This window comes from Sphaerimonospora mesophila (genome assembly GCF_001417795.1).
Lineage (GTDB): Bacteria > Actinomycetota > Actinomycetes > Streptosporangiales > Streptosporangiaceae > Sphaerimonospora > Sphaerimonospora mesophila.
The window spans coordinates 137,357-195,027 of record NZ_BCBX01000036.1; the positions used below are offsets into that span (position 1 = coordinate 137,357).

The 57,671-nt window shown below is 69.0% G+C and carries 50 protein-coding genes and 1 pseudogene (1 of these 51 cut by a window edge); 23 read left to right on the plus strand and 28 right to left on the minus strand.

Annotated elements, in window-relative coordinates; genetic code table 11:
- The coding region (locus tag AP234_RS16555) for an SGNH/GDSL hydrolase family protein (protein WP_055480556.1) at nt 1–670 on the minus strand (670 nt) is incomplete at its 3' end.
- 121 nt (nt 671–791) lie between these two features.
- Between AP234_RS16555 and AP234_RS16560 the strand changes: the two genes are divergently transcribed.
- A complete protein-coding gene (locus tag AP234_RS16560) occupies nt 792–2,162 on the plus strand; it encodes a cystathionine beta-synthase (protein WP_055480762.1) in 1,371 nt (456 codons plus the stop codon).
- A 117-nt stretch (nt 2,163–2,279) separates the two neighbouring features.
- Nucleotides 2,280–3,419 carry a cystathionine gamma-synthase gene (locus AP234_RS16565; protein ID WP_055480557.1) on the plus strand — a complete coding sequence of 380 codons (1,140 nt, stop codon included), beginning with the start codon at nt 2,280–2,282 and terminating at the stop codon, nt 3,417–3,419.
- 4 nt (nt 3,420–3,423) lie between these two features.
- Here AP234_RS16565 and AP234_RS16570 read toward each other — a convergent pair whose 3' ends face one another.
- The 5 genes from AP234_RS16570 to AP234_RS16590 form a co-directional block, all read right to left on the minus strand.
- A complete protein-coding gene (locus AP234_RS16570) occupies nt 3,424–4,641 on the minus strand; it encodes an MFS transporter (RefSeq protein WP_055480558.1) in 1,218 nt (405 codons plus the stop codon).
- Nucleotides 4,642–4,707: 66 nt separating this feature from the next.
- Nucleotides 4,708–5,139, minus strand: coding sequence for a hypothetical protein (locus AP234_RS16575; RefSeq protein ID WP_055480559.1), 432 nt, complete (start codon nt 5,137–5,139; stop codon nt 4,708–4,710).
- A 170-nt stretch (nt 5,140–5,309) separates the two neighbouring features.
- Nucleotides 5,310–5,954 (minus strand): response regulator, encoded by a 645-nt coding sequence (locus AP234_RS16580; protein ID WP_055480560.1) that lies wholly within the window; start codon nt 5,952–5,954, stop codon nt 5,310–5,312.
- Complete coding sequence (locus tag AP234_RS16585) at nt 5,945–7,036, minus strand: histidine kinase (protein ID WP_055480561.1); 1,092 nt, start codon at nt 7,034–7,036, stop codon at nt 5,945–5,947. Before AP234_RS16585 ends, AP234_RS16580 begins: the two co-directional genes overlap by 10 nt.
- The gene (locus AP234_RS16590) at nt 7,020–7,637 is read right to left on the minus strand and encodes a DedA family protein (RefSeq protein WP_055480562.1); all 618 of its coding nucleotides are present in this window, start codon (nt 7,635–7,637) and stop codon (nt 7,020–7,022) included. Before AP234_RS16590 ends, AP234_RS16585 begins: the two co-directional genes overlap by 17 nt.
- A gap of 151 nt (nt 7,638–7,788) precedes the next feature.
- Between AP234_RS16590 and AP234_RS16595 the strand changes: the two genes are divergently transcribed.
- Nucleotides 7,789–8,115, plus strand: a complete 327-nt coding sequence (locus AP234_RS16595) for a hypothetical protein (protein ID WP_055480563.1) — start codon at nt 7,789–7,791, stop codon at nt 8,113–8,115.
- Between the two features lie 104 nt (nt 8,116–8,219).
- Here the strand turns inward: AP234_RS16595 and AP234_RS16600 are convergent, their stop codons facing one another.
- Both AP234_RS16600 and AP234_RS16605 read right to left on the minus strand, forming a co-directional pair.
- Nucleotides 8,220–10,163 (minus strand): vWA domain-containing protein, encoded by a 1,944-nt coding sequence (locus AP234_RS16600; protein ID WP_055480564.1) that lies wholly within the window; start codon nt 10,161–10,163, stop codon nt 8,220–8,222.
- Nucleotides 10,160–11,554 carry a sigma 54-interacting transcriptional regulator gene (locus AP234_RS16605; RefSeq protein ID WP_055480565.1) on the minus strand — a complete coding sequence of 465 codons (1,395 nt, stop codon included), beginning with the start codon at nt 11,552–11,554 and terminating at the stop codon, nt 10,160–10,162. The genes AP234_RS16600 and AP234_RS16605 overlap by 4 nt, the downstream gene beginning before the upstream one ends.
- A gap of 154 nt (nt 11,555–11,708) precedes the next feature.
- On the opposite strand from AP234_RS16605, the gene AP234_RS16610 reads away from it, so the two are divergent.
- From AP234_RS16610 to AP234_RS16620, 3 genes are all read left to right on the plus strand, one after another.
- Nucleotides 11,709–12,893 carry an FIST N-terminal domain-containing protein gene (locus tag AP234_RS16610; RefSeq protein WP_055480566.1) on the plus strand — a complete coding sequence of 395 codons (1,185 nt, stop codon included), beginning with the start codon at nt 11,709–11,711 and terminating at the stop codon, nt 12,891–12,893.
- Nucleotides 12,894–12,963: 70 nt separating this feature from the next.
- Complete coding sequence (locus AP234_RS16615) at nt 12,964–13,950, plus strand: ROK family protein (protein ID WP_055480567.1); 987 nt, start codon at nt 12,964–12,966, stop codon at nt 13,948–13,950.
- Between the two features lie 140 nt (nt 13,951–14,090).
- Complete coding sequence (locus AP234_RS16620) at nt 14,091–15,164, plus strand: glycosyl hydrolase family 18 protein (RefSeq protein ID WP_055480568.1); 1,074 nt, start codon at nt 14,091–14,093, stop codon at nt 15,162–15,164.
- A 70-nt stretch (nt 15,165–15,234) separates the two neighbouring features.
- On the opposite strand, the gene AP234_RS16625 is transcribed toward AP234_RS16620, so the two are convergent.
- Nucleotides 15,235–16,113 (minus strand): hypothetical protein, encoded by an 879-nt coding sequence (locus AP234_RS16625; protein ID WP_152990451.1) that lies wholly within the window; start codon nt 16,111–16,113, stop codon nt 15,235–15,237.
- Nucleotides 16,114–16,277: 164 nt separating this feature from the next.
- Here AP234_RS16625 and ilvA point away from each other — a divergent pair, with 164 nt between their 5' ends.
- Nucleotides 16,278–17,492, plus strand: coding sequence for a threonine ammonia-lyase (ilvA, locus tag AP234_RS16630; protein ID WP_055480570.1), 1,215 nt, complete (start codon nt 16,278–16,280; stop codon nt 17,490–17,492).
- 74 nt (nt 17,493–17,566) lie between these two features.
- Nucleotides 17,567–18,379, plus strand: coding sequence for an SAM-dependent methyltransferase (locus tag AP234_RS16635; protein ID WP_055480571.1), 813 nt, complete (start codon nt 17,567–17,569; stop codon nt 18,377–18,379).
- A gap of 39 nt (nt 18,380–18,418) precedes the next feature.
- On the opposite strand, the gene AP234_RS16640 is transcribed toward AP234_RS16635, so the two are convergent.
- Nucleotides 18,419–19,900: a M1 family metallopeptidase gene (locus AP234_RS16640; RefSeq protein WP_055480572.1), complete on the minus strand. Its 1,482-nt coding sequence runs from the start codon at nt 19,898–19,900 to the stop codon at nt 18,419–18,421.
- A gap of 171 nt (nt 19,901–20,071) precedes the next feature.
- Complete coding sequence (gene hppD / locus AP234_RS16645; protein ID WP_055480573.1) at nt 20,072–21,175, minus strand: 4-hydroxyphenylpyruvate dioxygenase; 1,104 nt, start codon at nt 21,173–21,175, stop codon at nt 20,072–20,074.
- A 96-nt stretch (nt 21,176–21,271) separates the two neighbouring features.
- On the opposite strand from hppD, the gene AP234_RS16650 reads away from it, so the two are divergent.
- Entirely contained in the window at nt 21,272–21,739 is a 468-nt protein-coding gene (locus tag AP234_RS16650) for an Lrp/AsnC family transcriptional regulator (RefSeq protein WP_055480574.1), read from the plus strand.
- A gap of 111 nt (nt 21,740–21,850) precedes the next feature.
- Nucleotides 21,851–24,226, plus strand: a complete 2,376-nt coding sequence (locus tag AP234_RS16655) for a transglycosylase domain-containing protein (protein WP_235558202.1) — start codon at nt 21,851–21,853, stop codon at nt 24,224–24,226.
- Nucleotides 24,227–24,257: 31 nt separating this feature from the next.
- Here the strand turns inward: AP234_RS16655 and AP234_RS16660 are convergent, their stop codons facing one another.
- The gene (locus tag AP234_RS16660) at nt 24,258–25,301 is read right to left on the minus strand and encodes a TetR/AcrR family transcriptional regulator C-terminal domain-containing protein (protein ID WP_055480575.1); all 1,044 of its coding nucleotides are present in this window, start codon (nt 25,299–25,301) and stop codon (nt 24,258–24,260) included.
- Between the two features lie 130 nt (nt 25,302–25,431).
- On the opposite strand from AP234_RS16660, the gene AP234_RS16665 reads away from it, so the two are divergent.
- Complete coding sequence (locus AP234_RS16665) at nt 25,432–26,568, plus strand: FAD-dependent monooxygenase (protein ID WP_055480576.1); 1,137 nt, start codon at nt 25,432–25,434, stop codon at nt 26,566–26,568.
- A 103-nt stretch (nt 26,569–26,671) separates the two neighbouring features.
- Here AP234_RS16665 and AP234_RS16670 read toward each other — a convergent pair whose 3' ends face one another.
- From AP234_RS16670 to AP234_RS16675, 3 genes are all read right to left on the minus strand, one after another.
- Complete coding sequence (locus AP234_RS16670) at nt 26,672–26,956, minus strand: hypothetical protein (RefSeq protein WP_152990452.1); 285 nt, start codon at nt 26,954–26,956, stop codon at nt 26,672–26,674.
- 11 nt (nt 26,957–26,967) lie between these two features.
- Nucleotides 26,968–27,120 carry a hypothetical protein gene (locus AP234_RS37270; RefSeq protein WP_160330456.1) on the minus strand — a complete coding sequence of 51 codons (153 nt, stop codon included), beginning with the start codon at nt 27,118–27,120 and terminating at the stop codon, nt 26,968–26,970.
- Between the two features lie 68 nt (nt 27,121–27,188).
- Complete coding sequence (locus tag AP234_RS16675; RefSeq protein WP_235558203.1) at nt 27,189–29,186, minus strand: thioredoxin domain-containing protein; 1,998 nt, start codon at nt 29,184–29,186, stop codon at nt 27,189–27,191.
- A gap of 162 nt (nt 29,187–29,348) precedes the next feature.
- Between AP234_RS16675 and AP234_RS16680 the strand changes: the two genes are divergently transcribed.
- Entirely contained in the window at nt 29,349–30,527 is a 1,179-nt protein-coding gene (locus tag AP234_RS16680; RefSeq protein WP_055480578.1) for a hypothetical protein, read from the plus strand.
- A 21-nt stretch (nt 30,528–30,548) separates the two neighbouring features.
- On the opposite strand, the gene AP234_RS16685 is transcribed toward AP234_RS16680, so the two are convergent.
- Genes AP234_RS16685 through mca form a run of 3 tightly spaced genes read right to left on the minus strand, consistent with a single transcriptional unit; the run spans nt 30,549 to nt 31,894 of the window.
- Nucleotides 30,549–30,839 carry a GNAT family N-acetyltransferase gene (locus AP234_RS16685; RefSeq protein ID WP_055480579.1) on the minus strand — a complete coding sequence of 97 codons (291 nt, stop codon included), beginning with the start codon at nt 30,837–30,839 and terminating at the stop codon, nt 30,549–30,551.
- Nucleotides 30,836–31,003, minus strand: a complete 168-nt coding sequence (locus AP234_RS37275; RefSeq protein WP_160330457.1) for a hypothetical protein — start codon at nt 31,001–31,003, stop codon at nt 30,836–30,838. Before AP234_RS37275 ends, AP234_RS16685 begins: the two co-directional genes overlap by 4 nt.
- Nucleotides 31,004–31,012: 9 nt before the next feature.
- Entirely contained in the window at nt 31,013–31,894 is an 882-nt protein-coding gene (gene mca / locus AP234_RS16690; RefSeq protein WP_055480580.1) for a mycothiol conjugate amidase Mca, read from the minus strand.
- A 142-nt stretch (nt 31,895–32,036) separates the two neighbouring features.
- Between mca and AP234_RS16695 the strand changes: the two genes are divergently transcribed.
- From AP234_RS16695 to AP234_RS16705, 3 genes are all read left to right on the plus strand, one after another.
- Nucleotides 32,037–32,492, plus strand: a complete 456-nt coding sequence (locus tag AP234_RS16695) for a DUF4307 domain-containing protein (RefSeq protein ID WP_055480764.1) — start codon at nt 32,037–32,039, stop codon at nt 32,490–32,492.
- A 98-nt stretch (nt 32,493–32,590) separates the two neighbouring features.
- On the plus strand, nt 32,591–33,091 hold the full coding sequence (gene greA / locus AP234_RS16700; protein WP_055480581.1) for a transcription elongation factor GreA: 501 nt from the start codon (nt 32,591–32,593) through the stop codon (nt 33,089–33,091).
- 154 nt (nt 33,092–33,245) lie between these two features.
- Complete coding sequence (locus AP234_RS16705; RefSeq protein WP_063842960.1) at nt 33,246–34,538, plus strand: C40 family peptidase; 1,293 nt, start codon at nt 33,246–33,248, stop codon at nt 34,536–34,538.
- Nucleotides 34,539–34,636: 98 nt separating this feature from the next.
- Here AP234_RS16705 and AP234_RS39210 read toward each other — a convergent pair whose 3' ends face one another.
- Nucleotides 34,637–34,762, minus strand: coding sequence for a hypothetical protein (locus AP234_RS39210; protein WP_268778063.1), 126 nt, complete (start codon nt 34,760–34,762; stop codon nt 34,637–34,639).
- Nucleotides 34,763–34,834: 72 nt separating this feature from the next.
- Between AP234_RS39210 and AP234_RS36290 the strand changes: the two are divergent.
- Nucleotides 34,835–35,251: pseudogene (locus AP234_RS36290) on the plus strand (DUF6444 domain-containing protein); the annotation flags it as partial.
- 31 nt (nt 35,252–35,282) lie between these two features.
- On the plus strand, nt 35,283–35,867 hold the full coding sequence (locus AP234_RS16715; protein ID WP_055480584.1) for a transposase family protein: 585 nt from the start codon (nt 35,283–35,285) through the stop codon (nt 35,865–35,867).
- A gap of 138 nt (nt 35,868–36,005) precedes the next feature.
- On the opposite strand, the gene AP234_RS36295 is transcribed toward AP234_RS16715, so the two are convergent.
- The 4 genes from AP234_RS36295 to AP234_RS16735 all read right to left on the minus strand — a co-directional run bounded on the left by AP234_RS36295 (nt 36,006) and on the right by AP234_RS16735 (nt 43,970).
- A complete protein-coding gene (locus AP234_RS36295; RefSeq protein WP_152990453.1) occupies nt 36,006–37,097 on the minus strand; it encodes a DUF6461 domain-containing protein in 1,092 nt (363 codons plus the stop codon).
- Nucleotides 37,098–37,172: 75 nt separating this feature from the next.
- Nucleotides 37,173–41,492: a DNRLRE domain-containing protein gene (locus tag AP234_RS35055; protein ID WP_083502171.1), complete on the minus strand. Its 4,320-nt coding sequence runs from the start codon at nt 41,490–41,492 to the stop codon at nt 37,173–37,175.
- A 472-nt stretch (nt 41,493–41,964) separates the two neighbouring features.
- A complete protein-coding gene (locus AP234_RS16730; protein ID WP_055480587.1) occupies nt 41,965–42,300 on the minus strand; it encodes a hypothetical protein in 336 nt (111 codons plus the stop codon).
- Nucleotides 42,301–42,410: 110 nt separating this feature from the next.
- A complete protein-coding gene (locus tag AP234_RS16735) occupies nt 42,411–43,970 on the minus strand; it encodes a peptide ABC transporter substrate-binding protein (protein WP_055480588.1) in 1,560 nt (519 codons plus the stop codon).
- 148 nt (nt 43,971–44,118) lie between these two features.
- Between AP234_RS16735 and AP234_RS16740 the strand changes: the two genes are divergently transcribed.
- The 4 genes from AP234_RS16740 (at nt 44,119) to AP234_RS16755 (ending at nt 49,296) form a co-directional block, all read left to right on the plus strand.
- Nucleotides 44,119–44,637, plus strand: coding sequence for a hypothetical protein (locus AP234_RS16740; protein ID WP_431998707.1), 519 nt, complete (start codon nt 44,119–44,121; stop codon nt 44,635–44,637).
- A 300-nt stretch (nt 44,638–44,937) separates the two neighbouring features.
- Complete coding sequence (locus AP234_RS16745) at nt 44,938–46,743, plus strand: phosphoenolpyruvate carboxykinase (GTP) (RefSeq protein ID WP_083502173.1); 1,806 nt, start codon at nt 44,938–44,940, stop codon at nt 46,741–46,743.
- Nucleotides 46,744–46,966: 223 nt separating this feature from the next.
- Nucleotides 46,967–47,728 (plus strand): isoprenyl transferase, encoded by a 762-nt coding sequence (locus AP234_RS16750; RefSeq protein WP_055480589.1) that lies wholly within the window; start codon nt 46,967–46,969, stop codon nt 47,726–47,728.
- A gap of 257 nt (nt 47,729–47,985) precedes the next feature.
- Nucleotides 47,986–49,296, plus strand: a complete 1,311-nt coding sequence (locus tag AP234_RS16755; RefSeq protein ID WP_083502174.1) for a PhoH family protein — start codon at nt 47,986–47,988, stop codon at nt 49,294–49,296.
- Nucleotides 49,297–49,305: 9 nt separating this feature from the next.
- On the opposite strand, the gene AP234_RS16760 is transcribed toward AP234_RS16755, so the two are convergent.
- The 3 genes from AP234_RS16760 to AP234_RS16770 are packed head-to-tail and all read right to left on the minus strand — an operon-like array spanning nt 49,306 to nt 52,061.
- Nucleotides 49,306–49,926: a hypothetical protein gene (locus AP234_RS16760; protein ID WP_152990454.1), complete on the minus strand. Its 621-nt coding sequence runs from the start codon at nt 49,924–49,926 to the stop codon at nt 49,306–49,308.
- A 6-nt stretch (nt 49,927–49,932) separates the two neighbouring features.
- Nucleotides 49,933–51,390 (minus strand): sensor histidine kinase, encoded by a 1,458-nt coding sequence (locus AP234_RS16765; protein WP_055480591.1) that lies wholly within the window; start codon nt 51,388–51,390, stop codon nt 49,933–49,935.
- Nucleotides 51,387–52,061 (minus strand): response regulator, encoded by a 675-nt coding sequence (locus AP234_RS16770; protein WP_055480592.1) that lies wholly within the window; start codon nt 52,059–52,061, stop codon nt 51,387–51,389. The genes AP234_RS16765 and AP234_RS16770 overlap by 4 nt, the downstream gene beginning before the upstream one ends.
- A gap of 354 nt (nt 52,062–52,415) precedes the next feature.
- On the opposite strand from AP234_RS16770, the gene AP234_RS16775 reads away from it, so the two are divergent.
- Together AP234_RS16775 and AP234_RS16780 are read left to right on the plus strand one after the other, a co-directional pair.
- The gene (locus AP234_RS16775; protein ID WP_063842961.1) at nt 52,416–53,087 is read left to right on the plus strand and encodes a lytic transglycosylase domain-containing protein; all 672 of its coding nucleotides are present in this window, start codon (nt 52,416–52,418) and stop codon (nt 53,085–53,087) included.
- Nucleotides 53,088–53,148: 61 nt separating this feature from the next.
- The gene (locus AP234_RS16780; protein ID WP_055480594.1) at nt 53,149–55,155 is read left to right on the plus strand and encodes a glycosyltransferase family 2 protein; all 2,007 of its coding nucleotides are present in this window, start codon (nt 53,149–53,151) and stop codon (nt 55,153–55,155) included.
- On the opposite strand, the gene AP234_RS16785 is transcribed toward AP234_RS16780, so the two are convergent.
- Nucleotides 55,152–56,555, minus strand: a complete 1,404-nt coding sequence (locus AP234_RS16785) for a class II fumarate hydratase (RefSeq protein ID WP_055480595.1) — start codon at nt 56,553–56,555, stop codon at nt 55,152–55,154. The genes AP234_RS16780 and AP234_RS16785 overlap by 4 nt on opposite strands.
- A gap of 185 nt (nt 56,556–56,740) precedes the next feature.
- Nucleotides 56,741–57,671 carry the 3' portion of a serine/threonine-protein kinase gene (locus tag AP234_RS16790; protein ID WP_055480596.1) on the minus strand. 518 nt of this gene lie beyond the right edge of the window, so only the last 931 of its 1,449 coding nucleotides appear in the window; the start codon falls outside the window, past its right edge; its stop codon occupies nt 56,741–56,743.

Sequence of the window (57,671 nt, forward strand, 5' to 3'; positions counted from 1 at the left end):
CCGTACGGCCGCCCGCCTCGATGACGGCGACCGTCTGGGCGGCCGCCAGCAGGCGGGACCAGCGCCGGGTCACCCACCGCAGCGGCTGGGCGAGCGGGCGGATCGTGCCCAGGTCGGGGCAGGTCCCGACGACCACCTCGGCGCCCGCCTCGCGCAGCCGCCGCACCGCCAGCTGCAGATGCCGTACGGCACGGGCCGGCGAAGTGGCGCTTGTCACGTCGTTGGCGCCGATGAAGATGACGGCTATGTCGGGACATGCCTCGAGTGCGCGGTCGACCTGGCCGTCCAGGTGGACCGACTCGGCGCCGGACTCGCCGTACACATGCAGCCGCACCGGGCGCTCGGCGACGGTGGCGAGGCCGAGCGCGATGTTGACCGCGGGGGTGTCGGCCGGGTCGGTCATGCCGAGGCCGACGGCGGTGGAGTCGCCGAGCATGACCATGCTGATCGGTTCGCCGGAGACGATGTCGCCGGGGAACGGCCCGTAGACCCCGTCGGCGTCCGGGCCGGTGTCACCGTGCGGCCGGCCGACGATCTTCCTCGCGACCATCGCCTCCGCGATGAGCAGTCCGTACGTGAGCGCGCCCAGTGCGGTCAGGCCGCCTCCGCCCAGCGCGGCGGCGGTGGCGATGCGCCGCGCGGCTCGTGCCGCGCTCGACGTCCAGAACACGGTTCTCCCCTCGTCTGGCGGTACGGTTTGGGAGAGAAATTAGCCGAGCCCCGGCCACCCCTACGGGACCTCGGCTGGGGGCAGGCTGACAAAGCTTCGGTAAATCAAGGTGGTCTTCTCCGTGCGCGTACACGACTCGCTGATCGAGCTGATGGGTGACACGCCGCTCGTCCGGCTTCGTAAGGTGACGGCGGGCGTGCCCGCCCAAGTGCTGGCCAAGGTCGAGTATTTCAACCCGGGCGGCTCGGTGAAGGACCGGATCGCGCTGCGGATGGTCGAGGCCGCCGAGCGGAGCGGCGCGCTCCGTCCGGGCGGGACGATCGTCGAACCGACCTCGGGCAACACGGGCGTCGGGCTGGCCATCGTGGCGCAGGAGAAGGGCTACCGCTGCCTGTTCGTCTGCCCCGACAAGGTGGCCCAGGACAAGATCGCCGTGCTGCGCGCGTACGGCGCCGAGGTGGTGGTGTGCCCGACCGCGGTCTCGCCCGACCACCCGGACTCGTACTACTCGGTCTCCGACCGGCTGGCCAGGGAGACGCCGAACGCCTGGAAGCCGGACCAGTACTCCAACCCGGACAACCCGGCCAGCCACTACCACTCGACGGGCCCGGAGATCTGGGCGCAGACCGAGGGCCGGATCACCCACTTCGTCGCGGGCATCGGGACCGGCGGCACGATCAGCGGCACCGGGAAGTACCTCAAGGAGGTCTCCGGCGGCAAGGTGAAGATCATCGGCGCGGACCCGGAGGGGTCGGTCTACTCCGGCGGCACCGGCCGTCCCTACCTGGTCGAGGGCGTCGGCGAGGACATCTGGCCGGCCACCTACGACACGACGATCTGCGACGAGGTCATCGCGGTCTCCGACCGTGACTCCTTCCTCATGACGCGCCGCCTGGCCCGGGAGGAGGCCCTGCTGGTCGGTGGTTCGTGCGGGATGGCGGTCGTGGCGGCCCTGCGGGTGGCCCAGACGGCAGGACCCGACGACGTCGTCGTGGTGCTGCTGCCGGACGGCGGGCGCGGCTATCTGTCGAAGATCTTCAACGACGAGTGGATGGCCGACTACGGATTCCTCACCACCTCGAGCGAGGAAGGGCTGGTCGGCGACGTGCTCGGCCGCAAGAGGTCGGGGCTGCCGCAGTTCGTCCACGTGCACCCGGACGAGTCGGTCGGCACCGCCATCTCGATCATGCGGGAGTACGGCGTGTCGCAGCTGCCGGTGATGAAGGAGGAGCCCCCGGTCATGGCGGCCGAGGTCGTCGGCTCGATAGTCGAGCGCGACCTCCTGGAGGGCCTCTACCGCGGCAGGGTGCGCTCGGAGGACGAGCTCGGCGACCACATGTCGGCGCCGCTGCCCATGATCGGTATCGGTGAGCCGGTCGCCCGGGCCGTCGAGGCGCTGGAGAAGGCCGACGCCGCGGTGGTGCTGGACGACGGCAAGCCCGTCGGCATGGTCACCCGCCAGGACCTCCTGGCCTTCCTGGCCAACCACTGACCCCCCTATCCCGTGATCTTGCGTTTTCTCGCAGGCCAACAGGGCGGCCTGCGAGAAAATGCAAGATCACGGGATGGGTGGGGGTGAGTGGCTCCCGCTGCGGCTACGCTCGGGGCCATGAACCATGGCTTCGAAACTCTGGCCATTCACGCCGGTCAGGAGGCGGACCCGCACACCGGCGCGGTCGTGCCGCCCATCTACGCCGTCTCGACCTACAAGCAGGACGGCGTCGGCGGGCTGCGGGCCGGATACGAATACAGCCGATCGGCGAACCCGACCAGGACCGCGCTCGAGGAGGCGATCGCCGCCGTCGAGGGCGGCGTCCGCGGCCTCGCGTTCGCGTCCGGCCTGGCCGCCGAGGACACGCTGCTGCGCACCGTCTGCCGTCCCGGCGACCACGTCCTGATCCCCGACGACGCGTACGGCGGCACCTATCGGCTGTTCGCCAAGGTGCTGGAGGGCTGGGGCCTGTCCTTCGACCCGGTCCCGGTCGGTGACGTCGACGCCGTGCGCGCAGCCGTACGGCCGCAGACCAGGGCGATCTGGGTGGAGACCCCGACGAACCCGCTGCTGGGCATCGCCGACATCGCCGCGCTGGCGGACGTCGCCCACGACGCCGGTGCGCTGCTGCTGGTGGACAACACGTTCGCCTCGCCGTACCTGCAGCAGCCGCTGGCGCTCGGCGCCGACGTGGTGATCCACTCGACCACCAAGTACGTCGGGGGCCACTCCGACGTGGTCGGCGGCGCGCTGGTCGCCCGCTCGACCGAACTGGGGGAGCGGCTCGCCTACCACCAGAACGCGATGGGCGCGGTGGCCGGGCCGTTCGACGCCTGGCTGACCCTGCGCGGCCTGAAGACCCTGGGCGTACGGATGGACCGGCACTGCGACAACGCCGAGCGGGTGGCCGACCTGCTGCTGTCGCACCCGAAGGTGACCCAGGTGCTCTATCCGGGCCTGCCGGAACATCCCGGACACGAGGTCGCGGCCAAGCAGATGCGGCGCTTCGGCGGCATGGTGTCGTTCCGTGTCGCCGGAGGCGAGGAGGCCGCGGTCGAGGTGTGCAACCGCGCCAGGCTGTTCACGCTCGGGGAGTCGCTCGGCGGGGTCGAGTCGCTGATCGAGCACCCGGGCCGGATGACGCACGCGTCGGCCGCCGGGTCGCCGCTCGAGGTCCCCGGCGATCTCGTCCGGCTGTCCGTCGGCATCGAGACCGTCGACGACCTGCTGGCCGACCTCTCCGAGGCTCTCGGCTGACGTTCTAGTTTCCGCTCCGCGCCGGGGTGGTGCGGCCCGGCGCGGCGGAACCGGCGGCGGGCAGCCACCGTTCGCACAGCAGGACGGCGAGTGCCGCCGCGGTCAGCACGGCACCGGCCACGGTCACACTCCGGGCGCCCGTGTGGTCGATGAGCGCGCCGCCGAGCAGCGAGCCGCCCGCGATCCCGATGTTGAAGGCCGATCCGGTGCCGGCGGAGGCCATGTCCGTGCTGCCCGGGGCCACCTGCAGCCCGCGGCTCGCGATGGCGGCGGCCAGCGCGCTGAACGACAGGCCCATGACACAGAGGCCGGCCACCGCCACCGGGTGCACGGTTCCGAAGGTGTACAGGGTGAGCAGCGCGCCGGTGAGCAGGGCCAGCGGCGCGAGCAGCGCCGCGCGGGGACTGGTGTCGAGCAGCCGGCCGATCGCGATCGTCCCGCCGACGCCGGCGATCCCGGAGGCGAGCAGCAGCGGGCTCAGCGCGGACGGGGTGAAGCCGCCGAACTCCAGCAGGAACGGGGTGATGTAGGTGTACGCCGTGAGATATCCGCCCACCCCGATCACGGTGGCGACGATGAGGAGGGCGTAGCGGCGGGCGTCCGGAGTCGCCCCCCGGCCCGGCTCGTGGCCGTTCGCGCCGGCCCCTGCCCGCCGGTCGCCGGGCATCAGCTTGGCGATGGTGACGCAGGTGACGAGGCCGACCACGGCGGTCAGGGCCAGCGCGGTGCGCCAGCCGAACTGCTGGCCGAGCCAGGTGCCCGTCGGCACGCCGAGGACGGGCCCGAGCGCGCTGCCGATCGACAGCCGGGCGACGGCCCGCCCCCGGAACTCCGGGGGGAACATCGCGGCCGCTGCCGGGGTCGCGACCGCCCAGAAGAGCGCCTGGGTGGCCGCGACCAGCAGCCGCCCGCCGAGCAGCACCGGATAGTTCGGTGCCACCGCGGTCAGCAGCGTCCCGGCGACGAACACCCCCAGGGTGACGATCAGCAGCGTGCGCCGCGGCACCCGTTGGGTGAGCCGGGTGAGCGGCAGCGACGCCAGCACCACCACCGCGGCGTACCCGGTGACGAGCAGGCCCGTCTCGGCCGGCGACCGACGCAGGTCGGCGGCCATCACCGTCAGCAGTCCGATGGGCAGCAGCTCGGCGGTGACATAGGTGAAGGCGCCGACGGCGAGGGCGACCAGCGCCCAGGTCGCACGGCGTCGCGTGGCAAGGTGCACCCGATCCTCTTCCCCCGTTTTCGGTCAAAGACGTTCTACCGGACATAGGGGAAAAGAGGGAATCATTTACGGGTTGAAGAAGACCATAAGGGCGAGGATGACCAGCCAGATCAGCGCGGTGATGCCGGAGAGCGCGGCGATCCGCCCGGTCTGCACCTTGGCGTCGTCCTCAGTGGTCTCGGTGGACAGCGCCTGAATCGCGGTACGTTGATCGCGCTCGATGATCATCAGTAGCGCCCCCGCCACGATGAACAGGGTCATCGACGCGGACAGGTAGGGCCGCCCCAGCGCGCCGCCGCCCAGCAGCATCCCGAAGAGGAACACACCCAGTGTCAGCAGCCCGAACAGCCGGGTGGAGCGGTTGAGATAACGCAGCACGTTGACGTCGCGTGCGCGAATGTAGCGAGGGGTGACGCTGGTGACCGCGGTCAGTGGCCCGAGCGCGAAGATCGCGAACCCTACATGCAGCCACAGCAGCAGGTTGCTGGAGAACGACATGCGGCGAGGCTATCGCCTTTCCCCGTCGCCATCCGGTTCCGCTGCGGTCTCAGAGGTCTGCTCGACGCCGAGGCGTTTCCTCCGGTTCGAGAACGCCACCTGGCAGGGCGGTTCGTGGGAGGCCGACGGGGGCTGTTGGGAAAGCGCGGTGGCCGAGGGCGACCGGCGGTTCAGGAGCCGAGGTAGTGCAGCACGGCCAGGACCCGGCGGCTGTACCCCGTCGTGTGGGACAGCGCGAGCTTGTCGAACAGGGCGTTGACGTGTTTTTCCACCGCGCTCTGCGACACGTGCAGCGACTGGGCGATCGAGGCGTTGGTCAGGCCCTGCGCCATCAGCTCCAGCACCTCCCGCTCGCGCGTGGTCAGCCGGGAGAGGGGGTCGGCACGGCTGGTGCGGGCGAGCAGTTGCCGCACCACCTCGGGGTCGAAGGCGGCGCCTCCGGCGCCCACCCGTTCCAGCGCGTCAAGGAAGTCGCCGACCTGGGCCACCCGGTCCTTCAGCAGGTAGCCGATGCCCTCGACGTTCGCGCTCATCAACTCGGTGGCGTACCTCTTCTCCACGTACTGCGACAGCACCAGCACCTTGACGTCCGGCCAGCGGCGCCTGATCTCCAGGGCCGCGCGCAGCCCCTCGTCGGTGTGCGTGGGCGGCATCCGCACGTCGACCACCACCGCGTCGGGCTCCTGCGCGGCCACCGCCTCGATCAGCGAGTCGCCGTCGCCTACCGCGGCGAGCACCTCGTGACCCTCCTCGGCGAGCAGCCGCACCAGGCCCTCGCGCAGCAGGGTGGAATCTTCTGCGAGGATCACCCGCACGGCAGCTCCGCCACGATCGTGGTCGGCCCGCCAGGCGGGCTGGTCACCGTGAAGCGGCCGTCGAGCGCGGCCACCCGGCGCGCCAGCCCGGACAGCCCGCCGCCCGTCGCGTCGGCACCGCCCACTCCGTCGTCGCGCACCCTCACGACGACCATCGTGCCCTCTGCACGAACCTCGAGGGTGACCAGGGTCGCCCCGGAGTGCTTGTCCGCGTTGGTCACCGCCTCGCTGGCCACGAAATAGGCCACCGTCTCCACCGCGGCCGGGGGCCGCGCCGTCAGCTCGCAGGAGACCTCGACGGGGACCCCGGCGCGCTCGGCCACACCCGCCAGCGCGTCGGCCAGCCCAAGGGAGTCCAGCCCGGACGGGTAGACCCGCCAGGCGACCTCACGCAGCTCGGTCAGCGCCTGCTGGGCCTGCTCGTGCACCTGCTCCAGCAGCTCCGTCCGCCCCCGGCGGGCGCGCCCGGCCAGCATCGACAGCGCGACCAGCCGCTGCTGCAGACCGTCGTGCAGGTCCCGCTCGATTCTGCGTCGCTCGGAGTCGACCGCCGCCAGCACACCCGCACGGCTCTCGGTCAGCTCGATGATCCGCCGCCGGAGCGCCTCGGTGGGGTCGGGAGCGAGCATCCGTACGGCGAGCCGCCGCTCCAGCGCGTCCACTCCCACCAGCCCCGACAGGTCGAGGAAGAGCAGGACCAGGCCGGCCAGGCCGAAATAGGCGACCAGCGGAAGGCTGGGCAGCATGCCGTCCACCGGCAGCCCCTTACTCCACGACCAGGTCAGGACGGCGGCCACGACCGTGCCGCACCCGAGCAGGGCGACGATCACGCCGCCCAGGACGCCCACCGGCGCTCTGGCCGCCAGATAGCGCAACTCGCCTCCGTCGGCGCGACCGGCAAGATCGAGATCGAGACCCAAGCGGCGGATCTCGAGTGCGGCCAGCCGCCGGGCCGCGGCCCGCACTCCCGGCCGGCTCGCGAACGGCAGCGCCACCAGGACGAAAACCAGGTCGAGCAGGGCGGTGACCGTACCGACGACGACCGAGCCCAGCAGCCGCAGACCCCTAGCCGCGAGCCGCATGCCGTCCCCTGCGCCGCTCGCTCAGCCTGACGCCCACGAAGACCAGCACGGCCAGCAGCACCGTGGCGATCACGGCATTGGTGCCCACACCGACGTAGGCCTCGACCAGCGACCAGTTCTCGCCCAGCAGATAGCCGGCCAGCACGAAGACCGTGTTCCAGATGAGACTGCCGGCCGTGGTCAGCAGCGTGAAGACGCCGAGCGGCATGCGTTCCAGCCCGGCGGGGATCGAGATCAGGCTCCGGAAGATCGGGATCATCCGGCCGAAGAACACCGTCTTGCGGCCGTGCCGGAGGAACCACACCTCGGTCCTGTCGATGTCGGAGACCTTCAGCAGCGGGATCCGGGCGGCCAGGGCCAGCATGCGCTCGCGGCCCAGCAGCACTCCCACCCAGTACAGCACCAGCGCGCCGATCACCGAACCCGCCGTCGTCCACAGAAGCACGACCAGCAGGTGCATCTCGCCTCGGGAGGCGGCGAAACCGGCCAGCGGCAGGATCACCTCGCTGGGGAGGGGCGGGAAGAGGTTCTCGAGCGCGATCGCCAGGGCGGCACCCGGCGCGCCGAGTGTCTCCATCAGTTCGATCAGCCAATCCGTCATGTCCCCGAGGCTATGGACGGACAGGGTACGGCCGACATGGGGTGCGTGGCCGTTTCGGGGTGCGGGAAACCACACCTGCGGAAAACCACAGCCATATTCGGAGACCGGCCGCATACCGCGAGCCCGGCGGCCCGACCTACCGTCGCCGCTCATGACCGGAAAGATGTTCGACGTCCCGAGACGGCTGCTCGCCGGGTTGGCGGCCCTCGTCACCCTGGCCGCGGTGATCATGCTGACCGGCACCTGGCCCACGGAGATCCGCTTCCGCGGCATCCCCGCCGAGGGAGTCCGGTTCACCGTGCGGGTCCCGCACGTTGACCGGATCCGGATCGTCGCGATCGGCGAGACCGACGGACTGTCCGCGGTGCCCGGCTTCGTTCCTCGACCTCCCGGCCTGGTCGCCGCCACGAGGGAGGACGGCGATCTCGTCGCCGTCACCCGCGGCCACACCCTGACGAACGACGACGTCACGCGCTGATCGCGTACGAGCCCAGCAAGCGCACGGGGCGCGAACGCGGATGCGAGCGCAGCGTGCCGTCGGTCTCCTCCATCCGATCTTCTCGGGCCCGCTCGCAGCGGAGGTCAGCGGCGGGTGCGGGCGCGGAGGAAGTCGCTGACGACGTACTCGCCGAGGCGGTCGGCGTCGGGGGAGAAGACGCGGCCGCCGTTGCGCCGGGCGATTTCGTCGACGAACTCGCGCAGCCGGTCGTCGGGGGCGAGCATGAAGATGTTGATGGTCGCGCGCCGCCTGGTCATCTTGTCGACCTCGGCGAGGGTCAGCGTCAGCGTCTCCTGCGACGGCGGCCAGTCGAAGCGCGGCACGCCGTTCGGCATGAGGTGCGCGGTCGGCTCGCCGTCGGTGACCACCAGGACGACCGGTTCGAAGTCGGGGTGCCGGTCGAGGTGGCGGCCCGCGATCAGCAGCGCGTGGTGCAGGTTCGTGCCCTGCACCATGTCCCACTCCAGCCCGGCGAGCTCGTCGGCCCGCAGCACCCGCGCGTAGTTGGAGAATCCGATGATCTGCACCGCGTCCTGCGGGAACTTGGCCGCCACCAGCGCCTGGAGTGCCAGCGCGGTCTGTTTGGCCGCCGCCCAGGTGCCGCGCAGGGCCATCGAGTAGCTCAGGTCGACCAGCAGGCAGACCGCGGCGGCGCTTCTACGCTCGGTCTCGGCCACCTCGAAGTCGTCGACGGACAGGGTCACCGGGAACCGGCCGCCTCGCCGTACGGCGTTGACGACCGTGCGCACGACGTCGATGGGCTGCTCGTCGCCGAACCGCCAGGGCCGGTTGGAGCCGGTCGGCTCCCCGGCCGTTCCCGCGTCCCGCTGGTCGTGTTCGCCGCGCCGGCCCGAGTCGAGGGATGAGAACACCCTGCGCAGCGCGGTCTCGCCCAGCCGGCGCACCGCCTTCGGGGTGAGTTCCAGCTTGCCGCGATGCCGCCGGAGATAGCCCTGGGCCTCCAGCTCGCGCTCGACCTGTCGCAGGGCCTCCAGATCGTCGACCGCCGACCGGCCGAGCGCCCGGCGGATCGCCTCCTCGTCGATGTCGTCGAGCCGTGCGCCGGGGTAGTCCTGCCGGAGCGTGGCCTCCAGGTCGCCCAGGTCGGCGAGCTCCTGCAGCGCGTTCACCGCGTCGCCCATGCCCGTCGGCCGGTCGCCGGACGTCCGCTCCGGCGTCCCCCAGTCGAGGTCGGGGCGGCGGGCGTAGAGTGCGTCGCCGAGCCGGCGCATCTGCTCGGCCAGACCGGCCTGCTCCAGCGTGTGCTCCATCAGCGCGGCCAGCTCCGCGCGCTGCTGCGGGGTAAGTGAGGCGAGCAGCCGCTGCGCGGCGGCGGCGCGGCGGGCGAGCTGATCGACCAGTTCCGTCAGATTCCGCGGGTTCTCCGGGAACATGTCCCCGTATTTCCCCATGAACCGGTCAAAGTCCTCCTGGGTGTGCTCACCCCGCGCGTCCCGCTCCAGCATGTCGTTCAGATCGGACGTCATCTGCCGGACGCGCTCCATCGCCGCCGGGTCCGGATCGGCCAGCGCCTCGCGCATGCCACGGAACCGGCTGTCGAGCACCTCACGGCGCAGCAGGTCGCGCAGCTCCTCGAACGTCCGCCGGGCGGCGGCCGAACGCCAGTCGTAGTCGGCCAGCTCCCGGATCGCGCGGGCGGTGTCGGACGGCAGCGCGTCGAGGAGCGCCTCCCGGAAGCGGCCGTCGTCATCCGGCGTCAGTTCCGCCCGTTCCTGGCCGATGGCCTTGTCCAGCAGCGCGCGGGCCCGCTCCAGGGTGCCGTCGAGCCGAGTGCTCTCCCGCAGCTCGCGGCGGCGGCGCCGTACCTCCCGGAGGAGATCGTCCAGCCCGCGCCGATCCGGCGCTCCGGGCAGGCCACGCCGCAGCAGGTCGCGCAGCGCGTCGAGCGGCGTGGACCCCGACAGGATCGCGTCGCCCATGTCGTCGAGCGCCGAGCGCACGTCGTACGGCGGGGCCAGCGGGTCCGGTCCGTCGTGATATTCCCGGTAAGCGTAGGATCCGGTCACGTTCGGTAAACCGCTCCCCCCGCCACCTCGTCCTTGGACAGGCGGCGCATCAGGTAGAGCCCCTCCAGCGCGAACTCCAGGGCCGCGGCGGCGTGGCCCGGCGACTCGTCGCCCTCGCCCATGCCCAGCCCCGACATGATCTTCGAAAGCCCGTCGACCCGTCCGATCCTGCGCAGCAGCTCGTGGGCCGCCACCAGCTCGCCCGACTCGACCCGGGCGCCCTCGCCGAACCGGTCCAGCAGCGGTGTCAGGTCGGCCCCGCCGATCGTGCCCCGGAACGTCTCCGCGGTCGCCCGGCGCAGCAGGTGGGCGAGCACCTCGATCTCCCGGCCCTCCTCGCTGACCTCGAACTCGACCTTCCCGCGCAGCGTGTGCACCACCTGTGGCAGGTCGCAGACCCGGGTGACCGGCCGCTCCTCCCCGGTCAGCGCGGCACGCCGTACGGCCGAGGCGGCCGCGGTCTCTGCCGCGGCGATGGAGAACCGGGCGGACACGCCCGACCGGCTGTCGACAGCGGTCGACTCGCGGACCAGCCGGGTGAACCTGGCGATCACCTCCAGCAGATGATCGGGGAGGTCGGCGCCGAGCTCCTCCAGGGCGGCCTCCTGGCGGATCAGGACCAGCTCGTCCTCGATCGACCGGGGATAGTGCGTGCGGATCTCCGCACCGAACCGGTCCTTCAGCGGCGTGATGATCCGGCCGCGGTTGGTGTAGTCCTCCGGGTTGGCGCTGGCGATCAGCAGGATGTCGAGCGGCAGCCGCAGGTTGTAGCCCCGGACCTGGACGTCCCGCTCCTCCAGCACGTTGAGCAGCGCGACCTGGATGCGCTCGGCCAGGTCGGGCAGCTCGTTGACCGAGAACACGCCGCGGTTCGTGCGCGGCACGAGGCCGTAGTGAACGGTCTCCGGGTCGCCCAGCGTGCGCCCCTCGGCGATCTTGATGGGGTCGACGTCGCCGATCAGGTCGCCGACCGAGGTGTCGGGCGTCGCCAGCTTCTCGCCGTACCGGTCCTCCCGGTGCAGCCAGGCCACCGGCAGGTCGTCGCCCAGCTCGGCGGCGAGCCGTACGCACCGCGCGCACACCGGGGCGTACGGATGGTCGTTGATCTCGCAGCCGGCCACGATCGGCGACCACTCGTCGAGCAGCTCGGTGATCGTGCGGATGAGTCGGGTCTTGCCCTGGCCGCGCTCGCCGAGCAGCACCAGGTCGTGCCCCGCGATCAGGGCCCGTTCCAGGTGGGGCAGCACGGTCTCGTCGAAGCCGACGATGCCGGGGAACCGGGGCTCGCCCGATCTCAGCCGGGTCAGAAGGTTCTCTCTGATCTCGGCCTTGACCGTGCGGTGCCGGTGACCGCTGTCGCGCAGTTCGCGCAGAGTGCCGGAAGCAGGCATGGGCGATTTGTGCACCTGACGAGACTACGTCGGCATCTCGTGATCCGGCAGCCCGATCCTCCGCAATCCCGTGAGGATTACGTGCGTTGACGCCTTTTCAGTGGGGAGAAATGGCCAAGAAGACTCTGACTGTTGATTGAGAGGGGCGAGACTCATGGCGGTGATCACCAGCCGCTTCGCCGACGGTCTCGCCGTTGGCGCCGACCTGGTGGAGACGGCCGAGGCCGCCGTCCGCCAGGCACTGGCCGGCCTGTCGGGCCCGCCTGACCTGGTGTGCTTCTTCATCTGCGGAGACGACCCCGACGAGTTGACCCGGGCGGGCCTGCGGGCGATGGCCATGGTGCCGGAGGCCCGGGTGATCGGCTGCAGCGCGACCGGCGTGATCGGAGACGCCCAGGGGGTCGAGCTCCAGCCGGCCGTGAGCGCCTGGGCCGCTTCCTTCGGCGGCGGTGAGGTGGCCACGTTCGCCCTGGACACGGTGCGGACCGCGGACCGGTTCGTGGTCGTGGGCCTGCCGGAGCGCGGCCCCGACGACCGGGCCGCCATCCTGCTGGCCGATCCGTACACCTTCCCCGCCGATGCGTTCATCGAGCACTCGGGCGATGTGCTGGGCGACCTGCCGATCGTCGGCGGTCTGGCCAACGGGCTCGGCGGCCGCGGCTCGGTGCGGCTGTTCGTCGACGGAGAGGTGCACACCGAGGGCGCGATCGGTGCCGTGCTCAGCGGTCCGATGAACGTCGGCACCGTGGTGAGCCAGGGCTGCCGCCCGATCGGCCCCTCCATGGTCGTCACGCGCGCCGAGGAGAACCTGCTGCTCGAACTCGCCGGCCAGCCCGCGCTCGCCCGCCTGGAGGACATCGTGAGCGCGCTCGACGAGGAGGACCGCGAGCTGGTCGCCTCCGGCTTACAGATCGGCGTGGTGATGGACGAGTACGCCGAGCGCCACGAGCGCGGCGACTTCCTCATCAGGGGCGTCATCGGCATCGATCCCGAGCGCGAGGCCGTCGCCGTCGGCGACGTGCTGGACATCGGCAGGACCGTACGCTTCCAGGTCAGGGATGCCGAGACCGCAGACGAGGATCTCTATTCGCTGCTCGACGCGCACGTCCAGCGAGCCGGCCGGATCGACGGCGCACTGCTGTTCTCCTGCAACGGCCGGGGGTCGGCGATGTTCGGGTCCGCCGATCACGACGCGCTCGCCGTACGGGACATGCTCGGCCCGATCGGGGTGGCGGGATTCTTCGCAGCCGGGGAGATGGGGCCGGTCAGCGGGCACAACCACGTCCACGGTTTCACCGCGTCCCTGCTGGTCTTCTCGGGCGGGCAGGCGATCAGGTGACGGACGGGTTCTGCCCGGGCGTCGCTTGACCCGGCCCGGCGGCGGGCACTGGGATGGTCATGTGACGCATGTGACGGGATCTGTGCTGGCCGCCGACATCGGCGGCACCAAGCTCGCGGTGGGCCTGGTGGGGCAGGACGGGCAGGTGATCGCGGCCCGGCGCGCGGCGACCCCGCCCGGAGCGGACGCGGAGGCCCTCTGGTCGGCGCTCGCCGGGCTGATCGACCGTCTGATCGACGACGTGGGCGCGCCCGAGGACCTCGCCGGGGTGGGCATCGGCTGCGGCGGCCCGATGACCTGGCCGGACGGGGCGGTGTCGCCGCTCAACATCCCGGGCTGGCGGGGTTTCCCGCTGCGTGAGCGGCTGGCCCGGCGCTTCCCCGGCCTTCCGGTGCGGATCCACAACGACGCGGTCTGTCTCGCGGTCGCCGAGCACTGGCGCGGCGCCGGGCGGGGGAGCGACAACATGCTGGGCATGGTCGTCTCCACCGGGGTGGGCGGCGGGCTGATCCTGGGCGGGCGGCTGATCGACGGCGGCACCGGCAACGCCGGGCACATCGGGCATGTGGTGGTCGAGCCCGGCGGAGCGCGGTGCGGGTGCGGTGCGCTCGGATGCCTGGAGGCGGTCGCCCGCGGCCCCGGCCTCGCCGCCTGGGCGGTGGCACGGGGCTGGTCGCCGGGGGAGCCGCCGGAGCCGGGCACGGGTGGATACAGCGAGGCGGGGACGGCGACCGGACGGCGGCTGGCCGCCGACGCCGCGGCCGGCGACGAGGTCGCGCTGGCCGCGATGGCCCGCGCCGGACGGGCCCTCGGCATCGCGATCGCCTCGGCGACCAACCTCTGCGACCTCGATCTGGTGACCATCGGCGGCGGCCTGTCCCAGGCGGGGCCGCTGCTGTTCGACCCGCTCAGGGAGGCGCTGCGCGAGCACACCCGCATGGAGTTCGCCGCGCGGGTCCGCGTCGTCCCGGCCGGGCTCGGCCAGGACGCCGGTCTCGTGGGTGCGGCCGCCCTCATCCTGGCCGCCGGTTCCTACTGGTCGGCCGATGCCGCCTAAAGGCTCCCGGCTTCTCTCCTTATCCCGCTTATCCCGCTTATCCCGCGCGGCGGGAGACAGGTGTGTCCCGACAGGAGATGGACGGCGCCAAGCGAATTAGTTAACGCTCTTTCCAGTTGCTTGCGCGTGGAGGTATCGGCATGCGTCGTCTGGCCGCACTCGTCTCCCTACTCCTCCCCTTCCTTCTCCCTCCCGTCCCCGCCCACGCCGGCTCGACCCCGCTCCAGGTCTACGGGGCCTGGCACTGCGGCGACGACGCCTGCATCTGGGGCACCGTCCGCAGCACGACGGACTTCGATTCCAAGAACCACTGGCTGATCGACCGCGGCGACGGCCGCCCGTCGGTCAATCTCGTGGTGCTCAGCTTCGTCCACCCGGTCAAGCTGCTGCACAGGACAACCGACGCACAGACCCTGGACGGCGTGCCGCGCGGCATGACCTCCGACATCGTGAACTACTTCACGAGCCGCGGAATCCGGGTGATGCTCTCCATCGGAGGCATCACCTACACGGACGCGTGGAACGCCGCACTGGCAGAGAACGCGACGCAGTTCGGCCGCAACGCCGCCGAGGTCGCCCAGCGGCTCGGCGTCGGCATAGAGATCGACTACGAGGAGAACAGCAGGCCCGACCTGGTCGGTCTGCAGGCCTTCATCGACGCCTACCGCTCCGCCCTGCCGTACGACGCGACCGGCGCCGACCCGGCCGCCCGGCTCACCATCGACCTCGCCGCCGGCGACCGATGGCTCATCGACATCGGCAGGAAGGCCACGGCGGACTGGCTGCGCACCGACCTCCCGGTCCTGGACTACGCCAACGCCATGGTGCCCGCCCGCCAGCCGAGCACCTCCGGAGCCATCGCCAACTGGCAGGAGCACATCGACGGCAAGCCCACATACTCCCCGCCGATCCCGCCGCTGGCCCCGGCCAAGTTCACCGGCGCGTTCTACATCGCCGAAGGCAACAAGGTCCGCCCCGAATGCACGGACTTCGACGCGTCACTGCAGAAGTCCACGGGATCGTTCGTCCAGACGGCCGCGCCGAACGGCGCCGGCCTCACCCCCGGCATGCTGGGCTACATGTTCTGGGCGGCGGAACGTCCCTCCACCAGGGGCGTGACCACCGCACCTCCGAACTCCTGTGAAGGCGGGGTGGGCGGCGGCGCCACCGCGTACGCCATCCCCCTCCCGATGCCCGCCCTACGGCAGAGCTGACCGCATCGCGGCGCCGGGCCGCACCGCCGGCCCGGCGCCGTTTCCGAGGCGTGTGCCGCGGGAGGCGTGGTCATCTGGTGGTGAAGACGGCGGCGTAGACGCCGTTCTCCATGTCGATCCAGGTCGGGTAGAGGCCCCTGGCGGTCATCTCCTTGAACCGCGTCTGGTACTGGGCGGCGGTCATCCCGTGGAAGGCGTACCATCTGCCGATCCGGTCTTTGCGCCAGACGGTCGTGTAGGACCTGCCGTCAGGCCCGACGGCGACGGCGGACGGCCGATATCCGGCCCTGACCTGGGCGTCGAAGAGGCGCTGGTATTCCGCTGCGGGAACGGAGGTCGTCACGCTCCAGATCACGCGCGAGGTGTTCTTCTCCCAGACGGCCACGAAGCGCGGGCTGGACGCCGTGCCGTACGTGTTGATCGACACCGGGACGTAGCCGTCCCGTCGCGCCACGCCGTTGGCCTCGTTGAGGCGCGCGGTGTCGACGCCGTGGCGGGCGAAGAAGCCGTTCGCCTTCTTCTCGAAGATCGCACTGTACATGGCGCTCTGCCCGCTGCCCGTGGCGCTGATCATGACCGGCTGGTAGTCGTTGGCCACGTAGGCGTCGAACCGCGTCTGATATCCGCTCAGATAGCCGTACGAGATCAGGATCCGGTGCGGGCCGCGTCGGGTGTCCCAGAACCCCGAGTACCTGTCCTGGGACCCCTCCAGTCCGACCGAGAAGCTCACCGGACCGTAATCTCTGGTCTGCATGAGCGGGACGTCCTCGCGCATCTGGCGCCGTGTCAGGCCATGGTGGCCCCAATACCGGTAGGAGGCGTCAGCAGCACGCGTGCCCGTACGGGCGTCCGCCGATGCCGACGCCGATGCCACGGCCGGCGGGGCGGCCACCGAAACGACGGCCAGGACCAGCGCGGCGGCCGTCGTGATCTTCCAAGGAGTGCGCATCGTCTTCTCCGTTGCGTATCGGGTCCGGACGTGACCCGGTTCACCGGGACGACTCGTATTAACGGCCAGGTCGCTTTCACGCTGATTGCACGGGCTTGAAAGCGACCTGCATCGGGGGCGCGGTCTCGTCGGCGCGGACCGGCTCGTGCTGCGAAGATTGGCTCATGGCTGTCCCACAGGTGACGTACGACGATGTCGTCGCCGCGCGCGAGCTACTCAAGGGCGTGGCCGTCCAGACCCCGGTGCTGCACTCCCGTGTGCTGTCCGAGGCGGCCGGAGGTCCCGTACACCTCAAATGCGAGAACATCCAGCGGGCCGGATCGTTCAAGATCCGCGGAGCGTACGTCCGGATCGCCCGGCTCACCGACGACGAGCGGGCCAGGGGGGTGGTCGCGGCCAGCGCCGGCAACCATGCTCAGGGCGTGGCGCTCGGCTCGACGCTGCTCGGGGCCAAGTCCACCGTCTACATGCCCGAGGGCGCCCCGCTGCCCAAGGTGGAGGCCACCAGAGCGTACGGCGCGGACGTCGTCTTCGCCGGCCACACGGTCGACGTGGCACTCCAGGCGGCGCGGGAGCATGCCGACAGGACCGGCGCGGTGTTCATCCACCCGTTCGACCATCCCGACGTGGTGGCCGGGCAGGGCACGATCGGGCTGGAGGTCCTGGAGCAGTTGCCGGAGGCGGCCACGATCGTGCTGCCGATCGGCGGCGGGGGCCTGGCGGCCGGCGTCGCGCTCGCGGTGAAGTCGCTGCGGCCGGGCATCAGGGTGATCGGCGTGCAGGCGGAGCGGGCCGCCGCCTATCCGGAGTCGCTCGCGGCCGGTCACCCGGTCATGGTCGAACCGACCTCGACGATGGCGGACGGCATCGCGGTCGGGCGGCCGGGCGATCTGCCGTTCGAGCTGATCCACTACCTGGTCGACCGGGTGGTCACGGTGTCGGAGGAGTCGCTGTCGCGGGCCCTGCTGCTCTGCCTTGAGCGGTCGAAGCTGCTCGTCGAGCCCGCCGGCGTCGCCGGGGTCGCCGCGCTGCTCGACCAGCCGCACGCGTTCGACCCGCCGGTCGTCGCCGTGGTGTCGGGCGGCAACATCGACCCGCTGCTGCTCGCCCGGGTGCTGCGGCACGGCCTCGCGGCGGCCGGGCGCTATCTGGCCTTCCGGATCCGGCTGACCGACCGGCCCGGCGCGCTCGCCGCGCTCCTGCACCGGCTGGCCGAGCTCGGGGCCAACGTGCTCGACGTCGTGCACGAGCGGGTGGGCTCCCGGCTGCACCTGGACGAGGTCGAGGTGCTGCTGCAGCTGGAGACCAGGGGGCCCAGGCACTGCGACGAGGTGCTCGCCGCACTCCGCCGCGACGGCCACAAGCTGCACTTCTCCTGAGCGAGCCGAAGGTCCATCCGATTCCGCCTGGAATGGAATAAGATCAAGTAAAACTTCGTCTCTTGGAGTCCGGCATGGCCGACGACGCGCCCGCTCCCCGGAAGCTCGACACCACGGTGCCGCATCCCGCCCGGATCTACGACTACTGGCTGGGGGGCAAGGACAACTTCGAGGCCGACCGGAAGGTCGCCGAAGCCGTCATCAACGTCTCCCCGGGGGTCGTCGAGGGAGTCCGGGACAACCGCGCCTTCCTCGGGCGTGCCGTACGGTTCCTCGCGGAGCAGGGGATCGACCAGTTCCTGGACATCGGCACCGGAATTCCCACCCAGGGCAACACGCACGAGGTCGCCCAGGCGGTGAACCCGGCGGCCAGGATCGTCTACGTCGACAACGACCCGATCGTGATGAACCACGCCCGTGCGCTGCTGCGCGGCACCCGGGAGGGCAGGACCGCCTACGTCGAGGCGGATCTCCGCGAACCGGACAGCATCCTCAAGCACCCCGACACGCTGGCGACACTCGACTTCGGCCGGCCGATCGCCGTCGTGATCGTGGGCACGCTCATGTTCATCAGGGACGAGGAGGACCCGTTCGGCATCGTCAGGCGCTACACCGACGCGAGCGTGCCCGGCAGCTACCTCGCCATCTCCCACGTCACCGGTGACTTCGCGCCCGAGTCACTGGAGGCCTTCGCAGCGGCCTACAACACCGGTCCCGTACCGCTCACTCTCCGCACCGGCGCCGAGATCAGCCGGTTCTTCGACGGCTTCGAACTCGTGGAGCCCGGCCTGGTGGCGGTCGGCGAGTGGCGTTCGGACCCGGATGAGGACCCCTTCCTGGCAAATCGCGTGCACGGTGGGTACGGAGCGGTGGGCAGGAAGCTCTGATCGACGGGCCCGGCACCCGGGCGCGGGCGATGGCGAGCCTCAGGCGACGGCGGGGGGACGGCGGGGCTGGAACAGCCAGGCGTCGAAGAGGGAGGCCAGCTTCTTGCCGGACAGCTGCTCGGCCAGCGCGACGAACTGCTCGGTCGTGGCATTGCCGTACCGGTGCTCGGTGGTCCACTTCTTCAGCAGCTGGAAGAACACGGCGTCGCCGATCTGCTTGCGCAGCGCGTGCAGTGTCATCGCGCCGCGCACGTAGACGGAGGTGTTGAACAGGTCGGTGGCGCGGGCCTCGCCCGGCGGGTAGCTCCACATGGGGTCTGCGGGGTTCGCGTAGTGGCGCTGGAACAGCGTGTCCGCCGTGGCCTCGCCACGGTGCTCCGCCCAGAGCCACTCCGCGTAGCTGGCGAAGCCCTCGTTCAGCCACAGGTCCTTCCACCTGGTGATGCTCACGCTGTCGCCGAACCACTGATGGGCGAGTTCGTGGGCGATGATGCCGCTTTGTGGGGAAAATCCGCCGTAGATCGGTTTTGTCTGGTTCTCCAGCGCATAGCCGGAGGAGTAGTCGTCGATCACGCCTCCGGTGGAGGAGAACGGGTAGGGCCCGAACACGGTCGACCAGTAGTCGGTGATCTTCGCCGTCTCGGCGTAGAGGCTGTCGAGCGAATTGCGGAAGGCCGGGGCGACGGCCGTGTAGATCGGCACGCCCTTCGCTGTCTTACCGGTGCGTACCTCGAATCTCCCGGTCGTCATCGTGGCGAGATAGCTGGCCATCGGGTGCTTCTCCCGCCACACGAAGGTGGTCTTGCCGTCGACCGTCTTCGGCTCGCCGACGAGCTCGCCGTTGGCGATCGCGGTCAGCCCGGCCGGCACGGTGATCTCGAAGTCGTAGGTGGCCTTGTCGGCCGGGTGGTCGTTGGACGGGAACCACGTCTTGGCCCCGTTCGGCTCCGAGGTCACGAACGACCCGTCGGCGGTCGGTACGAACCCGTACGTGCCGAGGTTGACGTAGTCGCGGATGGGTTCCGGCAGACCCGAGTAGTCGACCAGCACCTCGAACCTGTCGCCCTTGGATATCCGGCCCGCCGGGCGGACGGTCAGCTCGTCGCCCTGGCGGCCGAACCCGGCCACGGCGCCGTCGACCGTCACCCGGTTCACCGTGAGCCCGCGCAGGTCGAGGTTGAACGAGGTCAGGTCATGCAGGGCCGTCGCGCGGATCGTCGCGCTGCCGGCCAGTCGCTTGGTCGTGGGGTCGAAGGACAGCCGCAGCAGGTAGTGCCGTACGTCGTAGCCGCCGTTGCCGTCCCCGGGGAAGGCGGGGTCGCCGATGCCCGCTGCGCCCACCGTGCCCGAAGCGAGCGCGGCGAGCGGGCCGGTCCGCTCCACGCCCCGGGCGTCACCCGGCGTGGCCGCCGGGACCGCCTCGGGCGCGGCCACCGCGCCCGAGCAGGCGGTGGTGACGGCGAGGACCGCCGCGGCGAGCGCGGCGGTCACGGACGTGGTGGGGCGACGGAGCGCGGACATGGCCAGGCCACCTTATGCGAGGAGGAGGACTTGGCTCCTTTGATCACCGCGCCGTTCGCCGATCAAAGCCGGAGAAGGGCAAAAAGTCTTCCATTCCCCAGCGGACCGCTGAATTACGCCTGACAAACTGCCCATCACGCCGATGTCAGGGCAAAGTTCGTCAGGTTCGGGTCAGAGGTTGCCCCGCCGCTCCTGCTCGCGCTCGATGGCTTCGAACAGGGCCTTGAAGTTGCCCTTGCCGAACCCGAGTGAGCCGTGCCGCTCGATGAGCTCGAAGAACACCGTCGGGCGGTCGACCACGGGCTTGGTGAAGATCTGGAGCAGATAGCCGTCCTCGTCGCGGTCGACCAGGATCCGCCGCTTCTTGAGCTCCTCGATCGGCGCCCGGACCTGGCCGATGCGGGCGCGCAGCTCGGGGTCGTCGTAGTAGGAGTCGGGCGTGTCCAGGAACTCCACGCCGGCCTTCCGCATGTGGTCGACGGTGGCCAGGATGTCGTTCGTGGCCAGCGCGATGTGCTGCACGCCCGGCCCGCCGTAGAACTCGAGGTATTCGTCGATCTGCGACTTGCGCTTGCCTGCTGCGGGCTCGTTCAGCGGGAACTTGACCTTGCGGGTGCCGTCGGCGACGACCTTGGACATCAGCGCGGAGTACTCCGTCGCGATGTCGTCGCCGATGAACTCCGCCATCTTGGTGAAGCCCATGACCCGCTCGTAGAACTCGACCCACTCCTCCATGCGCTCGACGTTGCCGACGCAGTGGTCGACCGCCTGGAAGAACCTGCCGTTCCTGACGTCGGGACCGGCCACGATGGGCTCGGCCGCGACGTACCCCGGCAGGTAAGGGCCGTGGTAGCCGGACCGGTCGACGAGCGTGTGCCGGGTCTCGCCGTAGGCGGCGACCGCCGCGAGCGTCACCTTGCCGTGCTCGTCCTCCACGACGTACGGCTCGGCCAGCCCGCGCGCCCCCTGCGAGAGCGCGTGCCGGTAGGCGGCCGGCACGTCCGGCACGTCGAGCGCGAGATCGATGACGCCGTCACCGTGCGCGGCCACGTGCTCGGCGACGGCCGTGCCCGGCCGTACGGCGCCGCGCAGCTCGAAGCGCGCGGAACCGGACTCCAGCACGTACGCCACCTCGTCGGGGCTGCCGTTCTCCGGGCCGCGGTAGGCCACCAGGCGCATCCCGAACGCCGTCGAGTAGTAGTGGGCGGACTGCTTCGCGTTGCCGACCGCGAAGACGACCGCGTCCATGCCGTTCACCGGAAAGACATCGTTCATAAGCCCACTGTCAGGCTAGCTAGCCAAATTGTGCAAGAGTGAGTTGAATTAGTGGACAATCTGTATATCCAGTAGCCATGACCAAAGGTAGATGTTGTGACGATTGATCAGCTCGATGCCCGGATCGTCTCTTTGCTGACAACGGAACCGCGCATCGGCGTGCTCGAATGCTCCCGTCGGCTCGGTGTGGCCAGGGGCACCGTCCAGGCCAGGCTCGACCGGCTGGCCGCGCGCGGGGTGATCACCGGGTACGGTCCCGACATAGATCCGGCCGCGCTCGGGTTCGGCGTGACCGCGTTCGTGACGCTGCAGATCCGGCAGGTCGCCGGGCACGTGCCGGTGGCCGACCAGCTCGCGCTCATCCCCGAGGTCCTGGAGGCGCACACGATCACCGGAAGCGGCGACATGCTGTGCCGGGTGGTGGCACGCGACAACGCCGACCTCCAGCGCGTCATCGACCTCATCGTCGACGTTCAGGGGGTCGTACGGACATCGTCAGTAATCGCTCTCGACACGCCTGTGTCGTACCGGATCCTGCCGTTGGTACGCGCCGCCGGGGGATAGGCTTCCCCACCTGTCGCTATGGGCTCGTTGTCGGGCATGGCCGGCCATCGTTTACCGTGGAACTCATCCCCCCAGCTCACAGGTGTAAGCGGACGTTTCGGGGGGAAACGCGTGGACAGCGGCGACTCAGGCCCCATGCGCCGGGGCGGCCCCAGGGCTCACGATGACGACAGAGGTCCCCTGCACGACACGGTGCCGATGCACGCGCTGCGTCCGGCGGACCAGGAGCGGCCGGAGGGCGGCTCCGCTGCCGGGGTCCCGCCACCGACCCGGCGGCGGAGAAGAAGGCTGCGCGCCCTCCTCGTCATGATGATCTCGGGTTTCGTCGTGCTGGCGGTGGCCTTCGGCGTCATCTGGTTACTCACGCCGATCCCCGACAGCACGAAGAAGGACGCGACTGCCGAGGGCTCGGTCATCTATTACCGCAACGGCAAGAACATTCTGGCCAAGCAGGGCGTGAACCGGGAGAACGTGCCGCTCGCCCAGGTGCCGAAGCCGGTCCGGGAGGCCGTCATCGCGGCCGAGAACCGCACGTTCTACCGGGACAAGGGCGTCTCGGTTTCCGGCACCGCCCGCGCCGTCTGGTCCACGCTCACCGGCCGGCAGCTCCAGGGCGGATCGACGATCACCCAGCAGCTGGTGCGCAACTACTACAGCGGAATCGGACAGGAACGCTCCATCTCGCGCAAGCTCAAAGAGATCATGATCGCGCTGAAGGTGGACCGCTCGAAGTCGAAGGACTGGGTGCTGGAGCAGTACCTCAACACGATCTACTTCGGCCGCGGCGCGCACGGCATCCAGGCCGCCTCCCGGGCCTATTTCGACACCGACGTGCAGAACCTGGACGTGGCCCAGGGGGCCTACCTCGCCGCGGTCATCCAGCAGCCGAGCCGCTTCGCCAACCCAGAAGGATCGGACCTGGAGGCGGTCAGGGCGCGGTGGCGGTCGGTGATCGACGGCATGGTCGAGATCGGCGCGCTCGGCCGGGCGGAGGCGGGCCGTCAGACGTTCCCCGAGCTCGCCGAGCAGAAGCCGCCGCTGGCGACGACCGGTCAGGACGGCTACATGCTGGCCCAGGTGCGCGCCGAGCTCAACCGGCTCGGCTACAGCGACGAGGACATCAACCAGGGCGGCCTGAAGATCACCACGACGTTCGACCGGAGGCTGATGCGACTGGCCAGGGAGGCCGTCAAGTCGGTCCTGCCCGACGACACCCCCAAGAAGGTCCGTACGGGCCTGGCCGCCGTCGACCCGGCGACCGGTGAGGTGCGCGCGTTCTACGGCGGCGACTTCGCGGCCACGCAGTACGACAACGCCTTCTCGGCCAAGGTCCAGGCCGGGTCGACGTTCAAGCCGTACACGCTGGCCGCGGCCCTCGAAGCGGGCTACGGGCTCGGCACCCGCGTCTACGGCGACTCGCCTCTGAAGATCGGCTCAGCCGAGATCCCCAACGCCGGGGGCAGGTCGTACGGCTCGGCCATCACCCTGGTCGAGGCCACCCGCGGCTCGGTCAACACCGCGTTCGTCGATCTCGGGCAGAAGGTCGGCCTGGACAAGGTCGCGGCCGCGGCGGAGGCGGCCGGTATCCCGGCGGAGCAGATCGCCCCGCACGCGGGCGCCGCGACACTCCCGCTCGGAGTGGCGTCGGTGAGCGCCGTACAGCAGGCCTCGGGCTTCGGCACGTTCGCGGCCGGGGGCATCCACCGCGACGCCCACGTGATCCGCGAGGTGACCGACGCCGCCGGGAACACGCGGAAGTTCACCGCGCCGGAGCGGCGGGCGTTCAGCGAGAACACCGCCGCCGACGCGACCTACGCACTCCAGCAGGTGGTCCGCGGCGGCACCGGCACGGCGGCGGCCCTGCCCGACCGGCCGGTCGCCGGCAAGACCGGGACCACCGACGAGTCGGCGGCCGTCTGGTTCGCCGGATACGTACCTCAGCTGTCGGTCGCCGTGAACATGTTCCGCGACGACAACAAGCCGGTGCGGATCCCCGGATGGGGCGAGCTGTACGGCGGAACGCTGCCCGCGCAGATCTGGCGCACCTTCATGACCGGCGCCCTGGAGGGCAAGCCGGTCAAGGAGTTCCCGCCGCCCGTCACCTGGGATCCCAACAATTTCTGGGACGCCTACGCGATGGGCCGAAACCCCGACCGGCCCGGCGTCGAGCTCGGCTACCCCGACCCGTCCGGCGCGCCCACCCCCCTCCCCTCGGAGGCGGGTACGGAAGATCCGTACGGCCAGGCCGGACCGCAGGATCCCGACGATCAGGGCCAGGCCGGCCAGACGCCCGGTGGTGAGACACCGGGTGCGCGGACGCCGGGCGGCCGGACACCAGGAGGGACACCGGGTGGAGGCGGGGGACAGAGCACCCGCCCGGGAGCGTCCCCGGCGCCGCAGCCGACGACGAACCCCGCAGGCCCGCCGGACGACCCGCCCGGATTCGAAGCCGACAGCCCACCCACCCAGCCCCTGGCCGTCCACTGACGACACCCGGCTCTCGGGCCCACGCATGCGATCAGCGGTGTCGTGGTCCTCGCGTCGGGTCTGTCCGGCCGTCGCCGTCGTCGTGCAGGCCGAGCCGTACGGCCAGGCCGTCGAGCAGCGCGCGCAGCCCCAGCTCGAACAGGTCGTCAAGGATCAGGTCGTAGCCCTCCGTGGACAGGGTGGCGAGCATCCTCGCGAACGTCGGGTGGCGGCCGGAGCCGGTGATCGCCTCCATCGCGGGCGTCTGCCTGTCCGCCCACTGCTCCTCCGACATTCCCGATGAGCCGAGTGCGTGCTGTTCGCGTTCCAGGTGGACGGCGATGCCCTGCACATAGCTGAAGAACAGCACGTGCAGGTCGCACATGGCCGTCGCATCCAGACCGAGGTCGTCGAGCGCGACGAGCGCCCACTCCGCGTGCGTCGCCAGGTTGGGCAGCGGCAGCGGCCTGGTGATCGGGCTGAGCTGGGCCAGCCACGGGTGCCGCCGGTAGAGCGACCACAGCGTGCGCGCGCCGAGCTCCAGGCGTGCGCGCCAACCCGCCGGCGGCCGGGCCGGGTAGCCGAGTTCGCCGAACGCGGTGTCGGCCATCAGCACGATCAGTTCGTCCTTACCGGCCACATACCGATATGGCGCCATCGTCGCGACCCCGAGCCGGGCCGCGACGCTGCGCATGGACAGAGAGGCCAGCCCTTCGGCGTCGGCGATCGCGATGGCGGCCCGCACGACCCGCTCACGGCTGAGATCCTGCTGCCGGTCGCGTCGGCCGGATCGGTGGGCCGTCCCACGGACGGCCGGGCGGACGGTCTGGTGGGCGGGCGCGTGCACCGTCGATCGAGCCTCGGCCGATCGTGCCTGGCCCGATCGGACGACCACGCTGCCGGAGCGGGGCTCCGTCCGGACCAGCCCCTCCTGACGCAACGTGGCGAGCGCCTTGGCGGCCGTGGCCGTCGCGACCCCCCATTCGGCGGCGATTCCGCGGATGGAGGGCACCTTGGCGCCCGGCATCAGCTCTCCCCGTGTGATCCGGCGCCGCAGTTCAGCGGCGATGCTCAGGTAGGGCGGCTCCGCCGACATTCCCACTCCGTTCTGTGCTAGTACAGATAATCCTCTGTACTAGCACAGAAATCGCCTGTTCGACAATGTAGTGGCATGGTTGGTGCGTGGTCATTGCACGCGTACAGCGTACGAAAACTGGAGGAGCGCCATGCGGAAGGTCCTGATCTCCGGGGCAGGCGTCGCCGGCGAGGCGCTGGCCTACTGGCTTCGACGCGAGGGCTTCTCGGTGACGGTGGTGGAGCGGGCATCCGGCCCGCGGACCGGCGGTCAGGCGGTCGACATCCGTGGTGTCGCGCTCGACGTGATGGACCGCATGGGCCTCGGCGAGCGGATGCGGGCCGCACGCACCCGGATGCGTGGCATGTCCATGCTGGACGGTCACGGCAACGAGCTGTTCCGGTCCGAGGAACACACCTTCGGCAGTGGCAGACTGGACGGCGAGGACGTCGAACTGCTGCGTGAGGACCTGGTCGCGATGCTGCACGAGGCGACCGGGGACCGGGTGGAGTACGTCTTCAACGACTCGATCAGCACCCTTGAACAGGACGAGCACGGGGTCCGGGTCGAGTTCGAGCGCGGCGGCAGCCGTACCTTCGATTTCGTCGTGGGCGCGGACGGCATGCACTCGAGCGTGCGGCGGCTGGCCTTCGGCCCGGAGCACCGGTTCAGCAGGTATCTCGGTCAATACCTCGCGATCTTCCCGATGGCCAACTTCCTGGGGCTCGACAACTGGCAGATGTGGTTCAGGGACGAGCCCTCCGGCGTCGGCGGCGCCATCTACCCGGTACGTGACAACACCGAGCTGCGGGTCACGCTCGGGTTCATGTCCGCCGATCCGGTGGAGTACGACCACCGGGACGCGCGGCAGCAGAAGCGAATGATCACCGAGCGGCTGGCGGGCACAGGTTGGGAGACGCCGAAGCTGCTGACCGCCATGACCGACGCGGCGGACTTCTATTTCGACGCGATGGCGCAGATTCAGATGGATCACTGGACCGCCGGGCGGGTCGCGCTGGTCGGCGACGCCGGCTACTGCGCTTCACCCCTGTCCGGCCAGGGCACCAGCCTGGCCTTGGTCGGCGCCTACGTGCTCGCCGCTGAGCTCGGCCGGCGCGGCGCGGACCATGCTTCCGCCTTCGCCGCCTACGAACAGCGGATGCGCCCGTTCGTCGTGCTCAACCAGGCGCTGGCCACCGAGAACCCGGGTGGTCCCGCCAGAGAGGAGTCGGTCGAACGGGCCAAGCACTCCATCTCCCTGGACGCCGACACCTCGGTCGCCCCCTGAGCCGCCACCTTCACCCATCGGTAACGGCTCCTGGACATCGCTCGATGATCTGCCTGGCGCAGCGCCATGGATCTACGGAGGAGGGCTTTGGCCGCGGGCCCGGCTATCCGGCCGGGCGTTCCTCCTGTTCGTCGGTGAACAGGTCGCCGGTGGAGGTGACGGTGACGGCGCGCCGGGCCCACTCGTCGAGCTGCTTGAGGTCCGAGCAGGCGGTGATGCGGGCGCGCTCGGCGTCGGAGACGGGAATGCCCCGCACCTCCAGGATGGTCAGCACCGCCCTGGCCTCACCCTTTGCGAGGCCTTCCGCGAGGCCTTCTGTCTTGCCCGCGCCGAAGTGCTTGCGGGCGAAGGGGCTGTAGACCGGCCAGGTGGCCGAAGCTGATTCCATGATCTTCTCCATCACGCGTCGGGCAGCATGTGATGCCAGGCGATATGCGTGACCGGAAGCCCGCCGGGCACGTCGACACCGAGATGGTCGCGCAGCATTTCCACGGCGAGCTGCGGCCGGTTGCGGAACATCAGGTTGAGCGTGTCATGCAGGGGGGGAGGCATGGCACTGAACGTTACCCTACGAGCACGGTACGTGACGCACGCTTGTGCGACCGCCCGCCGCGATCTGCTCAGTGGGCGAGTTCCGCGCGGAGGTCGGCGGGGGAGGTGACGGGGGCACGACAGGTGAACCGGCGGCAGACGTACGCCGCGGGCTCGCCGCCGATCAGGCCGCGTCCCTCCAGGAGCGGTACGTCGGCGGCGCCGTCGCCACGCGCGATGACCAGGCCGGGGGTGGCGGCCAGCACGGCGGCCCGGTGCAGCGCCTCGGTCCCGGGGTGGCCGGGCGGCCCGACGATCGCCACCTCCGCCGGGCCGTACAACGCGGCCTGGGCGACGGCGAGACCCCAGCCGGCGAACCTGGCGAACTTCCCGGCGAGCACGGAGACCGCGCCGAGTGCCGCCTCGGCAGCCTCCCGGTGCCGCGCCGAGCCGGTGAGCGCGGCGTACGACAGCAGCGCTCCGGCCGCCGCGAACTGACCCGACGGCGAGGCGTTGTCGGTCGGATCCTGTGGCCGCTGGAACAGCCGTTCGCCATCGTCGGGCACGTCGAAGAAGCCGCCCGACCCGTCGGGGAAGTGGGTGAGCACGGTCTCCAGGAGGTCCTCCGCCATGTGGAACCATCTGGTCTCGCCCGTGATGCCGTAGAGCGTGAGATAGCCCTCCGCGACGTTCGCGTAGTCCTCCAGCACGCCGGCGTTGGCGCCCGCCCGCCCGTCACGCGAGGTCCGCAGCAGCCGCGCCGGGCCCCGTGCCGTGACGTGCAGCTCGGCGAGGAGCTCGGCCGCGCCGCGTGCGGCGTCGATCAGATCGGGACGCTGGAAGAGCGTGCCCGCCTCGGCCAGCGCGGCGATCGCCAGGCCGTTCCACGCGGCGACCACCTTGTCGTCCCGCCCCGGCCTGGGCCGCCGCTCGCGTGCCGCGAGCAGTGCCGTACGGACCCGGTCGAACCGGGCCGGATCGTCGGGGTCGGTGAGGAGTTGGAGCACGGACGTCCCGTGTTCGAACGTGCCCGCCGCCGTGACCTCGAACAGCGCGGCCGCCCAGGCGCCGTCCTCCGCGCCGAGCACCTCGTGGAGCAGGTCGGGCGTCCAGACGTAGAACAGCCCCTCGCCGTGGCCGCCGTCCGGGCCCGCGCTGTCGGCGTCCAGCGCGGAGGCGAAGCCGCCCTCCGGCGTGCGCATCTCGCGCAGCAGCCAGTCGGCGGTCTCCAGCGCGACCCGCCGCGCCGGCGGCGCGCCGGTCGAGCGCCACCAGTGGGCGTAGACCCGCAGCAGGAGGGCGTTGTCGTAGAGCATCTTCTCGAAGTGCGGCACCACCCAGCCGGCGTCCACCGAGTAGCGGGCGAAGCCGCCGCCGAGCTGGTCGTAGATGCCGCCCCTGGCCATCGCCTCCATGGTCCTGTCGACCATGGTCATGCCGTCACCGCCGGTGGCCGCGGCGTGCCGGAGAAGGAACTCCAGGACCATCGACGGCGGGAACTTGGGCGCGCCGCCGAAGCCGCCGCGCCGTTCGTCGAAGCTCTCCGCGAGGTTGCGTACGGCATGGCCGAGAAGCTGCGCGTCGGGCAGCGGACCGGAGGGCAGCGCGGACCGATCGCCCAGCGCGTCCACCACCTTCGAGCCCTGGGCGACGACGCCCGGGCGGTCTTCCCGCCACGCCTGGGCGACTCCCCGCAGCAGCTGCTGAAAATGGGGCCTGGGGAAGTACGTCCCGGTATAGAACGGATGTCCCTCCGGGGTGGCGAACACGGTCATCGGCCAGCCGCCCTGACCGGTCATGGCCTGCGTGGCGGCCATGTAGACGGCATCGACGTCGGGCCGCTCCTCGCGGTCGACCTTCACGTTCACGAACAGCTCGTTCATGAGCCGGGCCGTCGCCTCGTCCTCGAACGACTCGTGCGCCATCACATGACACCAGTGGCACGCCGAGTAGCCCACGCTGATCAGCAGCGGGACGTCACGTCGCCGGGCCTCCTCGAACGCCTCCTCGCCCCAGGCGAACCAGTCGACCGGGTTGCCCGCGTGCTGCAGCAGATAGGGACTGGTCGCGTCCTTCAGCCGGTTCACTCGGATCATCCTCTCCGGCATGCGCGGTGCTGGCCTCTCCAGTCTGCGTGAGCCGTACGGCCGAGGGCAAAGCGGGGATGATCGTTCCCTTACGAGGGCGAGAGACGTCAGGGGGACCCGGGGGGATGTGTTCCGCCGACGGCGGGCGTAGGCTCACTGGGCGTGGGGCTGGATCTGGACTTCGCCGTAAGGCATTCGGGACGCGCGCCGTCCGCGCTGACCCGGCGGGACGTGGCGCGGGCGCTGCTGGCCGTGCCCTCTGGGCAGGCCCTGGTCTCCCTTCCCGACCTGCGCAGGGAACTCGCCGCGGCGGGCAACCCGCTGTCGACCGTGTTCTGGGAGTCGGCCAAGGCGATGCTCACGAAGATCGAGTCCGGCGTCGCCACGGTGGGCGAGGTACGGCACTGGCTGGAGTCGAGCGGGACCGAGCCGATCATGCTGACCCGCAGCTACTTCCTCTGGCCGGAAGAGGACGAGCGTGGTCCGGTGGCGACCGAGATGTACGAGCGGCTGGTGGCGTTCCTGGAGGAACGGCTGGCCTCCGGCGAGATCGACGCGGACGCGCTGGCCGCGGGCGACCAGCGAGCGAGGGACGCCTACGAGGAACTTCAGGAACGCTGGCTCGGCACGCCGCTTCCCGACGGTCGCGTGCCGAACGTGGTGGTCAACGACGAGCAGGATCAGGAGCTCTTCGCGGCCTGGGACGAGGAGGAGGCCTTCGCGCTGAGCGAGCTGCGCCGGGTGCTGGCGGACCTGCCGGAGCCGCCCTTCCCCGCGGCCGATCTCCGGTCGGCCGCGGCGCGGCTGCGTGTCACGCTGACCCGCCCCGGCTATCCGGGCAACATCCTGCGTGCCGTGGCCGGGCTGGACGAGGATCTGCCGGAAGGCGGGATTCCGGACGCGGACGCGCTGCCCGAGTGCGACGAGGACCTGTGGCTCACCGTCGCCGCCGGGATCGCCGCCCCGATCTCCGATCTCCCGGACGAGGAGGACGCCGCCCGGTTCTTCGACCTGGACCGCGAGCTCAGCCACGAGGACTCGATCCTCGCCTCGCTGTGCGCGATCAACCACGCCGACTGGCTCGCCACGGTGATCACGCTGGCCCGGTACGGCCCCGGCGTGCTCGCCTCGCCCGAGCGGATCGCCCGGTTCATCGCCGACTCCGAGGACGTCGACGTCGAGCCGGACGAGCCGGAGGATCTGGAGGCGACCGAGATGCTGTTCACGGCCGTCACGCCTCTGTGGGCGCATCTCGGCATCGTCGACAAGGCCGAGGTGTTCACCCCGCTCGGCTGGTGGGGGCTGCCCAAGGCCCTCGAACGTGCCTGGTCGGTGCGGTAAGGCGGCGTGGGCTCGGGCCGGTCACGACTCGGGCCTGTCCACCAGGTCCTGATATTCCGGGTGGCGCCGGATGTATTCGGCCACGAAGGGGCACAGCGGGGTGACCGTGAGCTCGGCGGCCCGCGCGGAGTCGAGGGCTTCGCGGACGAGCGTGCTGCCCAGTCCCCTGCCCCCGAACTCCTCGCCGATCTCCGTGTGGGTGATGACGATCCTCCCACCGGGCCTCAGCCGGTAGTCGGCGAAGCCCGCGAGGACCCCGTCCACCCTGATCTCGTATCGCGACGCCTCAGGGTTGTGGGCGACCTCGATCATTTGTCGCCGCCGTTCGTCCGCGTGCCGTTCTCGTGCCTGTCGTCCGGTGTCTGGATCTTGGCGATCTGCCGGTTCATCGACTTGATCAGGAAGAACAGGGCCAGACCGATTGCGGCGATGACGAGGAACGCGAGGATCCCCGGGCCGTAATTCGTTTGCTCCACCCCTCCAGCTTATGAGCAGGTAGGGGAGACCTCCGCGTGGATCCCCGTGAAGAGGTCGTCCTCCGGCGGAGTGGTGTCGACCAGGGACCTCGCGAGGTGGTAGTCCTCGGTCGGCCAGACCTCCTCCTGGACCTCGCGGGGGCAGACGAACCAGAACCCGTCCGGATCGACCTGGGTGGCGTGCGCGAGCAGCGCGCGGTCCCTGGTCTCGAAGTAGGCGGCGCACGGCACCCTCGTGGTGACGTCCCACTTCTGCGGGCGGTCCTCCCAGCGGGCGATCCAGTCGCCGTACGGCGAGCCGATCCCGCGCGCGGTCATCGCCTCGTGCAGCGCCTCGAAGCGCTCCCGGGTGAAGCCCATGTGGTAGTAGAGCTTCAGCGGCTGCCACGGATCGCCGGTGCCGGGGTAGCGGTCCGGGTCCCCGGCCGCCTCGAAGGCCTCGATGGACACCCGGTTCGTCATGATGTGGTCGGGGTGCGGGTAGCCGCCGTTGTCGTCGTACGTCAAGATCACGTGGGGGCGGAACTCCCGTACGGCGGCGACGAGGGGGGCCGAGGCGGTCTCCAGTGGTTGGACGGCGAAGCAGCCATCGGGGAGCGGCTCGTTCTCGTCCTCGGGAAGTCCCGAGTCGACGAAACCGAGGAAACGCTGCTCGACGCCGAGGATCTCACGCGCCTTCGCCATCTCCTGCCGGCGGACCTCGCCGATGTTCTCCAGGATGTCGGGCCGATCCATCTTCGGGTTCAGGATGGAGCCGCGTTCACCTCCGGTACAGGTCACGACGAGGACCTCCACGCCCTCCGCGACGTACCTGGCCATCGTCGCCGCGCCCTTGCTCGACTCGTCGTCGGGATGCGCGTGCACGGCCATCAGCCTCAACGATGCACTCACGACTCTCCTCATGGTGTGCTGGGTCCGCAGAAGAGGTTAGCTTCTAATGAGCCACATGTTCCGGATCCGCTTCGCGCTCCGGAGCCACGGCTCACAGACGATCGTCTCGCACAACACCGACGAACATCAGGGAGATTCCGCGATGCCCAGCGACAAGGCCGCTGCCGGGGCGGCCACGGGAGCCCGTGCGGAAGCGGCCGGGGACCGGCCCATCCTCGGCACGCCTGAAGAGTTCCCGCCGCGCCCGCGGCGCCGCGGAGGTTTCCTGGTATATGTCGTCATCGGCCTGGTCGTCGCCGTCCTCGCCGGCGGCTGGGGGTACGTCATGCTGACCGCCACCGGCAACCCCCTGGTGACGCCTCAGGTGATCACCTTCGACGCGAGCGCGGCCGATTCCGCCGAGATCACCTTCACCGTGCACAAGCCCGCCGACCGCGCGGCGACCTGCCGTCTGCGGGCGCTGGATACCGGGCACGCGGAGGTCGGCAGCCGCGTGATCGATGTTCCCGCGGGTAAGGCAGAACTGACCCTGAAGGAACGGCTGAAGACGAGTTCGCAGGCCACGGCGGTCTATGTCGACTACTGCGATCTCGTATAGTGGAATCTTTGGGAAGCGTTCGAAGACGGGTAGGGTCTCCGCATATCAGAGGGGACACGACCCATCTTTCGAGTCACTTACGGAAACAAGGAGAGCCCGTGGCCGTCTCCCAGAACGAAAACGTCACCTGGCTGACGCAAGAGGCGTACGACCGTCTCAAGAAGGAGTACGAAGAGCTTTCTGGCCCGGGTCGCATTGAGATCGCCAAGAAGATCGAAGCCGCCCGGGAAGAGGGTGACCTCAGGGAGAACGGCGGTTACCACGCCGCCAAGGACGAGCAGGGCAAGATGGAGGCCAGGATCTTCCATCTGCGTCAGATCCTGGACACCGCCAAGGTCGGGGAGGCCCCCCGCACCGAAGGCGTCGTCGGGCCCGGCATGACCGTCACCGTCCGCTTCGACGGCGACGAGGAGGAGGTCACCTTCCTGCTGGCCTCCCGCGAGGAGAGCGGTTCCCCCATCGACGTCTACTCGCCGAACTCCCCCCTTGGATCCGCCATCAACGGCAAGAAGATCGGCGAGAAGGCGACCTACACGCTGCCCAACGGCAGACAGAACACCGTCGAGATCCTCGAGGCCGTGCCGTACGTCGGCAACTGAGCCACCCGAGCGCGCGAAGTAACGGAAAACTCCCCTTTCCGGCGAAGAGCCGGGAGTCTCGTGGATTGCGAGATTCCCGGCTCTTGCGGCAATCTCATCCTGGAACGGACCAGGATGTCCCGGGCGGGATCCGCCCGATGCCGCGGAGAGGGGGGTGCTCGTGCTCGACCATGGCCGAGCGCGGGCCCGTGTCCTCCCCCGGCGGACCCCGGTCGACCCCGTGCGCCGGGCCGTGGGCCTGCGCAGAACGGTCTCCCTCATCGCCGTGCTCCTGGTGTCGATCCTGGTGGCCGATCTCGTGATCCTCCTCCGATTGGACGACACGGAGCAGGCCGACGGGCCGGTGGTACGGCGACCGCACAGCCGGTACGTCGCGGCGGCGGAACGGGCCGGCGGAGGCCGGGAGGGCACCGGTGACTCAGGGACGCAAGGACGGCCCGGGAACGACGCCGAACGGCAGGGCGGCGTCGCCGACCCGGTGGCGCCGCTGACGCGGCTGATCTCCCCGCATCTCTTCGTGGTGTCCGCCCATCCGCTCGCGGCCGAGGTCGTGGCGAAGGTCCGACGCCAGAAAGGCGTGAAGGCGGCCGAGGTGACCGACGCCGCCGAGGTGCACATCGACGGCAAGCGGGTGCAGACGATGGGCGTCGATCCGTCGACGTTCCGCGCGTACACCCCGTCGAAGACGGCGGGCTCGGACGGGCTGTGGCAGAACATCGCGGCCGGGGACGTGGCGGTGTCGTTCGAACTGGGCCACGACGGCGGCGTCGAGCTCGGTTCGACGGTCGACGGGGGCGGACTGCGGCTGCGGGTCGGGGCCTACGCCACGGTCGGGATGGGGTCGATCGCCGCGGTGGTGTCCCGGCGGACCGCCCGGTCGCTCGGCATCCCGGAGGGCAACGCGATGGTCGTGAGCGCGCCCGACGTCGACTCGGCGAAGTTACGCAGGCGGCTGCTGAAGATCCTGCCCAAGGGCAGCCAGGTCGCGACGATCAACCCGGTGGTGGTCGCCCCACGCGGCACGACCGCCTGGCCGGCGACCGCATTCATGTCGCCCCAGCAGCTCCAGGTCGCGCTGCGTGCCGCCGTCGGCAAGCTCGGCCGCCCCTACGTCTGGGGGGCCGAGGGCCCGAACAGCTTCGACTGCTCCGGACTGGTGCAGTGGGCCTACCGGCAGGCGGGGGTGCGGATGCCGCGGGTGGCCGCGCAGCAGTGGGCGTCGGGGCCGCAGATCCCGCTCTCCCAGGCCCGGCCCGGAGACCTGCTGTTCTGGCGCAACGATCCGACCAACCCCCGCTACATCTCCCACGTGGCGATCTACTGGGGCGACGGGAAGATGCTGCACGCCCCGCGCACCGGGGACGTGGTCAAGATCGCCCCCATCTACACCAAGAACCTCGCCGGCGTGGTGCGGGTCAGCCCCGCGGTCTCCGCCCGCGTCCGCTGACGCTCCCCGGTGGGGTCCCCACGAACCTTGGCCGGGGTCCGGTAACCCACCCGTAGTGGCTCTGGCGCGAACTTCGTGATCGGCTACGCGGGGTGGCGCTAGCCTGTGTAGCCGATCAGGTGCTTGCGGAGCAGGTCGAGCTTGGCGCGGCCGTACATCTGACGCTTGAGGGCCTTGAGCCTGTTTGTTGACGTTCCCTTCGACCTTGTCTCCACGTCCCTCACGTCGAAACCGTCGTATGACGAGCTTGCAGCGCTGGTGGTGCGGTTGGACGCAGAGCTGGGAAGGCGAACGCGCGGATCGCGGAGTTGGAGGCTCGGCTGGGGCTGAACTCGGGTAACTCCTCCAAGCCGCCGAGCTCGGACGGGCTGGCCAAGCCCTCGCCGAGATCGCTGCGGAAGATCGGGCAGCGCAAGCCGGGGCGGCCGAAGGGGACCCCAGGGGCGACGTTGATGCAGGTCGATCGGCCGGACAAGCGGGAGAGGCACGAGCCCGAGCGGTGCCGGAGCTGCGGCCGTGACCTGGCCGGCGCACCCGAGGCCGGCATGGAGCACCGGCAGGTGTTCGGCATCCCAGTCTCGGGCGCGAGCGTGCTGAAGGCGGTCAAACGGGCCGCTGGACGGCTGGAGGGGTTCTTGGCCCGCGCGTGTGAGGAGATCGCCTCCGCCCCGGGCCGACCGCACATTGACACCCTCGTGATCGTCGGTGTCTAGCCAGTCGATCAAGAACAGGGGTCGCGTTCGCGTGCCATCATCCCCGATCGACGTGCTCTCCCGCCACCTGGAGCACGTCACCATCTGCGATCCGCTGTCCGACCTGCCCGCCCTGGCCGAGGTGCTGGATGCCATACCCGACCCCCGCAGCCGCCGCGGACGCCGCTACCGACTCGGCCCGCTGCTCGCGTTAGCCCTGCTCGCCGTGCTCGACGGAGCGACTTCCCTAGCGAAGATCACCCGATTCATCGCCGGATACGATCCCGAGCTACGCGCCCGGATCGGTCTCCCGGTCACCGTACGGCCGGCCGCCTCCACCCTGGGACGGCTGCTGGCCCGCCTGGACGGCGACACCTTCGACGCTGCGACCTGCACCTACCTGTCCAAGCTGACCGCCGCACCACCAGCGGCCGCCGCGAACGGCAGAGCGGCGCTACTCGGCCTGGCCGTGGACGGCAAAACCCTGCGCGGCAGCCGCACCGGCAACGGCGTCGCCCACCTGCTGGCCGCCACCCGCCACGACACCCAGACGGTGATGGCTCAAGCCCAGGTCGCAGCCAAGAGCAACGAGATCCCCGCGTTCACGCCTCTGCTGCCTCTTCCATGCCCTCGTTGAACTCGCCGAGGGCCGCCCCTGGCTGCCCGCAATCGCATAAGCCGACACAGGGCGATCTTGGTGACCTAACAGTTATGGTCAACCAGTCCCTGAGAAAGAGCTACACCCAGACCGGATTATCTGAGCAGTTACGTTTCGCTACCGCTCTGGAAACCGCTGTTGACCAGGCCGGGAGGAGCGACGGAGATCGTAGTCGATACGCTCGCTTAGGCGGCTCAGCACGACCAGACGCATGAAGTCTTCCCTGGTCGGAACGCTGAGTTGGAGGGCCGCATGGGATGCGGCGTTTGCCGCCTCTGCCGGGTCCGGGTACAAAGCCTTCTGGAGAACTACCAGGGCACAGCTGGTCAAATCCAACTGGTTCTTCTTCGTAGTGTCAGGCGCATCCCTCAACATCCTCCTCCGTACATCTTCGGCTTCGCGCCCCAGTTCTGAACGCACAAGCTCCCGCTCGCCCTCAAATCGCTCGCCATGATCGAGTATCTGCAAAACTTTGACCGGAATCGGGCCTTTAATTGCGGCTATCCTGATGACATTCGAGACCAACTCTTTGACGACGGCAGGTGCAATCTCGGGAGATGGGTTGGCGAGGATTCGCCTGAATCCAGGTTCATCCAGGAAGAATGCTCGGGGATGCAAGTAGGCGAAGGGTATAATGGAGTTTGGAAGCGGATCGGTGATTCGGAATACATATCGGGGAGATCGCAACCATTCGGGAGTGAGTGACTGCCCAGTGATCTTCTCACCCAGAGCCAGGGCGCGTGCTTTCCGCTCCGGTGCTGTCAGATCCTGAAGCAGATTCACCTCGGCCAGGGCGTCATCAAGCGCCGCCGGCCGGGCACCCGATCGTTGCTCCACGCCATCAATATCGAACATGGTATCGATTACCCCATCAACGGCGTAGGCGATGGAACTGTCCAACTCGACGTTCCAAAAGATATTCAGGGCGCGGCCGCCCTGCGATAGCGATCTCAGGACAACGTCTCGAGAGCCCTGGTAGCCCTCCGACTCGAACGCGAGCGTCCAGTCACCGAATACTGAGAGTTGGACCAACTCGCCACCGATGTCCTCTTCAAGTTCTTCGATGTCTTCTTCATCAGCCCACAGCCCCGTTTCCACGTCGGCGCCGAACCTACGCGCCACCTCGTCCAGGTCGCGTTCATCGCACCAGGTTAGGCACAGATGGCCAGGAAGACCCGCTTGGAGCAGCTTGGCATACTTGGAGTTCACAGACTGCAACTGTTCTCCTTAATGGAAGGAATGTGGCCCGCCCGAATCCAGGCGGGCCACATTCATGCTAGGCCATCATGGCCAGCGAGGTGGCATCACGTCGCGATCAGCGGCAAGCGGATTCGCGTACACCCAGAACGGGTCGTTGCCGAGTCGCCGCATCTGCTGATAGAACAGGCCCAACTGGTTGCCCGACTTTCGATTGTCCGAGTGGGAAATGTATCTAGCGGAGAAGTTTCCATTGGCTGACAGGGAGCCTTCCTTCGTGCTGGCGAAGGGGAACTCATCGCAGTCCAACTCATCTTGCTTGGGCTTTACTGTAGGCCACTTCTCTCGGCATTTGCTGATCGAATACGCGCGGTTTTTCGCTATCGTACCACTCGGCGCCTCGTCTGGATCTTCCAGTCCGGGAACGGCTCCCTCGAGTGTGCGATGCAGCACGCCATAAGGGGCACGGCCAGGGACCTTCTTCCCATTCATGATCGGTATCGTCCATTCGGGATGATAGTATGCATCCCACACATGCTTGGCCGATTCCTTAATGCTGATGCTCTTGGTAGCATCGAAGATCAATACGGGGGTGACGTCGGTGAGAGCGCAGCCGCCTGTATATTTCTCGATCAGATCCGAAGTGTCACATCTGACGACCGGATGCTGAATTTTAGTATCGCGCGATACGTCACCGCCGGGGGTAAATGGGGTTCTGGGTGACATGAATCCCAGAGTGGGGACGATCGCGCATGTACTTAAGAGATGCTTTCCTGTTCCGCTGATTTTGGGCGAGTGAATCGTCCATTCAGCTTCGGCGTTGTTCATCCATTCTGTGAAAAGGGAGTTTTTCCCGGGAGTCCCGTTGTCTTGGGGGCCGTCTTTGACCTGACACTTGCTGCTTACTGTGATGCCCGCCCTGAGGGTCATCGGATAGAAATAACTCAGATCGCCCTTGTATTGGACGCCGGTGATACGCCACGTGAACGTGATATCCCGACTTTTCTTTCCTGTGGGCTTATCCGTCTCGGCGTTGTTCGATCCTTTCTTCCCCCCGGCATAGGTATAGGCCCGAGCGGCGAGAGTGAAGTCAACCTGACCCCTCCATTCCTCGCGGATTATTTGTCCCGTTTTTCTGTCGACTACACGGAGATAAATCGGGAATCCATACCTCTTGGCGGCACACCAGTTGTAGGGGTTTGTAGTGTGACCGAAGCTGGTCGTACTGTCTGCTCTCGCTCTATTAACCTGGGCGAGTAGATCTTTGTAGCACGAACCCCAATCGACTCGGTGATAGGGAAAGGTTTTGGGTGCGAGTGCTACTCCTGCCTTCGAGGGCTTGGGAACGGGATTCTCCGTGGTAGTACCTGTGGCTCTCGCCCGGATAGTCATGCTGCTCCAGCGAGACCAGGGCCCGGTTATACCGCCGGTTATAGCGCGACTATGCCAGCGGACCTTCCAACCGTCAGCCAGTTTCCCCTTCGGGACCTGAGCGACTGCAGTGGACTTTGAAGGTACATTGTCGACGGATCCGGACCATATCACCCCCGTACCTTGGGAATGTTCCCTTACATCGTGTTCGACCTCGAACTCGAAAGTTGAAGGACGGCGCAGAGGATCAGACACCTTTGCTTGCAGTTGAGGTGTTATCGACGTGACGATCTTACTATTCCCACCGATAACGGAACGATTCCATACCTTACTCACGGCCGGCACGGAAGCGGGGGTTTTCGCGATCGAGGATGAGTTCGCTTTCGCGCTCATCCATTCGATTATAGAGAACGACCAAGCGAACGGTTCTATCGCATTTCCTGCGGCATCCCTGGCTCCGGTAACCTCCGCATAGTATATGAAGTCCAAGGAGGTGCTGGGTGTGAATGTGAGCACCGTGTTGGTGGCGTTCATTGACATGCTGCCTGGAACATCACTTCCAGTGAACGGCTCTGTCAGTGAAAATTTTGCGGCAGTGACAGGTTCGCTAAATGTCACTCGAACCTGTGTGTCAGGCGGAACGTCTTCCGACCCGTCCTTTGGGCTTACGTCGATCACGGTAGGAGGTGTCGTGTCCGCTCCATCAGTTGGTGTTGGAGACGGCGTCGCCGCCGGACTGGGAGCGGTGCTATCGACGTAGGTCACTTTCAGTACTGGCGAACGAGTAGGAGATTCGGCTTCCGAAGCTTCCCAGCCTCGGTCGTACTCAGGCGCCGAGGCGGACTCATCAGCTCCTCGTAGTAACAAGCCATAATTACTTTGCCCCGATGCCCATGCTTGCACGATCTCGGTTATCGGCCAACTCCAGACGGTTGGACCGCCGCTCGGTGCAACTCCTGAGCATTCACCCGGATCCCGGGCCAGCGATTCTCCATTGGCTGTAGCAGAGGGCTGGTTGTCCCAGCTAAGAGTGTCAGCGCTCCACTCTGCGGTCACGCGTTGTACTTTTATACCCGAGGTGCTGTTACCACAGCCGTAGGCTTCGGTGTTCCACAGCTCGAGCTTCGCATCGGTGACAGTCTTGCCCGCGAGAGACGAGGCATCGAACTTAAGGTAGGCACGATCAATCGCCTGAGATGAGTCGTAATCGTCGTCGTATACCCCAGCCCAGAAGGTGGATCCGTCAGTTTCTACTGAGCCCCAGTTGTCGATCCACATGTCCACCTGAACTGGTAGGGAAACTGTGTGTTCGGTGGGGGACTCTGTGGGAGTGGGTGACGGGCTGGTTACTCCTCCGCCAGTCGTGAATGACCACGTATATCGCTCATTAAGCTTATTGCCGCTGGCGTCCTGAGCTCCGCTCACCTCGACCACATAGACGGTGTTCTCTGTCAAAGCTTGGCTCGGTATGAAGATCACCGTCTTTTCCTCGCCGGCCATGGCAGATTCCCCTGATACGATCGTACCGTTGGAATCCCTAACGGTGACCAACACCTCCGAGACCGGTTCATCAAATGTCGCCTGAATGAACTGATCCGTGCTCACATTGGTGGCTGATGCCAAGGGAAGCGTGTCGATGACAGACGGTGGCGTCTCGTCTGAAGCCGGTGGATCTTCTTCAGAGAGATCGATCAAATCGTCTGGATCGACTTCGTAGGTATCAGTGGCTTGCTCCATCATGGCTTGAGCTTGTTCGAGCGTCACGTCTGGAGCGGTAGGCGGGATTGGATCCGTGTTGAGCTGGTTGGCTATCGCTTCTTCATAAGGGATTTGCCCCTCATCAGAAAGATTTTCACGTACCGTGGGGATCACGACTTCTTGCGTGATGGTATTTGGCTCGTACTCGATGATGAGCGTGGGAGGGTGACGGTAGCCCGGGTACGGTGCACCACCGCTGTATTCGCTGGAGTAGTACTGACGCCAGTTGATCGCTGCGGTCTCGCTGTAGGCTCGCAGCACCAGCCCTTCGTTGGGTACGCCCTGTTCGATCCAGGCGCGGGCCATGGTTTTGACCTGATGCCACAACGCCTCGTCCTTCGCGCACCAGATGCCGCTGGCGTCGTAGTTGTAGCCGGCCTGGTTGAGTCCTTCGGTGCCGCCGGCTCTGGTCGGCTGGTGGTTCCAGTCCAGAGTCCCGGTGTCCCAGTAGGAGGTGACCCGCTGGGCGACGATGCCCGACCCCAGGGTTTCACCGCACAGGGCCCCGTTGGGGCCGCCGGACTTGTAGTTCCAGATGATCAGGTCGGCATCGACGACGGTGGCGCCCTCCAGTTCCGGGGCGTCGAGGTCGTACCACAGGTACACGCGGGCGATGTCCGCGCTGGTGGAGGTGGTGCCTGCGCGTAGCCATCCGTCCGCGGCGTGGTTGCTGTAGGGGTCGTTCTTGTTGACCCAGGCGTCGTCGGGTTGTCCGCCGCCGAACCATTCGGAGGCGGCGGCGATGGTCACCGGGTAGGTCACCGTCGGGTCGGCCAGGAACTTGGCGTCCGGGGTGAACACCAGCTCCGATGTCGCGCCGGAGATCTCCACGTGCGCGTCGACCCGGGAGGTCTTGCCCTGCTCGGGGCCGGCTTCCACCTTGGCGTCCATCGCCGTGAGCACGATCGGCGCCGCCGCCGCCTTACCCTTGGCGTCCTTCAGCTGCGGCAACCCCTGGGGTGTCTTACCGAACGTGGTGCCCTTGGGCAGGGTGAGCGGCAGGCGTACGGTCACCGGGCCGGTCGGCTTGTGCCGGAAGACCACCTGGGAGACGAAGCCGTCGCCTTGGGCGATCACCACGAGGTCCGCCCCCGGCGCCACGGCGTCGGGGTAGGTGATCGTGTTGCCGGAGATCTTCGGTTCCGGCAGCGCCCGGGTCACCCCCAGGCCGCTCGTGCCCTGCTCCCCCTTCGCCGATACCAGGTGCTTGGTCCCGCGCCCGCCGAAGGTCAGCGGTGATTTGACCCGGGCGGCCTGCAGCTTGCCGTCGCGGGTCACGATGCGGGTGTCGATGGGTTCCCATGCGCCGCTGGCGGGGTTCTTGAGTTGTACGGGCCGGGTGTGCAGCTCGGCGCGCAGATGCTTGCCGTCGGGTTCGCCCAGACCTTCATCCTCTCGGTGGACCGGGCGGGGACCTCCACGGGCTTACCGGACTTGGCCGCTTTCTCCCAGGCGGTTTTGAGGTCTGGGTCCGATGTGGCATCGGGTTGTGTTGCCGGTGCGGCGGAGGAGGAGGTCGGGGGTGGTGTGGGGGCCTGTGCGGTCGCGGGTGCGCTCATGAGCGAGAGCGGCAGCATCAGTGCCGTGATCAGGGCAGCGCGTTGACGCGTCCGGATGGATAAGCCGGACGATGATCGGCGTGTCTTCACTCACAGCCTTTCGAACAGATACGAACAAAACCGGAGTGATCATGACATAAGGAAGCTATAAAAGTAAAGATCGTTTTCAGTAACGGGAAAGCCCTGCTCCGTCACGACAGCTGATCGCTGAGAAGCCCTTTACCCATGCCGTCAGGGCTGCCCGCCAGTACTCCGGCACTCTGGGCGGGATCGGATTGTGCGAGGTGGCCGTGCACCTGTTGTGCAGCACGACGGCCGGCCACGTGCTGATCGATCGTGGTTTCTTCCCGCCAAGTGCGTGAGCGGCGATGAGGAACGCCGACGTTCAGGCGCGGCTCGAACGCCGGCATCGCACCGACCAGGTCGGCGTCCTCCTCCGTGTGCGCGGTGGCCAAGTAGTCCCGCACCGTGCCCTCGCCCGAAAATCTCCTGCGCGGCACCGACGACAGGGTCAATACGTAGCGCATGCCGGGCAGCTCCAGCTCCCGGCGCTCGCGACTTCGCTTGCGGTCCTCGCTCCCTTCCGCTCCGCTCCCTCGAACCCAGTGAACGCCGGTGAACGCCGGTGGACGGCCCGTTAGTCGGCCTTGACGGAGACGGGGTCGAGCCAGCCGAAGGGCGTCAGCTTCGCCGCCGTGACGCGGCTCGAATAGCCCGCCGTGTCCTGGGTGAACCACAGCGGGATGAACGGCAGATCGTGGGCGATGATCGTCTCCGCCCGCATGTAGTACTTGAGCGCAAGAGACGGGGACACCTGCCGGTCCGCGGTCTTGAGCAGGGCGTCGAACCTCTTGTTCCGGAAGTTCGTGTAGTTGTACGAGCCGCCCGTCGAGTACATCGGCCCGAGGACGTTCTGGATGTGGGGGAAGTCGAGCTGCCAGCCCATCTGGAGCATCCCGTTCAGCTTTCCGGCCGACGCGGCCTTCGTGAACGCGCTGACCGTGGGTTTCGCCTTCGGTACGACCTTCAGCCTGCCGCCGAACGTCCGGTTGATGCTCGCCGCCACCTCGGTCACCCAGGCACGGTGGCCGCCGTCCGCGTTGTAATAGAGCGGAATGCTCGCCGGCAGCTTGAATCCCTTGACCTGCGACAGGACTCTGCGGGCGCGGGCCGGGTCGTACGTGCAGGCCAGCCCGCAGCTTTCGCGGCGTGCGCCTTCGGCGATCGGCGGGACCCACGAGCGTGCGGGCACCCGCATCCCCTTCCAGAGCCGCTTGGCGATGCCCTCCCGGTCGATCGCCATCGATATCGCCCAGCGGACGTCGTAGTTCGCCGCGATCTTCCGGGGAATGCCGATGCCGGTGATGACGTTGCCCGGCCGGGCGATCACACGGCCGTCCAGCTCCTTCTTGTAACCGGCTCCCTTCGAGTAGGGGATGGTGCCGAGGAAGTCCAGGTCGCCCGCGAGCAGGTCGCGGTAGGCGGCCTCGTCGTTCCGGTACGTCCGGTAGGTGATCTTCGAAACGTACGGCTTGGCCGTACCGGCGTAGCCGTCGAACCGCTCGACCACGTACTCGCCCCCGGGGGACCATTTGACGACACGGAAGGGGCCGTTTCCGATCGGCTTCCTGGTGAGCGACGCGGGGCTCTTCAGCACGGAGTCGGGCAGCGGGGAGAATGCGACGTGGCCCAGCTTCTTCAGGAACGGTCCGAACGGCTTGGTGAGCTCGATCGTGAACGTGTGGTCGCCGGTCACCTTCAGGCCGGACATCCTCCGCTTGCCGTACCCCTTGATCTCCTCGAACAGGAAGGCGTTCATCGCCTTCCCGCCGTTGGCGGCCAGGTTCCACGCTTCGACGAAGTTGCGCGCCCTGACCGGGGTGCCGTCGTGGAACTTCCAGCCCTTGCGCAGCGTGACGCGGAACCGCCGGTTGTCCTTGGTGGTGATCGACTTGGCCACGCCGTACCGCGACCGGGAGGTCCCGGGGACGTACTCGATCAGGCCGGTGAACAGCGCGTCCAGCACGTCGCCACCGCAGGGGACCGCGTTTCCTGGTGTAATCGTGTAATAGAGGTCGCAGGTCGCGACCGTGATCTCCGTGTCGCCGGTCGCGTGTGCCGGGTTCGCCGCCGCCTCCAGCGTGAGACAGGCGAGCAGGGAGATCGCCGCCGCCCCCGCGGACTTTCGCTTGGCCACGAGATCCCTCCTGAATGTGATGCGTAGAAGGAGATCATCCTAGAGCCGGTGATGGCCCTTCGGGGGTTTTATGGCGAATGGGCATGCCTGTGGCGGGGTGGGCGAGATGCCGACCGGGCGGGACAGGCGTCGGCGTAATGTCGATTACGTGGATGCGGAGCAACAATTTCAGGCATGGTTCGCCGGACGGCTTCCGGACGACTGGTTCACCGGACCTCCCGAGATCGTGCTGGACCGCGAGGAGATCGCCGTCGTCGGCACGCTGCCGCCGCCCGCCCTGGCGGAGGGGATCGGTGATCTGGAACGTGCCGCCGTCGTCGAGGGGTACGTCGAGCGCTTCCGGGAGGAGACCCGGGAGCGCCGCATCGACATCGCGCGCGAGGCCGAGCACCGGTTCCGCCGCAAGGTCTCCTGGGGCGTCGTCGCCGAGGGCGAGACCGTGATGTTCACCACTCTGTCGGTGCCGGTCATGACCCGCCTCCGCCAGCCGGAGCGACAGGTGCTCGACACCCTGGTCGCCGCGGGCGTCGCGCGCAGCCGCAGCGACGCCCTCGCGTGGTGCGTCAGACTCGTCGGCAGGCACACCGACACCTGGCTCGCTGACCTGCGAGATGCCCTCAAGCATGTGGACCGGGTCCGGTCCGCCGGTCCTGGTCCGTTGGACTAAACCAATTCCATAAAAGGCCTAGACCATTGGCAATGGCCTATACCAATGTGTAACTCCCGGCAGGAGGGTAGAGAAAAGGGGACGTTTCTTTGAAGGTGGCCAATGTGGGTAAGGTTTCCCGCACATCATCGTCCTGCCTGGTCAGAGCTGAGGTGAATCGCCGGGCCTGGGGGTCGTGGCGGCCCGTCCATTAGCGCGGGAAAGTGCGGTCCACGGGAACGCATGGTCTACGCCAATTGGATCGGGCGGCGATTCATGGCCGATGATGACGTGGCCCTGCGAGAATGAGGAGCCGTCCCTGTGTCCGTTTCCATTGACGTACCCGTACCTACCGCTCACGCCGAACTGGCCGCCTGGGTAAAGCAGATCGCCGCGCTCACCCGGCCCGACCGGATCCACTGGTGCGACGGCTCCGAGGCGGAGTGGACCCGCCTGACCAACCTGCTCGTCGAGCAGGGCACGTTCACGCGGCTGGCCAAGCGGCCGAACAGCTTCTATGCGGCCTCCGACCCGAGCGACGTCGCCCGGGTCGAGGACCGGACGTTCATCTGCTCGGAACGGCCGGAGGACGCGGGTCCGACCAACAACTGGATCGCTCCCGCCGAGATGCGCCGGACGTTCGACGAACTTTTCGACGGCTGCATGCGGGGCCGGACGATGTACGTGGTGCCCTTCTGCATGGGCCCTCTGGGCGGCGAGATCTCCCAGCTCGGCGTGGAGATCACGGACTCTCCGTACGTCGTGGTCTCGATGCGCATCATGACGCGGATGGGCGAGGAGGCGCTGCGTCTGATCGAGGAGCGGGGCGACTTCGTCAAGGCGGTCCACTCCGTGGGCGCCCCGCTGGAGCCCGGCCAGGCCGACGTGCCCTGGCCGTGCAGCCAGACCAAGTACATCAGCCACTTCCCCGAGACCCGGGAGATCTGGTCGTACGGCTCGGGCTACGGCGGCAACGCGCTGCTCGGCAAGAAGTGCTACGCGCTGCGGATCGCCAGCGTGATGGCCCGCGACGAGGGCTGGCTGGCCGAGCACATGCTGATCCTGAAGCTGACGCCGCCGGACGGCGAGGCGCGCTACATCGCGGCGGCCTTCCCCTCGGCCTGCGGCAAGACCAACCTCGCCATGCTGCAGCCCACGATCCCGGGCTGGAAGGTCGAGACGATCGGCGACGACATCGCCTGGATGCGCTTCGGTCCGGACGGCCGACTCCACGCCATCAACCCGGAAGCCGGCTTCTTCGGCGTGGCGCCGGGCACCGGCCGGTCGACGAACGCCAACGCGATCGAGACGCTCTGGGGCAACAGCATCTTCACCAACGTCGCGCTCACCGACGACGGCGACGTGTGGTGGGAGGGTCTGACTGACGAGCCGCCCGCGCACCTGACCGACTGGAAGGGCCGGTCGTGGACGCCGGACTCGGCCGAGCCGGCCGCCCATCCGAACGCCCGGTTCACCACCCCGGCCGGACAGTGCCCGACGATCGCTCCGGAGTGGCAGGACCCGGCGGGCGTGCCCATCTCGGCCATCCTGTTCGGCGGCCGCAGGGCGACGGCGGTGCCGCTGGTCACCGAGTCGTTCGGCTGGCAGCACGGCGTGTTCCTGGGCGCCAACGTGGCCTCGGAGAAGACCGCGGCCGCCGAGGGCAAGGTGGGCGAGCTGCGCCGCGACCCGTTCGCGATGCTGCCGTTCTGCGGTTACAACATGGGCGACTACTTCGGGCACTGGCTGAAGATCGGCAAGGCGGCCGACCCGGAGAAGCTGCCGCGGATCTACTACGTCAACTGGTTCCGCAAGGACGCGTCCGGCCGGTTCCTGTGGCCGGGCTTCGGCGAGAACAGCCGGGTGCTCAAGTGGATCGTCGATCGGCTGAACGGCCGGGCCGAGGCCGTACCGACCGCGATCGGCAACCTGCCGGCCGACCTGGACACCGAGGGTCTCGACGTCGCCCCGGAAGACCTCGAGATCCTGCTGGGCGTCGATCCCGAGGTGTGGCGGGAGGAGGCCGCGCTGATCCCGGCCCACTTGGAGACCTTCGGCGACCACCTGCCCAAGGAGCTCTGGGACGAGTACCACGCCCTCGTGGAACGGCTCGGCGGGCAGGGCTGATCGCGTTTCCACGTGTCCGGCGCTACGGGGCACCCGGCGGAGCGGCCGCCGGGTGCCCCTGCTTTCTGCGGGGAGGTGATTTTCCCGGGGAGGCCGGTCGGCGAGGGGGAGGCGGGTCGTCGCGGGGAACGCCTGGAACGGGCACGCCGTCATGCCCCCGATAATTGAGTGATCGAGTTCACCCGGACCCGACGATGAGACCGGTCGTGAGGAAGAGGGCGGCATGAGCGTGCGCGATCTCGTGTACAAGCTGTACGAGCGCAGGCTCGAACGGAAGCTGTCCCCCACTCAGATCCCCCGGCACGTCGGCGTGATCGTCGACGGAAACCGCAGGTGGGCCCGGGCCATGGGTCTGCACGACGTGAGCCGCGGCCACCAGAAGGGCGCCGACAAGATATCGGAGCTGCTGGTGTGGTGCCGGGAGGCCGGCGTCGAGTACGTGACGCTGTGGCTGCTGTCCACCGACAACCTGTCCAGGGACCGCTCGGAGCTCGAACCCCTGCTCGATGTCATCGAGGGACTCGTACAGAACCTGGTCGACCAGGGGTGGCACGTCACCCCGATGGGCTCGCTCGACCTGCTGCCCGATCACACCGCTCGAGTGCTCAAACAGGCGAAAGAAACCACATCCCACCGCCCTGGGCTGATTGTGAACGTTGCGGTTGGGTATGGAGGAAGACGTGAGATCGCTGATGCGGTGCGCTCCCTCCTCCAGGAGCAGGCCAGCAAGGGCGCGAGCATCGAGGAGCTCGTCGAGGTCCTCGACGTCGAGCACATCGCAGAGCATCTCTACACGCGCGGACTGCCCGACCCGGACCTCGTCATCCGGACCTCGGGAGAGCAGCGACTCTCCGGATTCCTGCTCTGGCAGAGCGCCCACTCCGAGTTCTACTTCTGCGAGGCCTACTGGCCTGACTTCCGCAGAGTCGATTTCCTGCGGGCGCTCCGCTCGTACGCCGCGCGTAACCGTCGGTACGGATCCTGACACGTATCGCGAACGACACCCTGCGGCTACTCTTTCGCCGTCGGGCGATTGGCTATTGGGTCTGAGGGATTCGTTCCGTACCGTGGTAGGTAAGCGACCGCCGCTCCGATGGGCGGTCCTTACCTCGGGAGAGGGCCCGTCCTTGCGCCATGACACAGCGAGGCGGGCCGGGGTCCCGGCCCGCTTCGGCAGGCGATGGGCCCGGTCCGTTCACCACCAGTCAAGGCAGGGCGCCTCCGGCGCCCGGGGGAGAACGCGTGGCAGAGTCCTCGAGCAACCCGTCCGCATCTCGCACCTACGTTCTGGACACCTCGGTCCTGCTCGCCGACCCGGCGGCGATGAACCGCTTCGACGAGCACGAGGTCGTCATCCCGATCGTCGTCATCACCGAGTTGGAGGCCAAGCGGCATCACCCCGAACTGGGGTACTTCGCCCGCGAGGCGCTCCGCTTCCTCGATGACCTGCGGGTGCGGTACGGACGCCTGGACGAGCCCATGCCGATAGGCGATGGGACCATCCGGGTCGAGCTCAACCATAGTGATCCATCGATTCTCCCGGCGGGCTTCCGCCTGGGTGACAACGACACCCGCATCCTCACGGTCGCCCAGAATCTGGCGGCCGAGGGAAAGGACGTGGTGCTGGTTTCGAAGGATCTTCCGATGCGGGTCAAGGCGGCGTCCATCGGCCTCGCCGCTGAGGAGTACCGCGCGGGAATGGTCGTCGAGTCGGGCTGGACCGGCATGGCAGAGCTCCAGGTCACCAGCGACGACCTGGCGGCGCTGTTCGAGAACGGCACGGCCGAGCTGGACGAGGCCCGCGATCTGCCCTGCCACACCGGTCTGCGGCTGCTGTCCAGCCGCGGTTCCGCGCTCGGCCGCGTGCTGCCGGACAAGTCGGTACGGCTGGTGCGCGGCGATCGAGAGGTCTTCGGCATGCACGGCCGGTCGGCCGAGCAGCGGATCGCGCTCGATCTGCTGATGGATCCCGAGGTCGGCATCGTGTCCCTGGGCGGCCGGGCCGGCACCGGCAAGTCGGCGCTCGCGCTGTGCGCCGGCCTGGAGGCCGTGCTGGAACGCCGTCAGCACCGGAAGGTCATCGTCTTCCGCCCGCTGTTCGCCGTCGGCGGTCAGGAGCTCGGCTACCTGCCCGGCACGGAGAACGACAAGATGGGCCCGTGGGCGCAGGCCGTGTACGACACGCTGGGCGCGGTGACCAGCCCGGAGGTCATCGAGGAGGTCCTGGACCGCGGGATGCTCGAGGTGCTCCCGCTGACCCACATCCGCGGCCGCTCCCTGCACGACGCGTTCGTGATCGTGGACGAGGCCCAGTCGCTGGAGCGCGGGGTGCTGCTCACCGTGCTGTCCCGGATCGGCGCCAACTCCCGGGTCGTCCTCACCCATGACGTCGCCCAGCGCGACAACCTGCGGGTGGGGCGGCACGACGGAGTGGTCGCGGTGGTGGAGAAGCTGAAGGGCCACCCGCTCTTCTCGCACATCACGCTGACCAGATCCGAGCGGTCGCCGATCGCCGCGCTGGTGACCGAGATGCTGGAGGACATCACGGTCTGATCGGATCGATCATGGTGGGAGACGGCCGTTCTTCGGGGCCAGATCCCAGAACTCCCGGCAGGTGTGGGTCTTCGCCGGCCCGGCGCTCTCGGGAGTGACATGAACGATCTCCACGGCCCAGATCTCCGGTCGGAGCCGAGCCGTACAGGTGATCTGGGCCAGCGCCATCCTGGAGATCTTCCAACCGTTGATCGACAGCCGCAGGCGCAGGCTGGTGACGCCGTCGGGATCGTTGTGCCGCTGCGGGTCGGGCACGTTGCGCAGGAGCTGGATCTGCGTCGGCGTGAGGCCGGACAGCATGGTGGTCACGCCGTTCGGCACCCGCCGTTCCGTGTCGAAGAGGGCGGTGATGATGTCGCGCGCCTGCGGCGACGGCACGGCCACCGTCATGGGCCACAGCCTGCCGTCCCGGACCAGATAGATCCCGACGAGGGTCGGCGTGCTGTTGATGACGGGGGCCGGTCCCGAGTCGATCACGCCGGTGGCCGCCACGCCGCATCCGGCCACCGGCAGCGTCACCGCGGCGAGCAGGGCGGCGACCACGCGCCGAGCCGCATGGACCGGTCGCACGGCCACGTCGCGACCGGTCGGGCCGGGTCGTCTCGCGTCATGCCGGGTCATATCGCTCACGTCGCCTCACACCGTCGCGGTCACGACCGGCCGGGCCGGGCGCGGGATCCGTATGGTGAATCGAGTGCCGGGATCGCACCGTGCCACGCTGATCGTGCCGCCGTGCAGCTCGGTGTTGGCCTTGGCGATGGCCAGGCCGAGCCCGCTGCCGTCGCTCCTGGACCGGGCGGCCCCGGCCTTGAAGAAGCGATCGAACACGTGGGGAAGCGCCTCCTCGGGGATGCCGGCGCCGTGATCGCGTACGGTGACCTCCAGCGCGCCCGGCACGGGGCGGGCGCTGACCAGCACCGGCGGGGCGCCGTGGCGCAGCGCGTTCCCGGCCAGATTGGCCACGATCACGTCGAACCTCCGCGCGTCCAGCGAGAACGTGAGATCGGCGGGGACGGTGAGCTCCACCCGGTCGGTCCAGCCGCGCACCTCGAGGCAGTCGGCCAGCGTGTCGGCCACGTTCACGGTCTCCCGCCGGAGCACCGCGGCGCCGGCGTCGAAGCGGCTGATCTCGATCAGGTGCTCGACCATCACGCGGAGCCGTTTGGTCTCGCGGATGACGATCCGTACGGCCTCGCGGACGTCGTCGGGGAGATCGTCGGCGTCCTCGGCCAGCATGTCGGTCACCGCGGTCATCGCGGTCAGCGGCGTGCGCAGCTCGTGGGAGACGTCGGCGACGAACCGCCTCGACATCGACTCGAGCGTCCGCAGCTCGGAGACGGTCTGCTCCAGCGCGGCGGCGGTCTCGTTGAACGTGGCGGTCAGCTCGGCGAGCTCGTCGGCGCCGCGTACGGGCAGCCGCACCCGTAGATCGCCGGCGCCGAGCGCCTGGGCGGCCGCGCCCAGCCTGCGCACCGGGAGCAGCACCTGACGTGCCGACAGCAGCGCCACGGTCAGCGCGATGGTCAGCGTGATGCCGCCGGCCTGGGCGAGGGCGCTGCGCAGGCGGAACAGCACGCCCTCCTCGTCGGCGAGCGAGACGAACACATAGGCGGTCAGCCCGGTGGGTCTCGGCACCCCGCTCTGGTTGATCCGCTGGAGCTGGGTGGCGACGAGCAGCCAGGGCTCGTCCCGCAACCTCAGCCGCTGGAAGACCAGCCGATGGGCGGCCTGCCAGCGGAGCTGGTCGGGCACGTCGGCCATGGTGAACCGGGCGTCCCAGCTGGTCTGCTGGAGGTTGCCGTAGGTGACGATGACGGTCCGCTCGTGTGCGCTCAGCGCGGTCACCACGTCGGCCAGGTCCGCCTCGGTGACCGTGGCGGCCCCGGCCCAGATGATCTCGCCGATGCCCACCGGTAGTTTGATCTTCGGCAGCGTCTCGCGTACGTCGGCGACCGCGGCGCGCTCGGTGCGTTCGAGGATCTCGTGGCGGACGAGCTGATATCCCAGGATCGCCACCATGAAGGAGGCCGTGACGGCCACCAGCGTGAATGTGATCACCAGCCGGGCGCGCAGGCCGGACGGCAACAAGGTCATGGCGGGCTGAAGCGGTATCCGAAGCCGCGCACCGTATGAATGAAGACGGGGTCGGCCGGCACCGGTTCGATCTTGGCGCGCACCCGCTGGACACAGGCGTCCACCAGCCGTGAGTCGCCCACGTGCGTGTGATCCCACACCTCGCGCAGCAGGTAACGCCGGCTCAGCACCTGGCCCGGGTGGCGGACGAGTTCGAGCAGCAGGCGCAGCTCGGTCGGGGTGAGGTGGATCTCCCGGCCGGCCAGGCTCACCTTGAGCGCGCCGCGGTCGATCACGAGGTCGCCGAAGGTGATCCGGTCGGCGGAGGCGAACTCCAGGCGGCGCAGCACCGCTCGGATGCGCGCGTCCAGCACCCGGGGCTCCACCGGTTTGACGACGTAGTCGTCGGCCCCGGCCTCCAGTCCGACGACCACGTCGAGATCGTCGCCGCGCGCCGTGAGCAGGATGATCGGCAGTGAGTCGAGCCGGCGGATCCGGCGGCAGACCTCGACCCCGTCGATGCCCGGCAGCATGACATCGAGGATGGCGATCTCCGGTCGTCTGGCCCGGACGTGGTCGAGGGCCTCCTCTCCCGTGGCGTACGCGGTGACCGCGTGCCCCTGGCGGGTGAGCGCCAGTTCGAGCCCCGCTCGGACCGAGGGGTCGTCTTCGACCAGGAGGATGCCTGCCACGCGGTCATTATGGTCTCTTGGGGATGTTTTCCCCAGGTTGTCCGTAACTTGTCAAGCTGTCTGCACGCCGTCGTCATAAACGGAGAGCACGCTGCTGTCGTGAGTGCGGTCGCCGGGCGAGGACCGGAGCGCACACCGTGATGTGATGAATATCACAGTTTCTCGAAAGGCCACGTAGCTCGGGGGAAAGGTCAAAGAAACACCAAACGGTTACCTGGTTCGGCTCGCAAGACCTCCCAAGACAGGGCAAGCTCGTAGGTCGTGAGCTCTGGTCAGCGGCTGAAGGATGCCCCCCGTCCGTCCCGCGCCCGATCGCGGCGCGCCGCCGGCGGGGCAGGTGGAGCGGGCGGCGGCGTGGACCGCCCGCGCCGTTCCGGAGGATCGGGCCGCGGCTGGTTCTCTCCCAAGCGTCTGATCATCATGGGCGTCACGGTCGCCCTCGTCACCGGGGGCACCGTCTACCTGGTGCGTACGGCCATCGAGAACGCCAACGCCCCCTACACGCCGCTCACCCCGCAGGACATTCTGGCGGCCGACCCGTACGCGCCCAATCCGGAGAACGACGCGCTCAAGGCGTCCGCCGTGGAGGCGCTGCGGAAGCAGCGGCAGAAGGAGCTGCGCGCCGAGCACACCGACGGTGGTCTCGACCCCGTCACGATCGCGCCGAAGGCGCCGGGCGGCGGGGGATTCGAGCCGGCCGACTTCCCACCCGGTTCGAAGCCAGACCCCGGCAGCAACAAGGCGCTCGGCCGGCAGATGGCCGAGGCCCGCGGCTGGGGCGGCGAGTGGGGCTGCCTGGAGAAGCTCTGGGACAGGGAGAGCCACTGGAACGAGCGGGCGATGAACCGATACAGCGGTGCGTACGGCATCCCCCAGGCGCTTCCGGGCAACAAGATGGCCAGCGCCGGGTCGGACTGGCAGACCAATGCCGCCACCCAGATCAAATGGGGACTCGGCTACATCGCCGCCCGCTACAAGTCGCCCTGCGGCGCCTGGGCCCATTCCCAGGCCAAGGGCTGGTACTGACTGTTCGCGCATTCGGTAAGCCGTACGGGCTCCGTGCGGTCAGCCCTGCACGCTTGGGCGCATGGGTGTGAAGGTCAGCGTGGTTGTGCCCGTGTCCGATCCCGGGCTTGAGAACGACGCCTTCGGCGCGTGCGTGCGTTCGCTGCTGGAGCAGTCGCTGCCACCGGAAGAGTACGAGGTGATCTTCGCTGACGACGGGTCCACGGACGGGACACGCCGGCGGCTGGACGCGGTCGCCGAGCGCCGGTCGAACGTCCGCGTTCTCCACCTCGACCACAGCGGCTCGGTCGCGCGGGGACGCAACCTGGGGCTGTCGGTCGCCAGGGGCGAGTACGTCTACCTGATGAACCAGTGCGACAGGCTGGAACCGCACGCGCTGGAGCGGATGTACGGCATGGCGGTGGACTCCGACGCCGATGTGCTGATCGGCAGACTCGTCGACGGCCCGGGCAACGGCTCGGGCAACGCGCCCCCGCATCCGGCTTTCGCCGTGAACCAGCCCCGGGCCGACATCCTGCGCGACCGTCTCCTCGCGCTGCCGAGCGTCCACAAGCTGTTCGACCGCGAATTCCTGGAACGCCGGCAGCTGCGCTTCCTCGACCGGCCGCTGTCGGAGCAGCTCTTCACGACCAGGGCGTACCTGTCGGCGAAGGTGATCGCGGTGCTCGCCGAAGATGCCTGCTGCCATCTGGGCCCCGCCGAGGAGGAGGTGCTGGACGCCGAGGCGCTGTTCGAGGGCCTCGGCGCCATCTTCGACGTCGTCGACGCGTGCACGGAGCCGGGCGTCCAGCGCGATCGGATCTACGCCCACTGGTATCGCGTACTCGGGCTGCGCCGCCTCGGCGGCCCCCGGTTCCTCACCGCGGCGCCGGACGAGCGGGCGCTGCTGTTCTCGTTCCTCCGGCGCCTCACCCTGGACCGGATCCCGGAAACGGTCGACGCGCATCTCCCGGTGCGCCTGCGGGCACGGACGGCGCTGCTGCGCCAGGACCGGCCGGGGCAACTCGTCGAGCTCGGCGAGGCGTCGCGCGGCACCCGGCTCGATGCCAGGCTGCGGGATCTGCGCTGGGAGCGGGGCACGCTCGCGCTCGACCTGAGCGTGGAGATCCTTCAGGCAGACGGGAGCCCCATGTGGCTCCGTGAACAGGACGGCCGCCTGCTGTGGACGCCACCCGCGCCGATCCGGGGACTGGCCGACCCCGCGCTGGCGGACGTCACCGGTGCGGTGCGCCGGGCCCGGATGGAGGTCTACATCCGCGACCCGCGGTCCGGCGTGACGTACCCCCTTCCGGTGGAGAGCACGGTCGGCCGGACCTCGTCCAAGGGCCGGGTGCGGGTCTGGGTGAGAGGTGAGGCCCGGCTCGACGTGGGGTCGGCCGCCCTGGGCCGACCGCTGCCGCGGGGTGTGTGGGAGATCCACGTGCGGATGCGCGGCGTTCACCCGGGCCGCGCCCGGGTCGGCCGTCCCGATGTCGGGATGACCTGCGCGGGCGTGCTCGCCGACGAGCCCAGGAGGCTGGTGACGCCATGCTGGTCGGAACGCGGCGAGCTGGGCGTCTGCGTGGCGCCCGGTTCGTTCTCCGAGTCCATCACCCTGGTCTCGTCCAGGACGTCGGTGGCCCGGCAGGCCGGGCATGCCTTCGTGGTCGTGCCGGTGCCGTACGTGCCGCCGAGCGGCGGGCCTCCGGTCGAGCTGGTGCTGCGCGAGCAGGACGGGCGCGGCCGCTCGATGGCGGTGCCCGCGCTGGTCGAGCCCGGGATCCCGGGTCGTATCGCCGGCCGGCTCGTCGCGAAGGTGCCGGTGAGCCGGGTCGGCGGTGAAGACCGCCTCGGACCGGGCACCTGGCGACCCAGCCTGCGGATCGACCAGAAGGAGGCCGACCTGCGGTTCGGCCTGAGCGTCGGCCGCGCCGGCCAGGTGAACGTGCTGCGCCCCGGTCGCGTACGCCGGCCCGGGGCCGCGCGGCCGTCGAGGCTCAGACGGCTCGCTGCGCGGGTGTTCCGGAGCGGCCGTCCCCGCACGGAGCGCTCGCGGAACACACGGGCGCGGAAGGCGAACACTCCCTAATCCGGCAGGGGGTGGGGCCTGGTCATCGACAGGACGTCGAGGATCTCGTCGAGTCGCTCCTCGGTCAGCGTGCCGTCGGCGACGTGTCCTCGTTCGATCACGACCTGCTTGATCGTCTTCCGCTCGCGCAGCGCCTGTTTGACGATCTTCGCGGCCTCCTCGTAGCCGACATGGCGGTTGAGCGGCGTGACGATCGACGGCGACGACTCCGCGTACTCCCGCATCCGGTCCTCGTTGGCCGTGATCCCGGCCACGCATCTGTCGGCGAGCAGCCGCGACACGTTCGCCAGCAGCCGGATCGACTCCAGCAGGTTGCGTGCCATCACCGGCAGCATCGCGTTGAGCTCGAACGCGCCGCCCGCCCCCGCCATGGTGATCGCCGCGTCGTTGCCGACCACCTGCGCGACCACCATCGTGACGGCCTCCGGGATCACCGGGTTGACCTTTCCCGGCATGATCGAAGACCCCGGCTGGAGGTCGGGCAGATTGATCTCGGCGAGACCGGCGCGCGGCCCGGACCCCATCCACCGGAGATCATTCGCGATCTTGTTGAGCGACACCGCGATCACCTTCAGCCCGCCGGACAGCTCCACCAGGCCGTCGCGCGCGCCCTGCGCCTCGAAATGGTCACGCGCCTCGGTGAACGGCAGGCCGGTCGTACGGCTCAGCTCGGCCACGACCTCCGCCGCCCAGTCGGGCCCCGGCACGTTGACGCCCGTGCCCACGGCCGTACCACCCAGCGGCAGCTCGGCCAGGCGTGGCAGCGCCGCCTGGAGTCGCTCGATGCCCAGCTCGATCTGTGCGGCGTATCCGCCGAACTCCTGGCCCAGCGTGACCGGTGTGGCGTCCATCAGGTGGGTCCTGCCCGCCTTCACCACGTCGGCGAAGTCGGACGCCTTCTGCGCCAGCGTGGTCGCGAGGTGTTCCAGGGCGGGGGTGAGATCGTGCGCGACCGCGAGCGTGGCCGCCACGTGGATCGAGGACGGGAACACGTCGTTGGACGACTGGGCGGCGTTGACGTGATCGTTGGGGTGGACCGGCCGGCCGAGCCGTTCCTCCGCGAGTGTCGCGATCACCTCGTTGACGTTCATGTTGGACGAGGTGCCGGAACCCGTCTGGAAGACGTCGACCGGGAACTGGTCGTCCCACCGCCCCTCGACGATCTCCCCGGCGGCGTCCCGTACGGCCTGGGCGAGGTCCGCGTCGATGATGCCGTAGTCGGCGTTGACCTTCGCACAGGCGGCCTTGACGCGGGCGAGTGCGGCGATGTGCGCGGGTTCCAGCCCACGGCCGGACACCGGGAAGTTCTCCACCGCCCGCTGCGTCTGCGCCCGCCACTTGGCGCGGGCGGGAACCCGCACCTCGCCCATGGAGTCGTGTTCAACGCGGAATTCGCCCATGGACCACTCCTTTGACTTCCTCCCCGGGACCAGAGCCGGGGATTCCGACCCGTCGCCAGGTCGGGTTTCCCGTTTCATCAGGCCGTGCCTCCCCGGAACACTCCGAGACCGGTCTTACCTACCCTCCGCAGGCGTTTTACCTCTCCGCCGGCCCGGCGGCGAGGATGTTCTCCGCTGCGTTGACGTCAGCCGTACGCCACCATGATCACGATCACCAGGACGATGAACGCGGCGAAGGCGGCCGCGGCCAGCAGGAGCACGCGGACCCGGGCCGCGGTGTCGGGTGGTGACGGGCTCTGCACGGAGAACAGGTCGGTGCCCAGCCCGAGCGGCCGATCGGGACCCCGCTCTCCGGATTGATCGCCGGGCTGAGGACCGGCAGGTGCGGCGGACGGCACCGGGGCGTGCCCGTGGTGTGCGGGGGCGTGCCCGGGGTGCCCGTGCCCGGGGCCGGGTGGCGCCGGAGCATGGTGTTCGCCGCCCTTACCGATGTCGGTGCCCGGTCTCGGGGGCAACGCCCTGCCGGAAGCGGGCAATCGTCTGGGAGCGGTCACCTCGTCCATCTCGGGGACGGGTGGTGGCGTCGCGGAGACCGACGGGATGCGCAGGCCGTCCTTCGGACGGATGACGACCACCGTCTGGTCGCCGTCGCCGTCGCCGTTGTCCGCCGGTCCGGCGTTCTCCCGTGGCGTGATCGGGGCGATCGGGCCATGGGACACCGCTTCGTGGGCGGGAGCCGATGCGTGGGAAGAGCTCGCCCCGGCGGCCTCGCCGCCCGTGTCGGGGACCGTACCGGCCGATGCGGCGCCGGTCGGCGTGTCGGCCACGACCCGGAGCATCGCGGCGGCCCTGCCCGCGGTCATCCGGGCCCGGTGGTCCTTCTCCAGCAGCCCGTTCAGGATCGGGCGCAGGGGCCCCGCCTGGGTGGGCGGATCGACGGTCTCGTTCATCAGCGCCTTCAGCGTCTCGCTGAGCGACCCCCGTTCGTAGGCCGGTCGGCCCTCGACCGCGAAATACAGGGTGGCGCCGAGCGACCAGAGGTCCGACTCGGGGCCGGTGTGCTCGCCACGCGCCCGCTCGGGAGCCGTGTAGCCGGGCGAGCCGATCACCATGCCG

Coding starts and splice junctions, on each gene's coding strand:
- ilvA (WP_055480570.1), top strand. CDS start 16,278: ATGGCTGTCCCACAGGTGACGTACGACGATGTCGTCGCCGCGCGCGAG.
- AP234_RS16670 (WP_152990452.1), bottom strand. CDS start 26,956: ATGGAATCAGCTTCGGCCACCTGGCCGGTCTACAGCCCCTTCGCCCGC.
- AP234_RS16625 (WP_152990451.1), bottom strand. CDS start 16,113: ATGCGCACTCCTTGGAAGATCACGACGGCCGCCGCGCTGGTCCTGGCC.
- AP234_RS16575 (WP_055480559.1), bottom strand. CDS start 5,139: ATGTCGTTCTCCAGCAACCTGCTGCTGTGGCTGCATGTAGGGTTCGCG.
- AP234_RS16605 (WP_055480565.1), bottom strand. CDS start 11,554: ATGCCTGCTTCCGGCACTCTGCGCGAACTGCGCGACAGCGGTCACCGG.
- AP234_RS16665 (WP_055480576.1), top strand. CDS start 25,432: ATGCGGAAGGTCCTGATCTCCGGGGCAGGCGTCGCCGGCGAGGCGCTG.
- AP234_RS16765 (WP_055480591.1), bottom strand. CDS start 51,390: ATGACCTTGTTGCCGTCCGGCCTGCGCGCCCGGCTGGTGATCACATTC.
- AP234_RS16635 (WP_055480571.1), top strand. CDS start 17,567: ATGGCCGACGACGCGCCCGCTCCCCGGAAGCTCGACACCACGGTGCCG.
- AP234_RS16685 (WP_055480579.1), bottom strand. CDS start 30,839: ATGATCGAGGTCGCCCACAACCCTGAGGCGTCGCGATACGAGATCAGG.
- AP234_RS16595 (WP_055480563.1), top strand. CDS start 7,789: ATGACCGGAAAGATGTTCGACGTCCCGAGACGGCTGCTCGCCGGGTTG.
- AP234_RS16730 (WP_055480587.1), bottom strand. CDS start 42,300: ATGCGCTACGTATTGACCCTGTCGTCGGTGCCGCGCAGGAGATTTTCG.
- AP234_RS16565 (WP_055480557.1), top strand. CDS start 2,280: ATGAACCATGGCTTCGAAACTCTGGCCATTCACGCCGGTCAGGAGGCG.
- AP234_RS16590 (WP_055480562.1), bottom strand. CDS start 7,637: ATGACGGATTGGCTGATCGAACTGATGGAGACACTCGGCGCGCCGGGT.
- AP234_RS37270 (WP_160330456.1), bottom strand. CDS start 27,120: ATGCCTCCCCCCCTGCATGACACGCTCAACCTGATGTTCCGCAACCGG.
- hppD (WP_055480573.1), bottom strand. CDS start 21,175: ATGAACGATGTCTTTCCGGTGAACGGCATGGACGCGGTCGTCTTCGCG.
- AP234_RS16620 (WP_055480568.1), top strand. CDS start 14,091: ATGCGTCGTCTGGCCGCACTCGTCTCCCTACTCCTCCCCTTCCTTCTC.
- AP234_RS16780 (WP_055480594.1), top strand. CDS start 53,149: ATGGGTGTGAAGGTCAGCGTGGTTGTGCCCGTGTCCGATCCCGGGCTT.
- AP234_RS16750 (WP_055480589.1), top strand. CDS start 46,967: ATGAGCGTGCGCGATCTCGTGTACAAGCTGTACGAGCGCAGGCTCGAA.
- AP234_RS16695 (WP_055480764.1), top strand. CDS start 32,037: ATGCCCAGCGACAAGGCCGCTGCCGGGGCGGCCACGGGAGCCCGTGCG.
- AP234_RS16610 (WP_055480566.1), top strand. CDS start 11,709: ATGGCGGTGATCACCAGCCGCTTCGCCGACGGTCTCGCCGTTGGCGCC.
- AP234_RS16660 (WP_055480575.1), bottom strand. CDS start 25,301: ATGTCGGCGGAGCCGCCCTACCTGAGCATCGCCGCTGAACTGCGGCGC.
- AP234_RS16585 (WP_055480561.1), bottom strand. CDS start 7,036: ATGCGGCTCGCGGCTAGGGGTCTGCGGCTGCTGGGCTCGGTCGTCGTC.
- AP234_RS16640 (WP_055480572.1), bottom strand. CDS start 19,900: ATGTCCGCGCTCCGTCGCCCCACCACGTCCGTGACCGCCGCGCTCGCC.
- AP234_RS16785 (WP_055480595.1), bottom strand. CDS start 56,555: ATGGGCGAATTCCGCGTTGAACACGACTCCATGGGCGAGGTGCGGGTT.